Here is a 40,723-nt window from a genome sequence, read left to right as displayed (position 1 = left end):
GGTTATAGTGTTATCCGATGACTTAAACGTATGGTTAAATTTATGTAATATTATTATATAATTGGATAAAATTACTAACGCAGCCACTATTAATGGATAAGAATAAAATTTTCATGCTTCAGCTCTGGTGCATGTGTTGAATACTTGACTTTATTCACATCACTGAATATAATATTAATGCATCATAAATTAAAAATTAATCAGCAATGGGTGACGTCTGAAATTGCCAATAAGACAAAGGTTCTTATGGATTCATTAGGAATGCATATTACGTAAAGTCGAAAAGTTAGGGTTTAATAATATCCTCATCTTTACCTATGGGAAATCCGTCAATATCCCTTACTTTATCTATCATTTCCTTGGTTAATTCCATGATGCTACCCCCACTCCACTATTTTATAATAATTCTTACTTTGTTCTCGTCTTTGCCTTTTGTGAGTTCTCCTATGAATCTTTCAAATCTCGCCCTGATATCATCTATACCGGCAGGGCCATCGCCGAATACGGCTTTCTTCATATCTTCTATAGATACTTCAATTTTTTCAAGGCCTTGCATTAATGTATTGACACCTGATATAAAGTTCCCATCAATAACATCAGGTAGCTTTCCTGTATTTAGTAGCTTGTTTATTGCTTCCTGCTGCTCCGGCTTCAAATAAGGTATATTCCCTTTTACCATTGGGTCTTCTATGCTGTTTATAATAATTTCGGTCCATTCTTCATAAAGCCTGTCAATATCATTCTCCACCGAGTCAATTACTCCGTATACGGGCTTACTGCCCTCCGAGGGGTTAAATTTACAGTGTGGGCATATATACTTGCTTTTCATATCCTGTTCCGTAAGGTTATAACAAGTGTTTAATCCGGAAATTTTCTCCAGGATTTTCGTTAACCTGATAACCGGAAGTATGCCCTCAATGGCAGTCAGTCTTTTCAGGTTATTCAGCTCATTCCCCCTCATAATCCTCTTTTTGGCATTGTCACCCTTTAAATCAAGCCTGTGCTTTTTATGAAGCTCCATGTACAGGCTTATATACTCGTCTTTCAATTCTGCCAATTCAATATTGAATATCCGGATAAAGTTTTCATCTATGCTGTTGATATCCTTCAATGCCATTTCCAATTTTGTTTTTAATGCATTTACCTTGTCCATCCACGATTTATCATTTAATATAACCTCTGCTGCTGAAATATAAGAAGTATCGGTCTCAATTGTTGTCTTTAGTTCCTTTATTTTATCGATTTCGGCAAGTTGCTTTAAAGCAGCCGCATGTTTTTCAATATCTTCACCGGTATATTTAAAGTTCTTAAGTTTTGCCTGGGTATTGTATCTTTTTATAGAATCAAGGAACTCTTTAAAACTCCTGATACTACCCTTATAATTTTCAACTTTATAAGGTTCCAATGAAGGCCTCCCCCATATTGTCGTGTCTCCATTGAGGAATACAATGGCCTTCAAAGCTTTTTCAATATATTCATCTATCCTGATAAGCATGCCCGCTACGGCAGCATCCCTTGTGTTGGCATTAACAATCTGTCCGGGAGGTAACCCCAACATTTCAAAAAGCTTTTTTAACACGGCTATGGGTATGTCCCTTGGTCTTTCGCAATGTTTGAAATTTATCAAATCATAAGTATTTTCTGCTGCCAGTTCCTTAAGCATGGTGGCATCATAAGTCTTTTTTCCTACTGTAAGGATGATATCCCCGCTATAAACCATTGCAGACAAAATCAATGCCACCCAAATGGGCTCCAATTTAAACTTCCTGTCATATTCCGTATCTTCATTGATGCGCTCAATGATATCTCCCCTATTTAATACTCTGCCTTGCGGCAGGTTGTTTATAACATCAATGAAGTATTTTCCATACACTGATTTATGGGGCGCAATTATATCTCCATCTAAAAGCTTAAAAGAATCAAGAACTTTCATTCCTGTATCGGTTTCCTTACCTGCAATATATTCCATCCCATTTTTGAACATCTGATTTATATTGTTTGATGTTATAGTCAGTGAAAATCTTGGATAATCGGGGTACAGCTCGTTAAACCATGTTGACAGGCCGGCGGATGCAGCCATATCTATCTGTTCCTTAAGGGTCCTGTCCCCCAATCTTCTACCTGTTAACCAATTTAATATGCTCCTGCTCTCCCCCCTATACCTTACATTAAAACATTGGCTTATGTTTTTATGTATCCAATTTATGGCACTTTTCTGATATCCTGCAGCTTTATTTAGGTAGGTAGCTTTACTTTCGCTTGATGAAACCTCTGCCATTTTATGTGCAGCAGTATACAATTTTAATACATCTTTAAATTCATCATCACCGATAAATTCAAAATAAACTTCATCTTCATTGTCTTCACTATTATAATTATTTGCCCCGTAAGGAGGCAAAAAATAAACATAGAAATCCCTTGGGGGGTGTGCAGTAGAACGTTCGTTAGGGGTTCCTAAAAAGCGGTACCCCTGTCTTGTAACATTTTTATCCTCCCAGAGCAGCTCATATTCATATATTTTAAAACCCGTTACATACTCCGGTGCATCCCACTCGGTTGCCTTATTGATGATGTCAAAATAATATTCGTTAAGGCTGTCATCATCCAGCACATCGGCTTTTTGCCGGATTCTTGCATTGTAATCTATATCCTTTTTCAAATCAAGGTAATACTGCTCATTTTCACGGTTATATTCAATAAACTGCCCGCTGACGGTATTGGAAATCTCTCTCATTACCGTTTCTATCGTAGTAATAAGAAAGTCCTCTTCCTTCTCCGGGAGCATTGAATCATATATGCATAAGTCATCCTTCATGTTCTGTACCGTTATTCCTATTGGTACGTTGATGCTTCCGGTTGTCAGCCTGTGGACACTTAAAGCATATATAATCCGCAGCGCCATTGGCTTATACGGCAATCTCGTGAAAGAATTCCTAATGATTCCCTCCAATATTTCACTTTTATCAATCACTTCCTTAATATCAGGGTCAGTCCTGTTTGACGGATTATTTTTTATAAACGTCCAGTATGCATCGTATGAAACAAGACCGGGCTCATCGTGGGGAACATCCTCATCAAGAATTTCCCGAATGGTCATGGTAATGGTCTTCAGTACTTCTCTCTTTTCTGCTATGTATACTTTTTCAAATGTCTCCAGGTATGCAGGATGGATTGGAAAAAGGTTTGTATATTCTTCTAGCCGGTCGGCCATGTTTTTGTACATGGAGCTAAAATTCTGCAGGTGCTCCCTTATCCATGCCTTCTGTTCATTATTTTTTTGCAGCAGTCTTTGAGAAACCACATAGGATATATCCTCTCTTTTTATTATGATCTGCTCATACCTGTCTTTAACCTTTAATATGGTTTTTGCAACAAACGAGAAAGACGGATTGTCAAATAGGGTTTCCTGTACTCCCGCCATGAATCTTATACGGGTGTTTTTGCTCACTTCTCCCATTTCACGCAAGAACCCCAGGTCAAACTTAATTTCAAGTTCTTTTTTATGCTGCAAGTAATCAAGCAGTTCGTCAACAACTATCAAATATCCTTTGCCGGGATATTTTTCTTCAAAAAGCCCCATCATTTCAATCAAATATTGTTTATTGTCGGTAACTTTATCTACAGGTGGGAATTTATAGCCAATCCCCCGTTTTTTCAGGTCTTTTTCTATATTGCTTAAAATGATGTCACGTAAATTCATCTTGGAAGCACCGATTTCAAATCTTAAAACTTCAAACTTCCCTGCAATGGATTGAGCATGTTTCTTAAATTCATCATGCTTTACCAGGTTCAAAAGCTCGGCATCTTCTGCAATCGCCGATATAACCGACATAAGGTGGGATTTGCCCGTGCCGTAATTACCGACGATAAAAACTCCTTTATTGTCAACAGTCCGTTCAAATTGCAATTGCGGCAAAACTACGCCTATTAAGCTATCAGCCATACTGTCCGACATTACATAGGTTTTTACCAGTCTTTCCGCCTCACTCCTGGTATCCGCATCCTTCAATTTAACTACAGTTTCAATAGGTTCAAACTGTATTAAATCCCTATACTTCATAACTGCATACCCCTCTCAAGATTTATATATAAGCACTCCAAATCATTTAAACTATATTTGACATAATCCTTATGCCAGGGTTCGGCATAGGTCAAATATCCGTCCTTTATGCTTCCCGGCCACGCGGTAATTGTTTTTCTGTATTTTGAAATATTTTTCAATAATCTTAACGGCTCTACCTGGAGGTGCCTGGAGAAAATTATCTCTATGTTATCCAACACCAAAAAATCACCCGGATTATCTTTTACAATATCATCTATGTAATCCTGCACATAGTAGCATCTCTCTGCTATCGGTATTTCCTTCAACTTTTCAGATAATGCCCGGTTTAAATTTATGTATCTATATTTATCAGTATCTTCACTGCAGATTTTTCTTATAAAGCTTGTCTTTCCTCTCCCGCTGCCGCCAACCAATAAAAGAAGCTTGTAGTACTCACTGGACAGAGAAGCGGCTAATTCCTTAAATTCGCCGATATCAGCCACAAACCATCACCTTTTACTAATATTTATGAATTATAAATATTTACGAAAATATCGATTTACATTATATCATATTTTTGGATCAGAAACTAAAAAAAAAGAGAACCTCAGAGCTGAAGCATCAAAATTTTATTCGTACCTATTAATACTGCCTTTTATAGTAATTTCATCCAATTATGTAACAATAATGCATAAATTTAAGCATACATTTAATTCATCCGATAACACTATTACCTTGATATCTAAGCGCAACGCTTTTCCGGGCATGTCAACAACACCCTTGCTTATTCCAATATTCTGTTAAGGCAAATCATCGAAAATCTCATAGTAGGCTCCTTATTTTATTTATTTTATTAACTAATCAATATGAAAAACAAAACGTCCCGTATCATACTGTTTTAATAACTTCCCAATTCTTTCACTAAATCAATTATCCTTTTGAAATTTTCAAAGCTAACACTATTCGGTATGGAATGGTCGGAAGAAAAAATGTATCCTCCTGAGTCCTTCATTACTGGAATTACTCTCCTCATCTCAGCCTCTATTGCTTCAGTATCATCCCATAATACTGCATTTATTCCTCCATGGAACACCAAGTCCTTCCCGTATTTCTTTTTTAATTCTATAGGATCCATTCCAGCCTTTACCTCCAGAGGATTGAGAGCGTCGAGACCTATATCAATAAGCTCAGGTATGAATGGATTAATATCTCCACACGAATGGAGATGTGCCTTAACACCTCTGGAATGTGCCCAGTCTATAGCTCTTTTATGTACAGGCTTCAAAAGATCTCTATACATTTTTACCGAAAAGAACTGACTGTGCTTGTATCCCATATCATCCGGCCATTTAACGCTGTCAAACTCATATCCGGCATCCCACACCATTTCCAAAAGCGCAATATTCACGTCAAGAAAGTGGTTGAACATGTCAATGCACCACTCCGGTTCTTCAACCAACGCAACAAGAAACCTTTCGGTTCCAACTGCCCAAGAATGAGAAACATCAAAGCCGAACCAAAGCCCTGCTTCTATCCAATATCCCTCTTCACGCCACTTTTTATAGTTTTTCTTAAGATAATCCCAGTTAATTCTATCCTTCGTAGGAACCATACGCTTTTTTGCTTCAACCCATCTGTCGGGGTCTGTTATAGTGAAATTTATAAACTCGGGCGTGGAATCATCTTGTTTCCAACTTTTCAAAGTTACGCCCCACTTAGTGGTATATATCCTGTACTCATCCGTTTCCTCAAGTGTCTTTTCTTCATATTGCGGTGTGATATCCACATTTATATGAGCTATTTTGTCAAGGCCAAAATAATCTATATAGCTTATGCCCTCCGGCATCCCCTCCCTATGCCACCGTCTTATAGTTCCTGCCCATGGTATATCATAAATTGGAATTCTATCGGCTTCTTTATGTTCAAATATTTTGATAAATCTTTCATGTGATGTCATCTTATACATAATACCACTCCTCGTAAGTAATTAAAATTTCTTTATCCATAATCTCACCTGCTTTGTATTATCTGCATGTATATATTATACCATAATCTACAACTTAATAGATATTTTTCTGAGTTTGACAGTAAAATTCTACTGCTATGTCCTGTGTATGCTTTTACAGTGAGCGCTCAGTGTCACATCTCCTTGTAGAACCATCCCCTTCTTACGGATTATCATCTACCTCATGTTCTCCAAATCTTCTTAAAAGAAGTTCATTCCCTCTCATTTCGCAAGTAACTCTTCTTCCGTCATTTAAACGAAAATGCCAAATAGGCTCTCTGTCGGATGTTTTTACTGATGTTAATGGAGAAAAATTAATACCTGTATGTTTCTGCAGGCTCGGCATCCCTTCATTCAATATTATTCCTGATACAAAAGCAAGCCTTTGCTGTAAATCAGTTCTTTGGACGGGTTCCGCTTTTTCAAAATCTTTTTTGAAAGAATCTAAGTATTTAAGATGAGGCAGATTATACAACTTTTTCCCAAGATATTTCTTGCCAAATTTATTCCAAAATATAAATCCCCAGGTTGATAATGAAATATAATTATTTCCTCTATCAATAAATACTTCAAACTCTTCCGGCAGTTTTTGCGGGCAAATTGCTTCAAATATCTTTTCCTCAAAGCAATTTTCACTCAATAGCAGGAAAACCTGAATGTTTTCCTCAAGGTTTTTGAATTCAAAGCTTATGGGAAGTTTTGGTATTTATGTAGCCCTGTTTTCGCACCAATCCTGGCTTTAATGATATATTTTCCCAATAGTTTTAATTCCATTTTTCTCCCTCCTATTTCAAAAGGCACAAGTGCATTTCATCCAGTGAAAAATTGTCTTTATTATAAAAATATCTTTCTATTAAAGCTTTCTCAATAATTTCTGCTTCTTCAAGATTTAAGCCTTGCCGGTAAAGAGCAAAAGCTATAGCTGCAGTTAGTTTAGAATGTAACTATATTTACAATTTAGCTTAGCTTAAGAATTAAGATGGGAACTTGAAATCCCCCTCCTAAATAAAGTAACAATATCATTTGCGCCAATTTAAGCTCCCGCCTATAAAGGCGAGAAACTTTTTGACGCTTAAGTTCGATATCTTTACAACTAAATGCTCTAATGAAAAATACCTTTAATAGTAATGCCCATTCACCTGAATTCTACTATATTGAATTCCCGTCTTGCTATATTGGATTACTTTATATATTGAAGTCCACTACACGGTGTTGTTCCATCGATTTATCAGCGAGAAAAGCAGCAAGGTGTCCGTTTATTGAATCCTGTATACAAGTACACGAAATGGACCGGGGTCTGTTCTGTACAAAGTCAACGAAATCGCTTGCCAAACGCAAGTCACCACCACCGTGACCTGCAAAAGCGCCCGTCATATCGCCGGTAATATTAAGATCCACAATTTGCTCGCTATACTCTTTACCTGGTCTTGGGTCGATTTTACGGATTACAAATTTAGAATCGTCAAATACCCCCTGGATTTCGCCAATGGTACCGATAATGTGAATTGAACGCTGGGGTTTTGAAGCCCCTCCAATCATGTTATGAGTTGCTGTACTTCCGTCTTTAAACCATATAACCACCGACTGATGGTCTACAACGTCATTATCACACTTCCAGACACATCTACCGTAAATATTATCTTTCTTGAGTGATTCTATCTTTTGTTCTATTGTAGGGTTATCTATATGCTCAAGGCAGTCCCAAACATAGAATGACCAACGGTCTGGGTGGTCTATATAATGTTTCTTGGCAGAATACAGGCAGTTCTCTTCAATAGGGCAGTCAACCAGGCACCGGTTTCCTGCGCCCTTTGGCATTTTCTCCCTGACAAACTGATAATTACCTCCAAAACTCGCTACAGACACCGGATCTGTTCCGCTTTTAAACCACATTATCAGATCCAAGTCGTGGCAGCATTTAGCCAGCAGCATCGATGTATGACAGTATTTCTTACTTCTCCACTTGCCCCGCACATATCCTACTGCCATATGGTGATAACTGACATGTTCTACAGTTTGAATATTAATAATATCTCCAATTTCTCCTGAAAGAAGTCTTTCCTTGATAGCCCTATAAAAGGGTGCATATCTTAATACATGGCAAATCATTACTTTGCGGTCATACTTTTCTGCAGTTTTAACCAACTGCCACATTTCTTCCTCATTTGTGGCAAAAGGTTTTTCTAGCAGGATATGATAGCCTGCTTTCAATAGGGGAATTGATGTAGGTACATGTTGATGATCCATGGTACCATTAATGGCTGCATCAGCAAACCTAGGCTTTGAAGCCAGTTCTTCCGCAGAACTAAAGCAATACTCTTCACTGAAATTAAAGGTTTCAGCAACTTTTTTTCTTCTTAATTCATTGGGGTCAGCAACTCCTACAATCTTAAGCCTTTCAGGATTAGTTAGGGCATATCCTGCATATGCCAAAGCACGATGCCCGGCTCCTACTATAACTGCTGTTACAGGCTTATTCTTCTGGGTTATGTTAAACATTTTAATACCTGCCTTTCCATTATATTTTAGAATTATATTTTAGATCTTAATGCTTGTATATTAATGTTTGGATAATGTTAGCTACCAATTTAACATTTTACTACATAAACAATACTGCTACTTAAAACTAAAATCCTTGGAAAAAGCTCAAGCCTGACTATCCCAGTCAGGCTTAAACTAAAAATCCCATTTACATCAATTTATATTATAAAAGTTTTTATAGAGTTAAACAATATTTAAACCTTAATTTATTTTGTCTATCTTTATATTTATCCATATATTTATGTCTGTATCTATAGATTTAGTTGCCTGAAGTAACACTTTTATACCAGTCATTTGCTTCCTTAGTAAGCTGCTCTCCACCCATTTTATTCCATTGATCAACAAACGTATCAAAGGAATCTATGCTTTGGTCCCCAGTAATAATTTTCATAAAGGTCTGTTCCTGAAGCTTATCCAGGTCTGCCTTATATTTCCCGCTGGAAGGAAGTCCTACAGGCACCTGATTTACATACTTCTCGTAATTTACACTTTTTTCAGCGAAAGCAAAATGGAAGGGACGTAACTTTCTATAAAAATCCATACTCTGCCATGGAAGGAATGCATTACCCGCTCCAATTGAAGCTTGTGCTTCAACTGATTTAAACTCATCTTTAAACCAGGGCTCTTTCTGAGCAGTATAATCCCAATGCTGTCCTTCTATTCCATACTTGGCATTCAGGTACAAATCATAATCAGAAGCAAGAGCATCAAGTATTTTTAAAATTCTGGCTAATTTATCAGGGTCTTTTTCAAGTTGTTTACCAAATACACAAAAATGTGAAATTACTCCTCCAATGCCCATTCCAGTTTTACCATCAGCTCCTATAGCAGGTCTGCCAAAAGCATAACTCGCTGTTTTAGGCTGAATCTTTACAAAGTTCTCATAATTGCCTACACCGCCAGGTTCGCCTTCATAATAGGGGTAATTCCAGTGATAATAGTTTCCACGGGCTGTCATTCCAATTCTACCGTTTACAAAAGCGTGGCTAATAGCCCAATAACCACCCTGATTTTCACCGGTTACAAATTCAGGATCTATTACTCCGTCTTTATACCACTTATTGAGAGTAGCAAGCACCTGTTTAATTTCGGGTTGAATTCCACCCCAAACAACTTCATTGCCCTTTTTATTCCAAAAAGTAGGCCAATATCCGGAAGTTCCATAAATTGCGTTAAATCCATCTGCCGATAATCCATAGGTATCAGGCTTTCCATTTTTATCAGGGTCTTCTTTTGCAAATTTATAGAGAGCAGTTTCAAATTCTGCCAGAGTCTCAGGCAGTTTGTTAATTCCTACGTTTTTAAGCCAATCATTTCTCCATATTACCGGGCTATGGTATACCATATCGGCATTATGTGCAAGTATACCATAATTTTTACCATCTACTAAACTAAATTTCCATACTTTTTCATCATACTTCTTATAGCTATCGATTTCTTTAGCTATATTAGGTGCATGTTCTCTGATAAAAGATTCCGGTATCTCTGCTAGCAAATCCTGATCAACCCACTGGATAAGTGTGTTTACATTTAGTGCAGTAAATACATCAGGTATTTCATTGTTAGCAAACTTCAGGTTCATTAATTCAAGATACTTAGATCTGTCTACATAGATCATGTTAAACTTAACATTGAACTTCTCTTCCAAAATCTTTTTAACAGGTGCATCATCTTTCACTGGTCCATACTGTAAACCATTCCAGTCAATAGTATAGACTTTTTCTTCCTTATTTTCACTATCCGGTTCCTTTTCACTGCCAGTTTTAGACCCTTTGGAATCGTTATCTTTTTCAGTTTTCCCACACCCTGCCAATGAAAACATTATAAACACTACTAGCAGGATAGAGACCATTTTAACTACTTTAAATAGTTTACTGCGCATTTTAATTAACCTCCTTGTTTGATTTATATTTTATTCAAGCCCCTTAAAATTTACTTTCAAGGATGCTTGTTAAAATCTCATCCTTTCAAAGACCCTATCATAATACCCTGTATGAAGTATTTTTGCACAAAAGGATATACCATAATAATTGGGATTGATGAAACCATTATAGTTGCTGCTTTGATAACATCGGGAGTAGGTTGAAATTCGTGCTCGGAAACAAACTCAGTGCCACTGGTTTCCATATATTGCATTGACCCTTCTACAACCATCTTTCTAAGTATTACCTGAAGGACCATAAGTTTTTCATTTGTTATATATATAAGCGCATCAAACCATGCATTCCAATGACCAACTGCATACCAGAGAGTAACAGTAGCAATAATCGGAGCACTTACAGGTAGTATGATAGAAAAAAGTATTCTTATATCATTAGCTCCGTCAATTCTAGCAGATTCTTCCAGTTCAACTGGAAGAGACATAAAATAGTTCCTGATAATTATCATATTAAATGTATTAATTGCACCAGGAAGTATTAATGCCCATATTGTGTTTGTAAGCTTAAGCTTTTGTACCAAAAGATAGCTAGGTATCAATCCACCGCTAAAAAACATTGTAAAAACAATTATTGATGTCCACAAGTTTCTTTGAGGAAGATATTTCTTTGACAGAGGGTAAGCAACCATAGCAGACAACACCACATTAACTGCTGTTCCAAGTACTGTCCTTATAATGGTATTTTTGTATCCTGTAAGAAGATAACTATTCTGTAGTATTTTTCTATAACCATAAAAATCAGGATTAAGTGGTAATATACGTAAACCTGCTCTGCTAATATCCGCCGGAGTACTTAAGGATATCGTAAGGACATTTAGAAAGGGGTATAATGTGCAGAACCCTAAAATCCCGAGTAATATATAATTAAATATGTCGAAAATCTTTTCACCCTTTGACCTTTTCATAAAATAACTTTCTCCTGTAAATAGTCTTTCAAGTCAACTTAAAAACATTTATGAATAACTCACCATATTCCATACTCACTGAAACGTGAAGTAATGTAGTTTGTTATCATTATAAGTAAAAATGATATAATATTCTTAAATAATCCTACCGCCGTAGAAAAACTGTACTGCATTTGAACCAGTCCCATTCTGTAAGTGTAAGTGCTTATAACATCAGCTACATCGTAAACAGCAGGATTGTATAAATTAAATATCTGATCAAAATCATCATTTATAAGAGATCCAGTGCTAAGTATGAACATTATTGTAATAACAGGTACAATGGACGGAAGGGTTATTTTAATAGTTTGCACAAATCTGTTTGCGCCATCAATATATGCAGCTTCATATAGCTCAGGATTTATACTTGATATTGATGCAATATATATTATAGATCCCCACCCGATTCCCTTCCATACTGAAGTAGCAACAAGAGTTGTCCTAAACCACTTTGGGTCACCCAAAAAGTATATGGCTTTTCCTCCTAATGACTTAATAATATAGTTTATAGGCCCCTGGGAAGGAGAAAGAAGCTGCATGAACACGCCTGCAAGAATTACCCATGATAAAAAATGTGGTAAATAACTTATAGTCTGTATAGTCTTTTTATATGCTCTATTCCTTACTTCATTAAGTAAAAGCGCAAGTATAATTGGTGCAGGGAAGGTAAAAATAAGTTTATAGAAGCTTATTATCAGAGTGTTCCTGAAAACATTAAAAAAATCAACGCCTCTAAACATGGTTCTAAAGTTTTCAAAACCTATCCATGGGCTACCGAAAACCCCCAATCTGAATTTGTAGTTCTTAAAAGCAATAACTATGCCATACATTGGTATATAATGGAATATAATATAGTATATTAGTCCAAATGCTAATAGAAGAAATAGGTACCTATATTTCCAGTATTCTTTAAATATATTATGTCTTGCTTTATTTACATTATCTTGTTTAATATTCGGTATTTTCAAAATTACAAGTCTCCTTGTCTTTCTCTGTTTTTTACATTAAGTTTTATGAATTTATTATAAGCCTCCTCTATCTTTAACGTCAATTTTAATAATCAATAATAATGGTTAATAATCAATGTTTTTTTAAAAAACCAGACATATATAATCAATAAAAATGTATAAAAACTTATCACATATGTGGCCTAAACTCATTGAAAAGACAATTACAGCAGTCTTCAAAATTTGTTGCATTGAAAATAGTTCTCATACTGCTATAATTATGTTATAATTAATATTTGGAAAGAACATATAAGAAGGTCCTCGACTTGCACCACTGGAGGTTATAGATGTTTTTAAATAGACTAAAAGCAAGGCTATCTAATTTTGTTTGCAGTATCAATTATGAGAGAAAAATCAGCAGTACACTGCTTAATCTTTTGCTGTCATATTTCATTGTTATTGTAGTATGTACTGCTATTATTTCAGGTTTTTCTTATCAATTTATATTTAAGAATATGGAAAATCAAACAATAAAAGCAAATTCCGAGCTGTTAGGACATCTCAAGAAGTCTGTAGACAGTTTTGTGCTCTTAAGCATAGATAAGATATCCCTGTCCATCCTGCAGGATACCGCTGATAAGCAGGACATAATATATTTTTTCTCAAACCCTGTTGAAGGAAATGTATCAGGAATAGGCAAAGCATACAATCACTTGAGGTCTTTGAAAGTATTGAATCCTGTTATTGATTCAATATCAATATATTATAAGAAGAATAATATTGTTCTTTCAACTGAAGGTATGAAGTACCTTTCCCTGCCCTTCAAGCAGGACTGGATTGATGTAGAATGGATAAAGATTTTGGATAGCATGGATGGCAATTACACATGGGTTGGCGCAAGAAAAGTTAAAAATCCGAACAGCGTAGAGTTACCTTATAAGAATGTGATTACATTCATAAGAAAGTTTCCTTTTTCAACTTCAAATAATAATTTATTAGGCGGTATAGCCATATCAATATCTGAAGATGTGCTGTACAATATAATAAAGGATTCTGCTCCTATAGATTTTGGACAAATTTTAATAGTAAATGAAAATGGCACTGTAATTTTACACAGTGAGAAAAAATATTTAAATGCTGATATTAGTAAACTATTCGGTAGTAGTAGAGATAAAATAAATAATTCTAGCAGGAACGGCTACTTTACTACGAATTTTAACGGAAAGAAATCAGTAGTTTCGTACGTAACCTCGGAATACAACAATTGGAAGTATATAGCCATAAAACCAGTTTTTAAGATTACTGAAGGGTACCGCTACCTAAATAATGTAATTATCTTTATAGCCTTATTCATACTGCTTATAGGGGTTATTCTAACGCTGCTTTCTGCTAGGAATTTCTACTCTCCGCTAAAGAAACTGGTTAGGGTAACCAGGGCAGTATTAGCATCTTCGCCGTCCGAATTGGTAAAAAATGAGTACGACTTTATAAATACTGCTTTAAACTCTCTTGCATTTAAAGTAAAGGAACAGGAAAAAAAGCTCGAAGATAATATCCCTATTTTAAAACATCACTTTCTTCTTAACCTTATTAACGGCAATTATCTCAGCCGTGAAGAAGTTAATAGCAGGCTAAAACAACTGCGTATTGATTTTTATCACGATTTCTATTGTATCATAATATTAAAAGTGGGTAAGGTCTCGTCCATGGATTTAAAAACATTTGAATATACAACCATTGAAATTATGGAGTATATAGAAAGAAATTCCTTTAACATGGATGTGAGTTTCTACTGCACGAAGGACGGTGACAGCATTCTTAGTGTTGTGAATCTTAAGTTTGCTAATATAGACGTGGCAGGTATAGTTAAGGAAATATGTAAGTATGTCAAGGAGACCCACGGAATCAGGGTAAATGCCGGTATAGGGAGTATATGTGATGATGTACTGTCCTTATCAAGGTCATATAGCGAAGCTCAAACCTGTGTAAAGTACAGTTATATATATCCGGATAAGGATTTGTTTTTACTGAATGAAGTACTTAATTGGGAAAATAATAACAGAGAGTTTGAAAAGCTCTCATTGGAAGAATTCTCAAATAGTTTGACAACCCAAAATAAGGCTGCGGCTCTCTCCAGCCTGCATAGCCTCGTTTCTTCCATCAGGAATGAATGTTATCCATACAATTATGTAATGAATATTTTATATCACATTATTACCTCTGTTGCCGATACCTTAGAACGAACAAACACGGATAAAACTGTACTATATGATAGAAATATATACTCATATTTTAACAAAATCAGCAATATAGAGGAACTGGAACTTTGGATAGGTAATATTTTGGAGCAAATTTTTGTTCATACGGATGACTGGCAGTGCGAAAGGAACAAGGAGTTGGTAAAGAAGGTTAAAGAGTATATTAATGCCAATATAGCCAACCAGGATATATCTTTGAATAGCGTCGCGAATGCCATGTATCTAAGCCCGAATTATCTCAGCCGGATATTTAAAGAAGAGACCGGCATATATTTTATTGACTATCTTATTGAAGCAAGGCTAGAATTGGCAAAAGAGCTGCTGACATCAACCAACCTATCCATCGAAGAAATCGCTACTGTAGTTGGATATTCCAGCTCCCAGTACTTTATTAAAAAGTTCAAGTCCAAATACGGGAAAACTCCCAAGCAATATAAGATTAAAAGTGCGATATCATAGTAGTATAGTTCGGTTTGAGAATCCAACTTTTCGTCAATCAATTCGGCAAGCCCGATCTTATTACATATCCCTTTAAGGAGCGGCAAGGCTCTGTCAATACATACCTTGGTTTCAGGTTGTACATTTATTGCCACTTGCATGCCCTCCACTGTTTGTTTATTATTATTACATTAACACATATTAGTTAATAGGCCTAAGATAAATTGCCTGATTTGGCAATATTTTCTCTCTCGATTTTTAAGAATCCTTTTTTTGTTGCTGGTTTCTTTTTTATTCCCTTAAGGCAATAACATTGATCATAGGCAGTCTTACGGGAGGATTAATCCCTGATTGACCAGTTACACTTATTAAAAAAGCTCTTGATATTTGCGACAGTGTAATAATTCCGTTAAGTTCAAGCATTTCTTTAAATTTGTCATTTGATAATGTTTCAGGATTTCCGATTTGCCCCCTTTATATCTACTATTAATGATATAATATATTATCATTAAAACTTGCACTAATTAAAATATTAGAGGTGTCGAACATGGTGGGTAAAATAAAAGCAAATTATTCACATTATAGCTGGGTTATGCTTATTACAGGAGTATTAGCCGTTTTCGGTGCACTGGGACTGGCCCGTTACGGTTATTCAATGCTGCTTCCATCGATGCAGGTGGATTTAAACCTGGATAACAGCCATGCAGGATTGCTTGCAACCGCAAATCTGGCAGGATACCTTGCCTTTGCAATAATCGGCGGTGCACTGTCGGCCTATTTCGGAATAAGACTAGTTGCTGCCATAGGTTTGCTTTTAGCCGGCATAGGTATGATTTGCACCGGTTTTACAAATACTTTTCTTTCAGCGGCAATTTGGCGGGGAATGACAGGACTAGGCAGTGGTGCCGCAAATATAGCAATTATGGGATTATGGGCAGCCTGGTTTTCAAAAAGAAAGCGTGGCTTTGCTTCAGGCATTGCCGTGTCCGGTTCATCCGTCGGGCTTATCTTTACAGGTTTATTCGTCCCCTGGATTATTTCCAATTACGGAGATGATGCCTGGCATATTGCCTGGTTTATCTTCGGTGGGATAACAGTAATACTTGCTATAGGCGTATATTTGATAATACGAAACAACCCTTCCGATATGGAATTGAGTTATGTACAGAAGAATGGAGACCACCAACCGGCGACACAGACTTCAGGCTCATCCTGCCTGTGGAAACAGGTTTACCTGTCTGCCCGGGTATGGTGCTTTGGCCTTATTTATAGTGCTTTTGGCTTTTCCTACATAATTTATATGACTTTCTTTGTAAAATCCCTGGCAAGTGATTACGGATATACCGTAGGGGAATCCGGCAAGCTTTTTATGACAATGGGATGGTTCAGCCTATTATGCGGAATAATCTGGGGTGCCGTATCGGATAGAATAGGGCGTAAAAATACCCTTATCGTATTATTCCTTATCCACACCGTGGCTTTTGCTTTATTTGGAATAGGCAATTCCCATATATATTTTCTGGTTTCCGCCATACTTTTCGGGCTTTCGGCCTGGAGCATACCTGCAATTATGTCGGCTGCCTGCGGTGACATGCTGGGAGCAAAACTTGCCCCTGCAGCACTGGGCTTTATCACGCTTTTCTTTGGAATCGGACAAGCTTTAGGCCCCGTTGTCGGCGGAGCCATATCGGAAATAACGGGCTCCTTTTCTCATTCATTCTTCCTGGCTTCGGCGGTAGCTCTTCTCGGAGCCATAGGAACAATGTTTTTCCCGGCCGAAATCAGGGGGGATAACAATTGGCGTTATACATCCTCATCAATATGAAAATTGGAAATACACCTGGCATTAGCCAAAATTATTGTACAACTTGCCGGGAATTATTAAGGATGATGATAATAAAATGGTAGGAAAAGCCATTAAGAATATCTGCGTTATAGCTGACTTTTATACCTCGCACAGGTGTTTCCTTGATGGTAAAGAATGTCTTGTGGGCATCTTCATGTTCTTTCACAATATTGCCGGTCTCCAGTTCTTCCTTGTAATTTAGCAGTTCCTCAGTAAAGCCGTCAAAGCTTTCTGCAGCCAAATGGGCATTGTAGTATAGATGCAGATAACACCGCCTATTCTCTTTGCCCCACCAATGCAGCCTGGTATAAACGTAAAGGATCTCCCCATCTAGTTTCCGGTATCCATCAGGGCCGTAGATGTCATCACGTATTTCATCAATAACCTCCTGAACCCACTTATTCCGGATCGATACGGCAATAGTAAACTTATCTCTTGCTGCCAGCAGCTCATCAACGTTCTTTTTGCTGTAAAACCCTTTATCCGGAATAAGGTGCAATTTCGGTAGTTCCAGAAGGCTTTTAATAAATCATAGTTATAATTTACATGGGAATTAAGGTTATCAGCCTATTATTATGGTCATGAGCCTTTTCTATGCTGTAGGATATTGGAATAGCTACTTCAATGCAATGATTTTTTTGCCGGATGTTAAGCTCCAACCTTTGCAGTTGTTTTTAATGAAAATACTCATTCAGGATTCGGAGATTCTTGCAGGTGATACACAATTGGGAATAGGGCGCAATTGGGAATAGGGCGAAGTTTACAGGTCTGCCAGTTAAAATATTCCGTAGTAATACTTACCATTTTACCAATCGTTATGGTTTATCCTTTTGTTCAAAAGCATTTTATCAAGGGAGTTATGATTGGAGCAATTAAGGCATAAAGAATAAATAAAGGAACTGAATAAAGGAAAATAAATGAAGAGGGGATGTGAGTTAACCAATGTATACATTGATTTTAGGCCATATGGGGACGGATGCATATGCGCCACGCAATACTATGCCTGCATTCGAACTTGCTATTTCAATGGGAGCGGATGGAATCGAATTGGATGTGAACCGCTCCGCTGACGGTATTATTGTAGCCATACACGATGAAACCATCGATGATACCGGTAATGGGAAAGGCCGAGTAGATCAAATGACGCTAAAACAACTGCGGCAATATGATTACTCTTACAAATTCAGCAGTCAATATAAAGGAGTAACCATCCCAACGCTTGAAGAAGTGTGTGCTTTTAGTTGATGAGCACTATGTTGAAAACTGCCGTCGTTTGGGCCTAAAAGTATTTTCATGGATTGTTGATGATCCGGTTAAAATAAGACATATGCTTAATTTGGGTGTTGATGCTATTATTACCAACCGTATTGACATCGGGCTTCGTGAACGTAATAATTACGTACACAGGATTTTGGGTTAGAAAGAATTGATTGCTTTCTTTCTATTCCCCAGCCTTAGCCTTAAGTGGAATCCACATCTCCACCACCGAGTCAGGATTATCAATACCCTTGAAACGTGCGCCATAATATTCAATAACAAAATACGCCCCCGTTTTTTCATCACGTATCTGTGTATATTTGTTCGCATTCTCTTTTAGCCATGCGTTCATCTCTTCATTAGAACTATCCCACCCTTTCGACGGGTATATATCAAATATCACGTATTTACCTGCCGGAATGTTATATAGTTCATAATCATCCGTCACTTTAGCATTTGCGACTGCTACGCCGACAAAACAATCACATTTGCCATTTTCATGATACATGCGGATTTCATAGCCGTCGTCATTCACCTTGTTTGAATGCGGGATTCTGCCGTCCTTTTCCGAAAATCTCTTCCACAGATCATATGTCTTATTGCCGTCACCACTTATGCCTGCGACAATTATTTGACTTTTCTCTACAATAACAGGTTCCATTTATATCCATCCCCCTTTCAATTTGTTTTTATTATACCTTACCAAATATGACAACAGTATGTCAAATTGGAAATATTTTTGGAGAGCGTATATTTCGGCAGCATCCGAATAAGCCGGAATACGCATAAAAACTGGCAATATTCATCAATAGAATGTGCATTTACCAAAGAATGTGTATTTACAAATTATTTTTAATGTATTCTTCTTATAGGAAAATACGCATTGTTATGCTCTTTTTGAAGTTAACAAAAATATTTATGAATTATTTATAACTCTCTTTTGAAAACTCCTCTTTTAAGCTTAAGCCGCTTATCATCTCTTAATGCTACTATGCTTCCGGGAACAAAACATAAATTAAATCCGTCTTCGTCTTTATTTTTAATTTTTTGAGGGATAGCCGTTGTATATTCTAGTTGTATAAAAGCTTCTATCCTTCCTTTTAATAAGTCAACTCCACAAACATCTATATAATTTACTATTGAATTGTCAATATTTCTGAAATATCCATCCTTATTTATCTGCCACATTTCAAGTTCGTTTTCTCCAATATCTTTCTTTGATTCTAATCTTAATCTCCCAAGTCCATATCTTACATCTCCACCAACAAATATTTCTAAACCTTCATGTAAAAATTTTTCATAACTAACATCAGATAATCCTATTACTCCCTTCCAATTAAGATTCTTAACATTATCTTTATTATCTTTACTTTTATTAAGGATAACTTCAATTTCGTGAAGAGATTCGTCTTTGCTAGTCCTTGTAATAGGCATAATTGCTGTAGATATATATGTATCAGTCAGTTTTGCTCTCAACTCCGCTTCAGTATATCTTTTTTCATTAGCATGATCTATATAATACAGTTTTCCTTTGCAGAATTCGGGTAAAAATATATTATTATCAAAAACCGGGTAAAAACATGAAATGTACTCGAATTTTTTCTCTGCATCATTATAAACTTCTTCAGTTGCCCCGTTTTTCAAACTATATGCATTTACCAATGCTCCCCACATTGTATAACCAGGAATAAAAATTCTGCTTTCGGAAATAACTCCATAATTATATTTTCCAATGTGAATTGGTGTAAGCTGAATAAAGGTTAATTCCAGCCATTTAATATTACTCATGTTCATCACCTAGTGTCTTAAGATGATACCTTGCATAAATCAAAGCTTTTTCTAATAAATCTCTAAAGAATAAGAGGTCATGTAAGTTTTTTGACAATTCTTGGAAAAATTGTTCATCCTTTAAGTTTTTATAGTTTGAAGGCAAAAAAGATTTTATTATATTAACAGGATTTTCAATAAAAATTTTACTATATTTATTTTTATTATCTTCTTTGTCTTTGCTTAAGCAAAATACATAGTAAGCATATACCCCGTCGTTTGTTAAAACTCCCAAAGCTTTATCTACATGATTTGCTAAATTTTTTCTTGTAGACTTATTACTTTCATCTTTTATATCTTTATATATTTTATACCCTAATTTATTAAGCTCCGAATCAAGATTCTTTACCATTGACATCTGCTGTCCCCCCTTATTGTTTATTATCATCACTGCTTATAAACATTTTTATACGTCCAAAACCTCTTGTTGTCATTCCTCCTATTCCAAAGCTCTCATAGTATTTTGAAGACAACTCTAATGCTTCTTTTATATCACACAAATTGATCATATCCTTCGCCAATGGTCTGTCTATAAGCCTTATTTCTCCATAAAAAACCGTACCTCTTGGTATAGCTTCTGAAGTAAATAATGCACTTTCTCGTGCAGCTCCCGTAAGAGGATTTATCGAAACAGAAGTTCTCACTTCAAGATTAGAGTTAATTATGTGGGATATAAGACTGTCGGGAACTATTACTGAATTATTTGTAATATGTTTTTCAATATATTGATCTAAACCTTTCAAAGGTAATGTTTCAATTTTATTTGTTTTATAGGGTAAATTAATCCATCCCAGGTTTATAGTTTTTGTTTCAGTGTCGTTTTTTTGTACATTTTCTACTACCATAATGACCTCTTCACCATTACCTGAATCTACATCTTTAAACTCAATTCCAGCAAATTCTAATACCTGTGGAGATGTAATCCACTTAACACCAAATCTCGTGTAAACCGGGAAAAACAGTATATTAAGGTCGGAGAAGAAAGCGATGCCCTGCTGTGATCTTGATCTTTTGTTTTTAGAATATCCAAAAGTTTGACAAACAATACAATGGCCGCAGTGTCCGGAATTAACTTCGTCTATTTTTTCAATTTCTTGATAATTTTCATAATATTCATTTGGGTTATCATCCTGTCCTGCACATTTCATCAAAGCATATCTATTGCCTTCATATTTCATCCAATTCTGAATGTTTTGCCCTTCGTTTAACAATTCTTCCATTTTCTTATCTTTTCTGTTTTTTAAATCCTTTTTATAATCGTCTTTAAAAGCCGATTGAAGTACTAATGCCATATAGAATCTCATAGTTCCAGCAAAACTTGAGCCAGGAATTTTGGGTATTTGGGTAGTTGGATCCCTTACTATTGTATTATCAACTCTTCCTATTGTATATCCTCCCGTTCCAATATATATTGGGTCGGAAGCTATAGCATAGATTTTTAAATTCTCCATACATATATTCCCCCTTAAAGTTTTTTTAAGGCTTTATGCCAAAACTCATACATATCAATAAACATCATTAAATCTTTCTTAAAATTTTCTGATGGTGTATTTGCAAGTTCATCCCAGTTATCCTTACCGAAAATCGTTGAAAATTCATTTAACTTATCTTTATCACCTTTTAAATCAAGAATATTTATAAAGGACGAAAGCATAAAATGTTTCAGGCCTTCAGTTTCATTTCCCCATTCTTCGATTTTGGAATACATAAGACTTATAATATTTTGGAGCCTGGTTTTGCAGTTTTCTTTATTGAAATATTCAAAAAATTTTTTAAATAATTTCCATTCGGTCCACGTATATGGTCTATTCTTTTTTTGAGTTGCTCTTTTCCCGTTTTCCCCGTAAAATATATCATTTTTTCTTGTATTTACATCTAAAAATTCAAAATCAATTGTATTTGGATATATATAAAATTTTTCATCTCCTGCTTTATCAACTGTTGTATCAATCCAAATATTTTCTTTCTTATCCGGGTTTATATAAAATTTATATTTCCCGTAATTGCCATTAACTTCATAAAGTGAATATACATCTCCCAGAGGTTCTAATATTTCATGTTTATTTTTACAATTAAGCCCTTCATTTCTGAGAGTATCAAGCTCTGTAGTACTTATTTCTTTTTTAATCTTATCAAAATCATCTATATCTCGCTTTATATCCCTTAGAGCTTTAAGTCCAACATATATAGGTTTTTTATAATCCTGAATAATTACACCTATATGCAAAGGCAGCTTGCCAATAACATATTTGAAGCATTCATTGTATCTTTTTTGGACTGTTTTTATTATCTGAGGTATACATTCGGAAGGCACTATAAACTGCCACATGATTGGAGTAGGATCCATTATTGAAATATATGGCAAATATTTTTTATATGTTGCATTTTCTCTTCTGAGTTCAATTTTTCCATCGATTTTTTCATCATGCTTATCATACTGACTATTTTTATTTTTATACTTTGGCTCAATAGATAGCTTGTCTTTTATCCAATCGCAATTCTCGGATTTTATTGCTTCGTGTACTTCCTTGTGAATTTCACTTTTTTCCCTCTTATCTTCCTTTTTGATGTTCCTAATTATATCTATTGCCTGTTCGATTGATGATATAAGGTATACATTGCCGAAATCATCCGTCATAAATTCAAGTCCTTTATATTCATACTCTCTGTTTTTTTGATTATCTTTCAAATTGTCTATATGCCACACAATTCTTTTGATTCTCCACTCTTTTTTATCCTTATCTTCAAACATAAAACATAATAAATCTTTTTTTATCTCATCCAGAAATTCTTTGGTTGTCTCTGTTATTCTTCTTAGCCTTGCAGGAGAAGGATTTTTCCTTATTAAAAATTGAAGTAATATTCCGGATAGAAAATCGATATCATCATCAGATAGCTTATCCCATTCAATTTTTCTATTTTTAAAGTCTACTTTTGTGTTCAATTTCTCTCTAATTAAAATTTCCCACCTATCACCTACAGCCCGTTCCAACAAAATGTTATTAATTTGGGTTTCAAGATAAGCAAACGAAAAAATGTCAGTAACCAATTTCCAGCCTGTGTTGTTTCCGTAGTGGTTTTTAAAACTGGGATTTTTAAAATTTATTTCCTTGCTCTCTATTTTGTAAATAAATTCTCCTTTTTCATCGTAAATAATATAATTATCATCATCTTTATTTTCTTCATTTTTTTCTCTTATAAAATGCCAGTTCCTCTTCAAAAAGTCAAAAAATTCATTTCTAAATAATTCTTTCAACCTCTTATCATCTTCTTTTTGCAAATCTTCATTGAATATATTTACTATTTTTCTAACAACATCATCATGAGGGAGCTTTATTCCATCTTTATCAAACAAATTAAGAAATTCGCCTATAACTGTTCTATTTTCAGAATAAAATCCATAAATTTTTGATAGATTTTTCTTATCTCCCAGCAAAAATTGATTATAACGTTTTTGCATATTCGCCAAAAGTTGTTTGATGGTATTTAAATAATCCTTATAGGATACTTGATTATGAATGACATCATTCATAATCAAGCTATTTAAAAAATCTCCATTTAACCATTCTTGCAACTCAAATTTTAAAGTAATTAGCGCAATACGCCCTTTTTCATCTTGCAATTCTCCTGTCCATATAGTTTCATTTTCCGGATTTTTAAACCATTTCACCATTTTTGATTCTTTTCTATCTGAACACTGATCGCATAAAATCATATTATCTTCGCCGTCTTCCTTCTTTCCGGGTTTTATCCCACATACCTGGCAAATACCGTTATAATTTATATTACTACAACTTAGTATGCCTTCACAGAAATTTTCTGGCAAAGTTGGCTTAAGGAAATTTTCTTTTGATTTTTCGATAAGATAAGCTAAATTCATCGTACCTCTTGATGACCTAGTTATAAAAATAGAAGGGTAAATTTCATCAGCAAATACTTTATTGAAAACATCTAAAATATTTTCTTTTACCATGTATAAATCATTATGTAATCCGGATAATTCTTTATCTTTCTCATGTGAAATATTTTCAGGAACAATGAAATAAATTCCTGTCTCATCTCTATATATTTCGTTGCCTAAAGCATATTTTTCTTCAATTATTCTTTTTATTTCCTCATCGCATTTATTTATATTTTCATTATACCAGGATATAAAATGAGACTTTAAAGATTTGTTTATTAATGATAATTTATCATATTGTATTCCTAGGATGCTCCATTTTATGTTTTTAGGAGTTTCATATTTCTGGCATTTATTGTTATCAAGCAGCATTGCTGCAATTGATGCTTTAAATAAAGAAGCTGTCATATACGCCTGATCCCATAATGTCACATCATTTGCGGGAAACCTGCTATCACTTAAAAGATAAGAATACCGCTCTTTTATTTCTTTTAAAATAAATTGTCTTATCTCTGTCCAGTTTTCATATGTTAAATTATCAGGACCATTTCCAAAAGAAGATAGTTTGTTCCCTAGTTTTGAGAAAAAGCTCCGGCGCTTTTCATCAAAATACATTCTTTTTACATCTCCATTAAAACTTATCTCTTCATTAAAACTGCCAAAAGCGTTTGATATCCATAAATTATTAAGTTGTTTTTTAGGTACTCCCTTATCTATGCCTGAATTTATATTTTCACAACCCCTGAAAAATATATTATTCAATTTATTTTGTTTTGCTTCCGGTAATGCATCACCATATATAATTTCATATAAAAACATTTCTTTAATATCAAATAAGTTAAGGTTCAGCTTTGTTTTGTATATAACTTCCTTAAGTTTATCATTTGCTGAATTCAAATCTTTCTCAAATGGACTAATTCCATCCCTTTCCTTATAGTAATCTCTATAACCCCCAAATACTTTATATCCATATTCTCTTTCAAAACAATTTTCATCTATGCTAAAATATTTTACTTTTTGGCCTGTAATCTCATCTTTTTTCTCTCTCCAAAATCCTATATGTGTCTTCCCAAGATTAAACAATAACGCTCCAATTTCAGCTTTTATTACTTCAATGCGCTTATTAAAAAGATTATTAATATTAAGGTTATTCACCGTCACACCCCCCTAATATTACAGTATAATTTTGATCCTTCCGGTATCAGCTTTGCATATCCCCAACCAAGCTTTGTCTTTGCACCAACACCATGCTCAGTCAATGTTTTCTCTACGATATCCTTAATAAAAGCAATATCTTCTTTAGCCTGCTTTTTAATTTCACTTTCAGGAAGTAATACTGCATCGAATGGTATGTATATTATCTGCAAATATCCTTTTGTTCCTTCAGGTACAACTTCGAAGTATATTGGAAATTCTCCTGCTTTTGTTTTCCTGTTATGTGGATTTATCACCTCAAGAGTTATTCTATCAAAATAAGTTGGATAAAAAACTGTTCTGCCTTTGTATACAGAAATATCCTTTAGGTCGCTTGATTTTATCTTTTCATCTATCAGTTCAATAAGCTGGCTGATCAAAGTCTTTTCTTTACGTTTTACAAATAAGCTGATTCCTAAATCAAATAAAGCATATTTAACCAGCTGTTTTTCCAGATTAGGCGTTGATATGTTTTCATTTTTGCTTTTACTTTCTACATACTTATCCAGGACGTCTTTTAAATCTCTAAAGTCTTCCGAACCTGTACCAAATATCCTATATATTCGAGCATATATATCTATAATTTCTTCAATTGTTGAGGTCTCGTCTTCTATTCTTTCTTCCAATATTTTAGATGCACTATTCAACAAGTTGCCTTTCCATGCACTCCCTCTTATCATAGGAACTTTATATACTTTTTCTTTTAATACTGGATTATCAATAATATAAAAGTCATCATCGTCCCTAGAGAAATATGGTGATATAAGTTCAAACTCCTGATATAAAATGAAAGAACCCGGTATCAGAGAATTTGCATAGTTTTTTATTTCTTCTTCCTTCTTAAATATATTCGATATAGATTTTAATTTTGCAATGATTTTAGTATCTATTGTATAGAAATTACGATAATTAAAATTTTTTAGCATCTTATAGTATTCCAATGGATAATCACTGTATTTAATTTTTGTGCGACATTTTTTATGTACCTCTTCTTCAAAAAATGGGAAATCCTTTTCTAATTTTTCCTTATTGTAATGTTGTTCATCGTCATATTTAGGAATAAAGCCGAAATATCTATTTACATTTTTATATTTATAGGCATATTTAATAAAATGAAAATAATTATTCTTGAAGTCATTTTTTGTTATTTCTTCATTTATTACTTCAAAAAACATGCTATTCACTAACCACACCTTCTTTTTTTTATCATATCTTCATCTAAGAAAGCTAAAGAAATGAACCCATACTCATAACTATTGCTATCTACTTTATTTATCCACGGTATTATTTTTGTAGCATTGGTAGGGTCCTTAGTAGTTCCAAAAATATAATGACGTAAGTTTTCGTTATCACTTAAATTATTTCTCCAATGAGCCTTCTCTTTTAACAATTCTTCAATTAGCTCAGCAAAAAAATTGTTATCATTATATTGTCTTTTATTTTTTATATAGAGACCAATATTTGAAATAGAATACATATCTTCTATTTTGTTATATTGCTTAACAGCTTCCGAAATACCTTTATCTCTAAATCCATAATTAGTTAATCTGAAAATCCGATAATCTTTAATATTACCAAAATTGTTATCTTCTAGCTCAAATTTAACTCTCCCGAAACCAAGATTATTTTTTGCTCCTAAATATCCATACTTTTCTATAAAATTAAGTAAAGGACAAAAAATTCCATTAAATATATCTTCATCTGCGATATAAAACTCAATTGTAAAATACCCATAAAAATATGCCGGTGGGAAAAACCAACGTGAATATTCTTTTTTCTTTGAACGCCTTATATTTTCTGAATAATATCTATCTTTTGGTACATATATGCCTCGTTTCAGATTCAAGTGATTATCTGCATCTATTTGGCTAATACTTTTTATTGCAATTTTGCTCTTTAAACCGTTACATCCGAAAATCTGGGAAGGTAAAGATATTTTTTCATATGCTTTAATTTTTGCTTCATTTAATGATTTCCCTTCTGCTATAATTTTTAAAACATCATCATTATATTTTTTTAAGTTAAGATTTTCATCTTTGTAATTATAACTACTAGGCAATTGATTTACAGCTTTTAAAAATATTTCGAACCAGAACCTTAGACTTCCAATTATAGTTTGAGGTTTTATTTCGTTAATACCAAAGGCATCACCCATGTAAATAGGGGTTACAGTATTGACACTGATTTTAGTAACCATGGTTTCACCATCCATTATTTTCTTAATATAACATTATTCTATATAAATTATGAAAATCCTTCTAAAAAATAAAAATTCTTTTGTTTTTTAATTAAATAGTTAGTGTTGCGTATTGATATGTTTTCAAGCCCAGCAAAATTCAGCATAGGCACATGATTTACAGTAGTGGCTTTTTGCCGGTTCAGGAGGTCTTTCCATGCTTGTTATGCTCAAGATGTCCCTTATCACCGCTTCTATTTCTGACTTTTTCTCTTCATCCAGCACCACCCGCTCCCTCTTTTTTTCTTCAGGGAATAGAAGCAATCCTTCAGCTGCTATACCCTTTTTATCCAATTCATACAAATAGAAGAGCAGCTGCATTTTTGAGCTTTCAATAAACTTAGAGGTCTTTTTTATCTCCTCCACTATTACCGTTCCGTTTATATTTTCAATAATATCCAATTTCATATTTTCTAATTCCAGTTCTTTTTCTTTTCTTGAGTATGAATGCTCGTGTATAAACCTTCCTATATCCAGAAGCTCGTTGTCCTGATCTGATGAAATATTTCTTGCCATGAGCCATACTTCCCTCTTGCATATGCAATAGTACCAGACAAGGGTACCGGTTACTTTTTCATGTTCTTTTGCATGATCGATATTCGGTTTAATTTCCTCCATACATAATACCTCTTGTTTTTACCTCATATAAACATTTTCGTATTATTTCCGCACTGCCTACTGATGCGGAACAACATATAAAATAAAGTGAACATTATATAACGCAATATCAAAACATATAATAATCTTCTTCCTGCCGGTTAAACCCTGTAGTTTCATTATACAAACTTACGCAGTCAGAATAGGGCAGTGAAATAATATTTTCATAATGCTCATCTCTCGTAAACTTTCTATAATATTTGACAGGTAAAGATATTGTATAATCCTTTATTGTATTTTTGACTTCCAATACCAAATTTCGTTTAGTTTTGTAATCTTTTTCCTTCAAAGCTTCCAGGAACTTCTGATACGCTTCTTCTATATAATTATCAATCCTGAATATTACATCAATATAACCCTGATTGTTTCCTATTAAGGAGAATTTATTTATAGGTATTCCATAATCACCATCAAAGTTTAGGCTTTCTATCGATTCAATAATCCTTTCTGATTTCTCAAAGGATTTATTTCCCTGCACCCTATTAAAGTACTCATTAATTAAGTTATAATATTCCTTTTCTTCAATAAAATCATACTTACTTAAAAGTTCAATAGTTATATTAACAGATGTGCTTCCATATATTTTATAAGAATAAAGCTCATTATTTTCATTTACCATTTGAGTAACATACACATCCCCCATATTATTCTTACCATTTCTGTTACACCTACCGGCACACTGAATTATGGAATCAAGAGGTCCTATATCTCTTATTACCAAATCAAAATCAAGGTCAACTCCTGCTTCTACAACCTGGGTTGATACCAGGACTACCTTTTGCTTGTTTTCCAATCTTTCTTTTATTTCTTCAATTCTTTTCCTCCTGTGTACAGGTAATATATTGGAAGAAAGGTATTCGGCATTAATCCCTTTTTCCTTCAATAATTCAAATACTTTCAGCGATTGGTTTATTGTGTTGCATACAATAAGGCAGGATTTACCACAAATTATGGGGACATATTCATCAACAAACTCCTCTGCTGTAATTTTCTCCATCCTTGGTACTATCCGCGTCCTATTAAACATATTAAAATAAGCTAGAGCGTCATCAAGCAGCTCCTTTGCTTCAGTTAAAACCAGAGGTTTTGTCGCTGTCATAAGAATTATTTTAAGGCCAAGATTTTTCACCGCAAGTTTTAAAACATAATCAACAAGTTTATAATATTCTATGTCAACTGCCTGGACTTCATCCAATATGACAATTGCATCCTTCATACTGTTTAGTTTCATCAACATTCTGTTTTTATTGCTTACCAATGTTTCCAATAACTGTACAAAAGTAGTTATTATTGAACCGCTTACCCAGTTATTAAGCAACAGTTCTGCCTGGTCTTTCTCATAATCTGTTTCAGATGTATTATATATAACATCGGCCAAGTGATGGTGTTTTATCAAATACCTGCTGTTTTCTCTCTCATAGTCATTATAATTGTTATATAATTCATGAATTGATTGATAGCTTTGATCAATAATAGAAGTAAAAGGAAGGGCATAAATGATTTTTCTCTTCCCCCCCAATAATTCATTTAATTTTAAAGCCGCAAAATAACCGGCAAAAGTTTTACCGGTACCCGTAGGAGAAGTTATAGAAAATATGTCATACTTTTTGCCATTTTTCTCTATATTATTTATTACACTATTAAAAACGTTTTGCCTTATATTTGAAATCTCTGATGTCTGACCTTTAAATTTTCTTATTCTTATTTCATCCAAACTTCTAAACAAAGCATATTTCTCGCCCGATATAACAGTGTTTGAGGCACTCATCTTATCAGCAGAAATCAATGACGAATATAAAGTGTTATGCAAAAAGTAGTACTCGCTTGATTGCTGTTTTGACATTTTAAACTCAATTTGTTTTAGTTTCGATAATATTTTCTCTATGTCGCTGTTATTTAAAAATTTTTCAAAAATTGTTCTGTAGTCAATAAATTCAAAATCTTTTCCGATTAAATCCCTGTTAGATTTTATATCTTCCAGCTGCTTTTTAGCTATTTCATTTTTTTTATGAAGACTCATACTAAAAGCTGATGGGGATATTTTAATTGTTTTTGGTAAATCTTTTGATACATTCTCAATATTACCATGATGATGTAAAATTGCACTAAATATTATAAGGGGAAGAATGCTTTCTTCCCCCAGGATGTTAAATGCGACATATGCCCCAAAAACAGCAGATATAAAGCCGTGATTGGTGAAGGGGCTCTTTTTTTTGGTATCAAGATATTTTTGAAAATATGTTGTATATTTCCCAAAGTCATGGCATATTGAAAGTATTTTAACGGCATCTCTTTTTATTTTATCAATTCCATCAACCTGGCTTTCTGCTATTTTCATCACTTCATTAATATGTTCTATCATTCTTTTTGGCACAGGTTGTTTGTGTGAATAAAATACCATAGCACAATCGCCTCGATAAATTACTTTAAATCACTTTATAATTTTTATAATAATTGCAGATTTGTATAATAGTGTATTACATAAAAAGTATATTTTCACCTGTTTCTCTTATAATAAAATAATTCCCTGCAACTTTAACATTTAAAGGGTTTAAGTTTTCGTCATATATGTATGACGCTGTTTCCTTTATTTCCCTCCCTGTCCCAAAGTCTTTGGGCATTCTATCTTTAAAAAGTGAAATCCCGGGTTCTAATTTAAGCCCTTTATCCATGATATAGTTCTGGTCAATAACAGTTGCAGTCTTTAGGAAGTTGCCATTTCCATAGCGCTCTTCCAAATCAAATACACCAACTAATGCAAAGTCGGCGTTAAAAGGTGCGGCACCAAAATATGGAGGGTATACCGAAGCTTTTGTTTTCAGGCTTTCATATAACCTGTCCATAATCTCTTCACTTTCATGCTTTACATATATTCTGTATTTTACGCCTTCATCCCCTACAACTATCTCAAAAGGTATCTGGGTATGTTCTCTAGGACATACTAACTCAGTTGTTGTAGTTGCCCTTATATAGTTTAAAGACTGCATGATTTTTCTTGTCTTACTCATTTTGCGGACTGCAATATCGAGCTTGTTGCATGAGAACAATTCATAATAGCTATCTCTTGCATATCCCAAAATGGCTGCTATAAATCCTGCAACAACAGTCCTTGGAGGTATAGAGTATGATAAAGATGAAGAGTTTGTGTAGAACTTTCTGAAATGAGCACATACTCCATACATATCAAATACTATCAACTTCATTTATATCACCCGACTTCAATTAAGTTGAAACCTTCCAGCGCTTTGCAAATATCCACCTTCTCGCCAGCTACTCTAATGTCAAGGTTTTTATCCATAAAATAAGCTATTTTGTATATCTTGTTTTTATTTGCTTTAAATTCATTTATTAAATTTCCTATCTCAATATAAAGTTCGTCTATATCCCTTATACTCGGATTTTTCTCTACAAGCTTCAAATGTTTTCTGAAATCCCCTATTATGCTCCTGTCATCTTTATATTCTACCCTCATATATAGCCTTGGATATTGCCCTATCTTGCTCCTTGTTGCCTGAAGAGGGATTGCGTATTTCATAGCCTCATCCAATAACTTTATGTCACTTTCTGATAATCTAGTATGTTCTGCCCTTTTACCGCTTATTACTCCAAAGAATGCAATAAATGAGTACTTGACACGAAAATCTTTTCCTATTGTTCCCTGTCCCTTCTGTTCACCTGCAGAAAAATGAGAAGTAATGCTTGCTTCAAGGAGTTCCACTTTATTTAATGAATATCCCCAATTAAACTGGACAGGACCAATAAACGACTTGTTTTCATTTTTCACAGGCATTGTCGCACCGAAAAGCCTTACATCCACCCAAGCATTAAAAATTTCCTCTTCCGTAAAATTCTTAAGTTCATCAACTCTTGCTTTGGGCGTGACTGATTTGTCATCCACCTTTCTTACAAATATATCGTGTCCATTGTCAAATAAATAATCTCTTATGTACCTCTTCAATCTTAAATCCGATACCAGATTGATTTCCCTATCATAATCCATCCGGGGTCTGTTTTCCTCATCGGGATCGCCGTTTGGATTAGTAAATTTTGCATCATACAAGAACAGTATCTCACTATTGTTCATCTGTATTTACCTCCTTATAAATTGGTCTTGTGGTTGAATATGCATACCCAGAAAGGATATAAAATAAGTTTTCATCCTTGTCTAGTTCCCAGCAGTTTAGGTTTGAATCCAGCAACTTTTTAAATTCATGAAAAATAACTTCATTATATATAAGAATTTTTTCTTGTTTGAGCTTTGCAAAAACATCTCTCGCCAGCCTGATAATCTTGTTTTTATCAACGCCGTTAAAGTTGATTTTATTTAGTATAGGCTTTTGACCGTCTGCTGACCTTTTATACTGTGAATTGCCAACTTCGCCTATCAAGTACCCCAAAAGGAACATCGCTGTCTGTTGCTGGTCATAACCCATTTCATGAATATAGTTTTTTATATCGTCTTTTAAATTTAATGATTCCAATCCCACATTTTCACCTCCTTTTAAACATCCCATAAATTCAAGGAATTTTATATAAAATATTGCGTCCAGTATTGTAAAAGCCAGATTTTGCTTTTTGGTTGTAATGTTATAACCCGGTTTTTCAAGATATATAATTTTAAATACATTTTTAATATTTTTGATTATTGCTCGCTTTGATAATCTCCTCCCTGTAAACAATGCATCATATATATTAAGCACATTTCTGTATTCTGTAGGATTTCCTGAATCTAAGCGAACAGGAGTCATATAGTATACGGTTTCCAGTGACGGATGATTAGAATAGCTTTCTCCTATTACATTACCGGCAAGATTGTCAGCATTACGAGAGGAATTATAAATCTTTTCAAATATTGATGGTGATACATCTTTAATCAACCTCAGTATTTTAGTAGCCGATTGTGAAGTTCTGTAAAACATAAAATTCAACAAGAAACTGCTCTCTTCACCTTCAAATATGAGTGTATTTTCAAATAGGGCATTTTCAATGTCAGCCCTCAATTCTTCTATAGCTCTTAAATTTTTTACAGTATTAAAAGAATCAGTAATTTTCTTTGTTATTCTGTATATATCATCCTTGTTAAGTTTGCTGTTGTATACAAAATTTGGTATTATATATACTCTAAACCTTGCTATATTTGTATCAAGGTTATTGGTAATAAAATTCTCACCGGCTTGTATTGCATTTATGCAATTTTCGCAGAGCAGCATGTTTTTATGGTAATTTTTCTTGTCCACCTGGTTTGCGAATATCATCTGATTGGTTGTATAATATTTAATCTTCATTTTTGATGTATCGCTGCTGACATTTTCTTTTGAAAGGCAAACACTGCATATTAATTCCTGGGGTAGTCCTTTTTTGCCTTTTACTGCCATTGACTTCGGTTTCTTTGAGAGGATCACTGCATCCCTATATTCTTTTAAATCGGATAAAGGCTTGTTGTTGATAAGAATTGTGTAAAGGCCTATATCGTTATAGGTTGTTCCGTATCTGTTCTTGAGGTAGGACTCAAATTCTTTGGCAACAGCTGCAAGAAGCGCTTTTCCTTTATTTCCTCCGCCATTATTATTCTTTATGATTTCATCATATATCTGATTTATGGTTTTATCGCTAAAACCTGCTTTATTGATATCAAGAATATATCTGTATTTTTTATCTAGGCTCTCATCAGCGATTACATAAAACTCTTCCATTATTTCCGATAGTAATTTATTTATCTCATCTCCAAGGTTGATATCATACAATCTTTGAATTGTTTCACTTAAATGATAAGGAACCGAACTAGAGGTTACATACCACTGTGGAGAATTAGGCCCATCCGCTGACCCTATAAATAAATATTTTTCTGAAGAATTGCTGTCAATTTCCTCATTTACATCAATATAAAGCTTTTTAGCCGATAAATCAAAGTTGAATTTCAGGATGTGCTGTTTTTTCCCTCTTTTTTCAGGCTCTACCCGTTTAATGATATTCGAAAGAATATCTCTTTCATCCATTATAATGCTTCCTAACTGAGTTATCTCCTCAATCAACTTTTCCCCCTCCTTGACACATTTACACATATTAAAGTATTGTATTTAACACTTTTTAACACTTACTTATTCAAAATTTCAAAGCAATTAATATATGTACAAATCAGCGTTTATGTTTATTGTCTTTGATTCTTTGCCATGTAATTGCAAAATATGTTTATTCAATGTTATCGACTATTTCAATTTATAATTACATATATTACTATGATGAGTGTTTTAATAGTTCTTTTCTAAATTAAATTCTATATACTCCTATATAATAATAGATTTTATGCCTTTTCTTCTGTAAATCCATAAAAAAACAGTGTAAATAATTCTTAGTTGTATATATATATTTTGTCAATATATTAATATTATGTATATTCTACACAATATATAGAATTTCCTTCTTTTTTTTGTAATTTTTTTATTTTAATCTTAGTTTGGCGTAAAATTTTTCCATATATAATTACGTTAAGGGTTTGTGTGTAATGACAATAATTTATTTTGTCACTACACTAATTTTTTTATAATTTTACCAACGAATTTTTTATCTATTAACTTGTTTAATCCCATTTTGCTTAATAAATCTTTCTGCTTGGAGTTTGGCTAGAAAAATTGCCCTTGGTAAGAAATTCAAGTTTCAATTCCTTATAGGTACCATAAAAACAGAATTACAATATCACCTTGCAAGAATGGAATCACGAGTTTCAATTCCTTATAGGTACGATAAAAACTTTCATATCATCCCCTTTTGCTGCCTCAATCTCCGAGTTTCAATTCCTTATAGGTACGATAAAAACTCCCATTCAGGCAAATTAACACCTACATTATATTCTATCCTGAAAACTCCCATTAATCCAGTCGAAAGCAAAAAAATCTCTACTAAACCTGAATCCATGGGTCCCAGGCACTTAAATTATTAAAATTATTATATATAAAAGGATATTATCAGGCACTTATCTCTTCTTCGATAGTTACCTTATATCCCAGAGCTTCAAGGCGTTTCACTGCTCTACGGACAATATCCTTTTTCTTTCTTTTTTCAAAGTAATCAGCACCTAAATCATAAAATGTTCTGTTATCTCTTAAAATGTAATATGCTATAGTCAGAATAGAGTGTCCTACAGCTACGGCTGCACGGTTCCTGCCTCGCCTTGCAGCAAGTCTTTTGTATTGTTCCGAAAGGTATGTGTTCTTGCTTCTTCCTGCCGCTTTTGCACACTCAACCAGTGTACATCGCAATGTATTATTGCCCTTCCGTGTCTTTCCACTCTTCTTCTTGCCAGCGCTTTCGTTGTTACCGGGGCACATTCCTGCCCATGACGCAAGGTGTCTTGCACTCGGGAATGTACTCATATCTATCCCGATTTCTGCGATGATTGTTTGTGCGCTTCGCTCTCCTACCCCGGTTATCGCATCCAGCGCAGCCACCTTTTCCTCAAAAGGGCGCATCCTTCTCTTGATTTCTTCGTCCAGACCTTCAATGAGCCCATCCAGATAATTGATATGCTCCATCATCCTGGTTAGGATCATTCGCTGATGTTCACCCATCATCCCTTTGAGAGCACGTTTCAAATCTTCCGTCTTTTCCCTCATTTTCCCCTTTGCAAACAACACCAGCTTGTCTACATCCTCATTTCCTTGAATCATCGACATCAACATCTGTCGCGCTGATACTCCATTAATGTCACTTACCACCGAACCCAGTTTGATATTCGCTCCCTCAAGTACTTTCTGCAAACGGTTCAATTCTCTTGCCCGTTCATCTATCATACTCCTGCGATATCTTACCAGTTCTTTTAATTCCCTCTGATCACGACTTGGAATATAGCTCCCCTTCAACAGTCCGTGCTTTAGTAAGTCTGCAATCCATTCCGAGTCAGTCACGTCGGTCTTACGCCCAGGCACCGCCTTGATATGCTGAGCATTGACTACCATTGCCGGTATCCCCTCCATTTCCAATAGGTTGTATACAGGCTTCCAATACGACCCAGTGCTTTCCATAGCCACCATCTGGCACCCCTCGCTCTTAATCCAGTCAATAAGTAATAGCAAATCCTCTGTTACCGTGCCAAATGTCCTTGTTTCCTTCCTATTGCCGGACCTGATACAGGCAACTATTTTGTCCTTATGGACATCCAACCCACAACAACGCTCGTATATTACTTCCATCCCTACAACACCTCTATGGCTGTAATATTCGGCGCAGCTTCCCGAACATTATTAATCTACCCTGCGTGCTCATCTTTTAAGATGGCAACAATTTGTGGTACAAGCAGGAAGCTGAAATCAGTCTAGTTCACGGGCTTAAAGCACCAAGAAGACTCGATCTTCTCCACCGTACCAGTATTATACCGCAAAATCAACTCGTTTTCATCTGTTTGATGGTGCAACTTGTGTTGCATGTTTGTCTAGTTTCAATTCCTTATAGGTACGATAAAAACCATAGTTGTATTGGCTGCCAACAGCACAATACGGGCAGGTTTCAATTCCTTATAGGTACGATAAAAACTGGACGAAGGACAAGAGGTTATACAGTGCAATCTAATGTTTCAATTCCTTATAGGTACGATAAAAACTGACAAAAAAGCAATGCAATGCTAAAATACAATCAAGGTTTCAATTCCTTATAGGTACGATAAAAACACAACAAGAGGTACAACAGGGGGTACAACAACAGGGGAGTTTCAATTCCTTATAGGTACGATAAAAACTAATGTCGGGGATAACGTGGCGAGCATGACTAATACAGGTTTCAATTCCTTATAGGTACGATAAAAACACTTATTACAGTAAAATATTAATATAATATAATTAAGTTTCAATTCCTTATAGGTACGATAAAAACGACCTGACAGCAGCAGTTGTAATCTTCCAGGTGCGTTTCAATTCCTTATAGGTACGATAAAAACAATTTTGTTGCTCCTCCATATTTAAGAGCCCCTTCTTGTTTCAATTCCTTATAGGTACGATAAAAACAATTAGTTTTAGTTGACAGCAGTATAATTATATAGGTTTCAATTCCTTATAGGTACGATAAAAACTGGGCAAATGGATTTGGCTCGGTATTCAAGCTGGTATGTTTCAATTCCTTATAGGTACGATAAAAACTAAGACTGAAAACATGTAAGACTGTTCACACTTTGAGAGTTTCAATTCCTTATAGGTACGATAAAAACAAAGTGTAAACGATACAGAAATATACTTCGAGGACAGTTTCAATTCCTTATAGGTACGATAAAAACGTATTTGTTCTTTGCCAGACAAATTTATATGTCTTGGGTTTCAATTCCTTATAAGTACGATAAAAACGGTGTCCGTTGAAGGAGGTTAAAAGCGTATGAACGAGAGTTTCAATTCCTTATAGGTACGATAAAAACCCAGATGATGCAGGAGAAACTTGCTACACAATTGGCCTGTTTCAATTCCTTATAGGTACGATAAAAACTGTCGCTGTATTTTGCAAGCTATCTGACTACTGCATGTTTCAATTCCTTATAGGTACGATAAAAACGTGCCAGTTGAGCCGAATACTTATTATTATGTTTCTCAGTTTCAATTCCTTATAGGTACGATAAAAACCTTTTGTTGATTCTGCGTCTTTATCGTCTGGATGAAGTTTCAATTCCTTATAGGTACGATAAAAACAATACGCATACATGCAGAGGATATGCTTGTATGTGCGTTTCAATTCCTTATAGGTACGATAAAAACTACTCTATATTCGCTCAACACGATTCTACCTCCTTCGTTTCAATTCCTTATAGGTACGATAAAAACGACAGCCATCAAATTGGCCGCTCTCAATTTTGCCAAGTTTCAATTCCTTATAGGTACGATAAAAATGGAAAAATTGTAATGGGTAAAGCGAGGGATGATGAAAGTTTCAATTCCTTATAGGTACGATAAAAACCTATTTTTCAACCGATATCCAAAAGGCACTTTGCCACGTTTCAATTCCTTATAGGTACGATAAAAACCGGCATTCTTGTTGTTGAAATAGACCCGATGCTTTGTTTCAATTCCTTATAGGTACGATAAAAACACATTACAGCTTCACAAAGAGTTGACAGCGAAGTAGTTTCAATTCCTTATAGGTACGATAAAAACTCGGCATCACGGCCTGGGCCTAGTTCGGTAGGAGAACGTTTCAATTCCTTATAGGTACGATAAAAACCCAGTCACCAGTGAAAATACCAATGAATATCTTAAAGTTTCAATTCCTTATAGGTACGATAAAAACTTCCTGACCCTGGCAATCCAAAATATCCATATATTCCGTAGTTTCAATTCCTTATAGGTACGATAAAAACAAACTAGCTATTACTGCAATCCAAACATCAATTGGAAAGTTTCAATTCCTTATAGGTACGATAAAAACTATATTCTCTTTTATATCTTTATAGAGTAACTTTATGTTTCAATTCCTTATAGGTACGATAAAAACTGAATATGGGCCCGATTGAAGGCGGGGATAAACCAAGTTTCAATTCCTTATAGGTACGATAAAAACGAATGGTTTGGCATTGAAGCCGTAAGTCCAAAGGACAGTTTCAATTCCTTATAGGTACGATAAAAACGGAAAAAGAAAATTATGATAATACATTGCCAGGAGCATGTTTCAATTCCTTATAGGTACGATAAAAACGAAAAAGCTAGAACCGCAAGGACTACAGGGCAAATACGTTTCAATTCCTTATAGGTACGATAAAAACCAATACGGGAAATTGCACGAAAACGGATGTGTTGAACTGTTTCAATTCCTTATAGGTACGATAAAAACTATGGATGGATATACAATTTGGAGGAATGGGAAAAGTTTCAATTCCTTATAGGTACGATAAAAACGTTAATCGGGAAAAACAAATCACAAATGCAGCAGGGAGTTTCAATTCCTTATAGGTACGATAAAAACCATAAGTCAACAATTTTATTCCAAAAAATATTCCGTGTTTCAATTCCTTATAGGTACGATAAAAACATATATATAAAATAATAATATAAAATATAACTTTTATCTGTTTCAATTCCTTATAGGTACGATAAAAACAAAAACCATATTTTCTAAACTCTATTTCTCTTCTAGTAGTTTCAATTCCTTATAGGTACGATAAAAACGCTAACTCTCCTATAACCTTCAGTAAATACTTTATAGAGTTTCAATTCCTTATAGGTACGATAAAAACGGCAGTTTGTTAGTGATAGATTTAATCCAGGTAGTAGGTTTCAATTCCTTATAGGTACGATAAAAACTATATATCTTATCTCCATATCTTTTCCTGTATTCTCGTTTCAATTCCTTATAGGTACGATAAAAACTTGAAGTTATTGACGTTTTAGATAGACTAAACAGTAGTTTCAATTCCTTATAGGTACGATAAAAACGGAAAGTGGAGGGCAGGGCCTATAATGATAGATGAATGTTTCAATTCCTTATAGGTACGATAAAAACGAAATGGAAGTTAAGAAAAGAAAGTTAGAGGAATTGTTGTTTCAATTCCTTATAGGTACGATAAAAACGAAGAGAAATAGAGTTTAGAAAATATGGTTTTTTTAGTTTCAATTCCTTATAGGTACGATAAAAACGTAAAGAATTTACTTAAGGCTTATACTCAAGATGAATGTTTCAATTCCTTATAGGTACGATAAAAACATAAATCAAAAAACGTCATACCAAAAAGCGGCAGATTAGTTTCAATTCCTTATAGGTACGATAAAAACCCTGTACTGAAATTATGGGAAAATGAAATATAGATAAGTTTCAATTCCTTACAGGTACGATAAAAACTATTTCATATGAAGAATTCAATAAAATACTAAAAGAAGTTTCAATTCCTTATAGGTACGATAAAAACACATACGAAATAGGAGAAGAAGGCACACAGTTAATATTGTTTCAATTCCTTATAGGTACGATAAAAACTGGAGGGCTACTATTGGATTTTATAACTTTTAAACGGTTTCAATTCCTTATAGGTACGATAAAAACACATACGAAATAGGAGAAGAAGGCACACAGTTAATATTGTTTCAATTCCTTATAGGTACGATAAAAACTGGAGAAATTGATTGAAAAGAGATATGTGGAAATAGGTTTCAATTCCTTATAGGTACGATAAAAACTTTGTTGAATTTTCCGTTCACCTTTTTGGGCGCACGATGTTTCAATTCCTTATAGGTACGATAAAAACTTCTATCTCAAATGTAAATGGCTCAATGTTAAGTGTAGTTTCAATTCCTTATAGGTACGATAAAAACCATTATCTTTTGGAGCATTCTTATTCATTGATGAGGCAAGTTTCAATTCCTTATATGTACGATAAAAACACGGCGAAATCATAGACAAACTGAACGCTCTTGGATAGTTTCAATTCCTTATAGGTACGATAAAAACGATAGCATTTCCTTCACAGCCGAATTTCGCCATTGTGAGTTTCAATTCCTTATAGGTACGATAAAAACACTGGTACGCCCTCCCGCAGCCACGAATAAACACACGGTTTCAATTCCTTATAGGTACGATAAAAACTTACGACTGACAGACAATTAGTGTTATAGGACAGAATAATTTTCAGTAAAAGCAATATTTTAAGACAATTTAATCTTCAGTGACATATTCCAGCATGGAAAATAGCTGGTACAAAATCATTACAGTATTTTATCAGGTGCAATTAAGG

The 40,723-nt window shown here is 34.4% G+C and carries 27 protein-coding genes and 1 CRISPR repeat array; of the genes, 5 read left to right on the top strand and 22 right to left on the bottom strand.

The features are described from left to right. Positions 1-391: 391 nt before the first annotated feature. The 8 genes from HPY74_07100 to HPY74_07065 all read right to left on the bottom strand — a co-directional run bounded on the left by HPY74_07100 (position 392) and on the right by HPY74_07065 (position 12,301). Entirely contained in the window at positions 392-4,060 is a 3,669-nt protein-coding gene (locus tag HPY74_07100) for an exonuclease SbcC (protein ID NSW90431.1), read from the bottom strand. Next, positions 4,057-4,545: a BREX-3 system P-loop-containing protein BrxF gene (gene brxF / locus HPY74_07095; protein ID NSW90430.1), complete on the bottom strand. Its 489-nt coding sequence runs from the start codon at positions 4,543-4,545 to the stop codon at positions 4,057-4,059. Before brxF ends, HPY74_07100 begins: the two co-directional genes overlap by 4 nt. 395 nt (positions 4,546-4,940) lie before the next feature. Next, the gene (locus HPY74_07090) at positions 4,941-6,008 is read right to left on the bottom strand and encodes a hypothetical protein (protein ID NSW90429.1); all 1,068 of its coding nucleotides are present in this window, start codon (positions 6,006-6,008) and stop codon (positions 4,941-4,943) included. A 202-nt stretch (positions 6,009-6,210) separates the two neighbouring features. Continuing rightward, positions 6,211-6,687 carry a hypothetical protein gene (locus HPY74_07085; GenBank protein ID NSW90428.1) on the bottom strand — a complete coding sequence of 159 codons (477 nt, stop codon included), beginning with the start codon at positions 6,685-6,687 and terminating at the stop codon, positions 6,211-6,213. Positions 6,688-7,232: 545 nt separating this feature from the next. Continuing rightward, entirely contained in the window at positions 7,233-8,546 is a 1,314-nt protein-coding gene (locus tag HPY74_07080) for a Gfo/Idh/MocA family oxidoreductase (GenBank protein NSW90427.1), read from the bottom strand. A 301-nt stretch (positions 8,547-8,847) separates the two neighbouring features. Next, the gene (locus HPY74_07075; GenBank protein ID NSW90426.1) at positions 8,848-10,470 is read right to left on the bottom strand and encodes an ABC transporter substrate-binding protein; all 1,623 of its coding nucleotides are present in this window, start codon (positions 10,468-10,470) and stop codon (positions 8,848-8,850) included. 77 nt (positions 10,471-10,547) lie between these two features. Further along, positions 10,548-11,432 carry a carbohydrate ABC transporter permease gene (locus HPY74_07070; GenBank protein NSW90425.1) on the bottom strand — a complete coding sequence of 295 codons (885 nt, stop codon included), beginning with the start codon at positions 11,430-11,432 and terminating at the stop codon, positions 10,548-10,550. A gap of 59 nt (positions 11,433-11,491) precedes the next feature. Further along, positions 11,492-12,301 (bottom strand): sugar ABC transporter permease, encoded by an 810-nt coding sequence (locus HPY74_07065; GenBank protein NSW90424.1) that lies wholly within the window; start codon positions 12,299-12,301, stop codon positions 11,492-11,494. A 464-nt stretch (positions 12,302-12,765) separates the two neighbouring features. On the opposite strand from HPY74_07065, the gene HPY74_07060 reads away from it, so the two are divergent. Continuing rightward, complete coding sequence (locus HPY74_07060) at positions 12,766-15,135, top strand: helix-turn-helix domain-containing protein (GenBank protein ID NSW90423.1); 2,370 nt, start codon at positions 12,766-12,768, stop codon at positions 15,133-15,135. Between the two features lie 526 nt (positions 15,136-15,661). Then, positions 15,662-16,939: an MFS transporter gene (locus tag HPY74_07055; protein ID NSW90422.1), complete on the top strand. Its 1,278-nt coding sequence runs from the start codon at positions 15,662-15,664 to the stop codon at positions 16,937-16,939. Positions 16,940-16,970: 31 nt separating this feature from the next. Here HPY74_07055 and HPY74_07050 read toward each other — a convergent pair whose 3' ends face one another. Further along, a complete protein-coding gene (locus HPY74_07050) occupies positions 16,971-17,459 on the bottom strand; it encodes a hypothetical protein (GenBank protein ID NSW90421.1) in 489 nt (162 codons plus the stop codon). 443 nt (positions 17,460-17,902) lie between these two features. Between HPY74_07050 and HPY74_07045 the strand changes: the two genes are divergently transcribed. Then, on the top strand, positions 17,903-18,205 hold the full coding sequence (locus HPY74_07045) for a hypothetical protein (GenBank protein NSW90420.1): 303 nt from the start codon (positions 17,903-17,905) through the stop codon (positions 18,203-18,205). Beyond that, a complete protein-coding gene (locus tag HPY74_07040; GenBank protein ID NSW90419.1) occupies positions 18,180-18,380 on the top strand; it encodes a hypothetical protein in 201 nt (66 codons plus the stop codon). Before HPY74_07045 ends, HPY74_07040 begins: the two co-directional genes overlap by 26 nt. 21 nt (positions 18,381-18,401) lie before the next feature. Here HPY74_07040 and HPY74_07035 read toward each other — a convergent pair whose 3' ends face one another. From HPY74_07035 to HPY74_06980, 12 genes are all read right to left on the bottom strand, one after another. Next, a complete protein-coding gene (locus HPY74_07035) occupies positions 18,402-18,878 on the bottom strand; it encodes a GyrI-like domain-containing protein (protein NSW90418.1) in 477 nt (158 codons plus the stop codon). A gap of 266 nt (positions 18,879-19,144) precedes the next feature. After that, a complete protein-coding gene (locus HPY74_07030) occupies positions 19,145-20,005 on the bottom strand; it encodes a hypothetical protein (GenBank protein NSW90417.1) in 861 nt (286 codons plus the stop codon). Then, the gene (locus HPY74_07025; GenBank protein NSW90416.1) at positions 19,998-20,396 is read right to left on the bottom strand and encodes a hypothetical protein; all 399 of its coding nucleotides are present in this window, start codon (positions 20,394-20,396) and stop codon (positions 19,998-20,000) included. The genes HPY74_07030 and HPY74_07025 overlap by 8 nt, the downstream gene beginning before the upstream one ends. A 19-nt stretch (positions 20,397-20,415) precedes the next feature. After that, entirely contained in the window at positions 20,416-21,495 is a 1,080-nt protein-coding gene (locus HPY74_07020; protein ID NSW90415.1) for a hypothetical protein, read from the bottom strand. A gap of 14 nt (positions 21,496-21,509) precedes the next feature. After that, positions 21,510-25,100: a CRISPR-associated protein Csx11 gene (locus HPY74_07015; protein NSW90414.1), complete on the bottom strand. Its 3,591-nt coding sequence runs from the start codon at positions 25,098-25,100 to the stop codon at positions 21,510-21,512. A gap of 2 nt (positions 25,101-25,102) precedes the next feature. After that, positions 25,103-26,323, bottom strand: coding sequence for a hypothetical protein (locus HPY74_07010; GenBank protein ID NSW90413.1), 1,221 nt, complete (start codon positions 26,321-26,323; stop codon positions 25,103-25,105). Beyond that, entirely contained in the window at positions 26,323-27,336 is a 1,014-nt protein-coding gene (gene cmr1 / locus HPY74_07005) for a type III-B CRISPR module RAMP protein Cmr1 (protein NSW90412.1), read from the bottom strand. Before cmr1 ends, HPY74_07010 begins: the two co-directional genes overlap by 1 nt. Before the next feature lie 123 nt (positions 27,337-27,459). Then, positions 27,460-27,993: a CRISPR-associated protein Cas4 gene (gene cas4 / locus HPY74_07000; protein ID NSW90411.1), complete on the bottom strand. Its 534-nt coding sequence runs from the start codon at positions 27,991-27,993 to the stop codon at positions 27,460-27,462. 109 nt (positions 27,994-28,102) lie between these two features. Further along, positions 28,103-30,433: a CRISPR-associated helicase Cas3' gene (cas3, locus tag HPY74_06995; GenBank protein NSW90410.1), complete on the bottom strand. Its 2,331-nt coding sequence runs from the start codon at positions 30,431-30,433 to the stop codon at positions 28,103-28,105. 76 nt (positions 30,434-30,509) lie between these two features. Next, positions 30,510-31,229: a type I-B CRISPR-associated protein Cas5 gene (gene cas5b, locus HPY74_06990; protein NSW90409.1), complete on the bottom strand. Its 720-nt coding sequence runs from the start codon at positions 31,227-31,229 to the stop codon at positions 30,510-30,512. Positions 31,230-31,240: 11 nt separating this feature from the next. Then, positions 31,241-32,116, bottom strand: coding sequence for a type I-B CRISPR-associated protein Cas7/Csh2 (gene cas7b, locus HPY74_06985; protein NSW90408.1), 876 nt, complete (start codon positions 32,114-32,116; stop codon positions 31,241-31,243). Continuing rightward, positions 32,106-34,094 carry a TIGR02556 family CRISPR-associated protein gene (locus tag HPY74_06980; protein NSW90407.1) on the bottom strand — a complete coding sequence of 663 codons (1,989 nt, stop codon included), beginning with the start codon at positions 34,092-34,094 and terminating at the stop codon, positions 32,106-32,108. The genes cas7b and HPY74_06980 overlap by 11 nt, the downstream gene beginning before the upstream one ends. 554 nt (positions 34,095-34,648) lie before the next feature. On the opposite strand from HPY74_06980, the gene HPY74_06975 reads away from it, so the two are divergent. Further along, a complete protein-coding gene (locus tag HPY74_06975; GenBank protein ID NSW90406.1) occupies positions 34,649-34,969 on the top strand; it encodes a hypothetical protein in 321 nt (106 codons plus the stop codon). 25 nt (positions 34,970-34,994) lie between these two features. Here the strand turns inward: HPY74_06975 and HPY74_06970 are convergent, their stop codons facing one another. Then, positions 34,995-36,218 (bottom strand): IS110 family transposase, encoded by a 1,224-nt coding sequence (locus HPY74_06970; GenBank protein NSW90405.1) that lies wholly within the window; start codon positions 36,216-36,218, stop codon positions 34,995-34,997. Between the two features lie 242 nt (positions 36,219-36,460). Then, positions 36,461-40,575: direct repeats of the CRISPR family, unit length 30 nt; unit sequence GTTTCAATTCCTTATAGGTACGATAAAAAC. Positions 40,576-40,723: the final 148 nt, after the last annotated feature.

Source organism: Bacillota bacterium, assembly GCA_013314855.1.
Lineage (GTDB): Bacteria > Bacillota > Clostridia > Acetivibrionales > DUMC01 > Ch48.
This window is presented reverse-complemented; position numbering and strand designations above follow the sequence as displayed.

Excerpts from the sequence above, each read along its gene's own strand:
- HPY74_07100 (NSW90431.1), bottom strand. The coding sequence starts at position 4,060 with ATGAAGTATAGGGATTTAATACAGTTTGAACCTATTGAAACTGTAGTT.
- HPY74_07090 (NSW90429.1), bottom strand. The coding sequence starts at position 6,008 with ATGTATAAGATGACATCACATGAAAGATTTATCAAAATATTTGAACAT.
- HPY74_07080 (NSW90427.1), bottom strand. The coding sequence starts at position 8,546 with ATGTTTAACATAACCCAGAAGAATAAGCCTGTAACAGCAGTTATAGTA.
- HPY74_07075 (NSW90426.1), bottom strand. The coding sequence starts at position 10,470 with ATGCGCAGTAAACTATTTAAAGTAGTTAAAATGGTCTCTATCCTGCTA.
- HPY74_07070 (NSW90425.1), bottom strand. The coding sequence starts at position 11,432 with ATGAAAAGGTCAAAGGGTGAAAAGATTTTCGACATATTTAATTATATA.
- HPY74_07065 (NSW90424.1), bottom strand. The coding sequence starts at position 12,301 with ATGTATGGCATAGTTATTGCTTTTAAGAACTACAAATTCAGATTGGGG.
- HPY74_07060 (NSW90423.1), top strand. The coding sequence starts at position 12,766 with ATGTTTTTAAATAGACTAAAAGCAAGGCTATCTAATTTTGTTTGCAGT.
- HPY74_07055 (NSW90422.1), top strand. The coding sequence starts at position 15,662 with ATGGTGGGTAAAATAAAAGCAAATTATTCACATTATAGCTGGGTTATG.
- HPY74_07045 (NSW90420.1), top strand. The coding sequence starts at position 17,903 with ATGTATACATTGATTTTAGGCCATATGGGGACGGATGCATATGCGCCA.
- HPY74_07035 (NSW90418.1), bottom strand. The coding sequence starts at position 18,878 with ATGGAACCTGTTATTGTAGAGAAAAGTCAAATAATTGTCGCAGGCATA.
- HPY74_07030 (NSW90417.1), bottom strand. The coding sequence starts at position 20,005 with ATGAGTAATATTAAATGGCTGGAATTAACCTTTATTCAGCTTACACCA.
- HPY74_07025 (NSW90416.1), bottom strand. The coding sequence starts at position 20,396 with ATGGTAAAGAATCTTGATTCGGAGCTTAATAAATTAGGGTATAAAATA.
- HPY74_07020 (NSW90415.1), bottom strand. The coding sequence starts at position 21,495 with ATGGAGAATTTAAAAATCTATGCTATAGCTTCCGACCCAATATATATT.
- cmr1 (NSW90412.1), bottom strand. The coding sequence starts at position 27,336 with ATGGTTACTAAAATCAGTGTCAATACTGTAACCCCTATTTACATGGGT.
- cas4 (NSW90411.1), bottom strand. The coding sequence starts at position 27,993 with ATGGAGGAAATTAAACCGAATATCGATCATGCAAAAGAACATGAAAAA.
- cas3 (NSW90410.1), bottom strand. The coding sequence starts at position 30,433 with ATGGTATTTTATTCACACAAACAACCTGTGCCAAAAAGAATGATAGAA.
- cas7b (NSW90408.1), bottom strand. The coding sequence starts at position 32,116 with ATGAACAATAGTGAGATACTGTTCTTGTATGATGCAAAATTTACTAAT.
- HPY74_06980 (NSW90407.1), bottom strand. The coding sequence starts at position 34,094 with ATGTGTAAATGTGTCAAGGAGGGGGAAAAGTTGATTGAGGAGATAACT.
- HPY74_06970 (NSW90405.1), bottom strand. The coding sequence starts at position 36,218 with ATGGAAGTAATATACGAGCGTTGTTGTGGGTTGGATGTCCATAAGGAC.